Origin of the sequence: Paenibacillus sp. SZ31, from assembly GCF_012912005.1 — a bacterium.
Lineage (GTDB): Bacteria > Bacillota > Bacilli > Paenibacillales > Paenibacillaceae > Paenibacillus.
This window is the reverse complement of record NZ_JABBEA010000020.1, coordinates 1-57671: the sequence shown is the minus strand read 5'-3', so window position 1 is coordinate 57671 and position 57671 is coordinate 1. Positions and strand designations below refer to the sequence as shown.

Annotated in this window: 43 protein-coding genes and 1 pseudogene (1 of these 44 running past the window's edge); 37 read left to right on the top strand and 7 right to left on the bottom strand. The window is 45.4% G+C overall.

Features of this window, described 5'->3' with window-relative positions:
- From HF638_RS25745 to HF638_RS25735, 3 genes are all read right to left on the bottom strand, one after another.
- Window positions 1-725, bottom strand: partial view of a response regulator transcription factor gene (locus HF638_RS25745; protein WP_169482834.1) — the 5' end (the start) only. It extends 832 nt beyond the left edge of the window; only the first 725 of its 1557 coding nucleotides appear in the window; it begins with the start codon at window positions 723-725; its stop codon lies beyond the left edge, outside the window.
- Window positions 700-2517, bottom strand: coding sequence for a sensor histidine kinase (locus HF638_RS25740; protein WP_169482833.1), 1818 nt, complete (start codon window positions 2515-2517; stop codon window positions 700-702). Before HF638_RS25740 ends, HF638_RS25745 begins: the two co-directional genes overlap by 26 nt.
- Before the next feature lie 122 nt (window positions 2518-2639).
- Window positions 2640-3929 (bottom strand): Gfo/Idh/MocA family oxidoreductase, encoded by a 1290-nt coding sequence (locus HF638_RS25735; protein WP_169482832.1) that lies wholly within the window; start codon window positions 3927-3929, stop codon window positions 2640-2642.
- A gap of 127 nt (window positions 3930-4056) precedes the next feature.
- On the opposite strand from HF638_RS25735, the gene HF638_RS25730 reads away from it, so the two are divergent.
- From HF638_RS25730 to infC, 16 genes are all read left to right on the top strand, one after another.
- The gene (locus HF638_RS25730; protein ID WP_169482831.1) at window positions 4057-4959 is read left to right on the top strand and encodes an AraC family transcriptional regulator; all 903 of its coding nucleotides are present in this window, start codon (window positions 4057-4059) and stop codon (window positions 4957-4959) included.
- Complete coding sequence (locus HF638_RS25725) at window positions 4956-5402, top strand: RidA family protein (protein ID WP_047842646.1); 447 nt, start codon at window positions 4956-4958, stop codon at window positions 5400-5402. Before HF638_RS25730 ends, HF638_RS25725 begins: the two co-directional genes overlap by 4 nt.
- An 8-nt stretch (window positions 5403-5410) precedes the next feature.
- Window positions 5411-6001, top strand: coding sequence for a GNAT family N-acetyltransferase (locus tag HF638_RS25720; protein WP_169482830.1), 591 nt, complete (start codon window positions 5411-5413; stop codon window positions 5999-6001).
- A 13-nt stretch (window positions 6002-6014) separates the two neighbouring features.
- Entirely contained in the window at window positions 6015-6848 is an 834-nt protein-coding gene (locus HF638_RS25715) for a phosphotransferase family protein (RefSeq protein WP_169482829.1), read from the top strand.
- A gap of 30 nt (window positions 6849-6878) precedes the next feature.
- Complete coding sequence (locus HF638_RS25710) at window positions 6879-9101, top strand: class I SAM-dependent methyltransferase (RefSeq protein ID WP_169482828.1); 2223 nt, start codon at window positions 6879-6881, stop codon at window positions 9099-9101.
- Entirely contained in the window at window positions 9101-9676 is a 576-nt protein-coding gene (locus HF638_RS25705; RefSeq protein WP_169482827.1) for a histidine phosphatase family protein, read from the top strand. The genes HF638_RS25710 and HF638_RS25705 overlap by 1 nt, the downstream gene beginning before the upstream one ends.
- 61 nt (window positions 9677-9737) lie before the next feature.
- Complete coding sequence (locus HF638_RS25700; RefSeq protein ID WP_169482826.1) at window positions 9738-10400, top strand: 3'-5' exonuclease; 663 nt, start codon at window positions 9738-9740, stop codon at window positions 10398-10400.
- 22 nt (window positions 10401-10422) lie between these two features.
- Window positions 10423-10797 (top strand): hypothetical protein, encoded by a 375-nt coding sequence (locus HF638_RS25695; protein ID WP_169482825.1) that lies wholly within the window; start codon window positions 10423-10425, stop codon window positions 10795-10797.
- Window positions 10798-10975: 178 nt separating this feature from the next.
- On the top strand, window positions 10976-11974 hold the full coding sequence (locus HF638_RS25690) for an ABC transporter substrate-binding protein (RefSeq protein WP_169482824.1): 999 nt from the start codon (window positions 10976-10978) through the stop codon (window positions 11972-11974).
- Between the two features lie 344 nt (window positions 11975-12318).
- The gene (locus tag HF638_RS25685; protein WP_169482823.1) at window positions 12319-13797 is read left to right on the top strand and encodes an AraC family transcriptional regulator; all 1479 of its coding nucleotides are present in this window, start codon (window positions 12319-12321) and stop codon (window positions 13795-13797) included.
- Window positions 13798-14583: 786 nt separating this feature from the next.
- On the top strand, window positions 14584-16956 hold the full coding sequence (locus HF638_RS25680; RefSeq protein WP_169482822.1) for a putative PEP-binding protein: 2373 nt from the start codon (window positions 14584-14586) through the stop codon (window positions 16954-16956).
- A gap of 115 nt (window positions 16957-17071) precedes the next feature.
- The gene (locus HF638_RS25675) at window positions 17072-19009 is read left to right on the top strand and encodes an LTA synthase family protein (protein ID WP_169482821.1); all 1938 of its coding nucleotides are present in this window, start codon (window positions 17072-17074) and stop codon (window positions 19007-19009) included.
- A 233-nt stretch (window positions 19010-19242) separates the two neighbouring features.
- Window positions 19243-20250 carry an LLM class flavin-dependent oxidoreductase gene (locus HF638_RS25670; RefSeq protein ID WP_169482820.1) on the top strand — a complete coding sequence of 336 codons (1008 nt, stop codon included), beginning with the start codon at window positions 19243-19245 and terminating at the stop codon, window positions 20248-20250.
- Between the two features lie 99 nt (window positions 20251-20349).
- Window positions 20350-21099 (top strand): metallophosphoesterase family protein, encoded by a 750-nt coding sequence (locus HF638_RS25665; RefSeq protein WP_169482819.1) that lies wholly within the window; start codon window positions 20350-20352, stop codon window positions 21097-21099.
- A 256-nt stretch (window positions 21100-21355) separates the two neighbouring features.
- A complete protein-coding gene (locus HF638_RS25660; RefSeq protein WP_169482818.1) occupies window positions 21356-22288 on the top strand; it encodes a manganese-dependent inorganic pyrophosphatase in 933 nt (310 codons plus the stop codon).
- A gap of 119 nt (window positions 22289-22407) precedes the next feature.
- Entirely contained in the window at window positions 22408-22899 is a 492-nt protein-coding gene (infC, locus tag HF638_RS25655) for a translation initiation factor IF-3 (RefSeq protein WP_169482817.1), read from the top strand.
- Window positions 22900-23088: 189 nt separating this feature from the next.
- Here the strand turns inward: infC and HF638_RS25650 are convergent, their stop codons facing one another.
- Window positions 23089-23913, bottom strand: coding sequence for a protein-glutamine gamma-glutamyltransferase (locus HF638_RS25650; RefSeq protein ID WP_169482816.1), 825 nt, complete (start codon window positions 23911-23913; stop codon window positions 23089-23091).
- A 272-nt stretch (window positions 23914-24185) separates the two neighbouring features.
- Between HF638_RS25650 and HF638_RS25645 the strand changes: the two genes are divergently transcribed.
- On the top strand, window positions 24186-26933 hold the full coding sequence (locus HF638_RS25645) for a PAS domain S-box protein (protein WP_169482815.1): 2748 nt from the start codon (window positions 24186-24188) through the stop codon (window positions 26931-26933).
- A gap of 84 nt (window positions 26934-27017) precedes the next feature.
- On the opposite strand, the gene HF638_RS25640 is transcribed toward HF638_RS25645, so the two are convergent.
- Complete coding sequence (locus HF638_RS25640; RefSeq protein WP_062834023.1) at window positions 27018-27230, bottom strand: cation:proton antiporter regulatory subunit; 213 nt, start codon at window positions 27228-27230, stop codon at window positions 27018-27020.
- A 120-nt stretch (window positions 27231-27350) separates the two neighbouring features.
- Window positions 27351-28106 carry a hypothetical protein gene (locus HF638_RS25635; protein WP_169482814.1) on the bottom strand — a complete coding sequence of 252 codons (756 nt, stop codon included), beginning with the start codon at window positions 28104-28106 and terminating at the stop codon, window positions 27351-27353.
- A gap of 607 nt (window positions 28107-28713) precedes the next feature.
- Between HF638_RS25635 and HF638_RS25630 the strand changes: the two genes are divergently transcribed.
- The 11 genes from HF638_RS25630 to HF638_RS28945 all read left to right on the top strand — a co-directional run bounded on the left by HF638_RS25630 (window position 28714) and on the right by HF638_RS28945 (window position 41356).
- Window positions 28714-30408, top strand: a complete 1695-nt coding sequence (locus HF638_RS25630; RefSeq protein ID WP_169482813.1) for a M3 family oligoendopeptidase — start codon at window positions 28714-28716, stop codon at window positions 30406-30408.
- 244 nt (window positions 30409-30652) lie between these two features.
- The gene (locus HF638_RS25625) at window positions 30653-31804 is read left to right on the top strand and encodes an iron-containing alcohol dehydrogenase (RefSeq protein ID WP_169482812.1); all 1152 of its coding nucleotides are present in this window, start codon (window positions 30653-30655) and stop codon (window positions 31802-31804) included.
- A 210-nt stretch (window positions 31805-32014) separates the two neighbouring features.
- Complete coding sequence (locus tag HF638_RS25620) at window positions 32015-33631, top strand: ABC transporter substrate-binding protein (protein ID WP_169482811.1); 1617 nt, start codon at window positions 32015-32017, stop codon at window positions 33629-33631.
- Window positions 33628-34572: an ABC transporter permease gene (locus HF638_RS25615; RefSeq protein WP_248278273.1), complete on the top strand. Its 945-nt coding sequence runs from the start codon at window positions 33628-33630 to the stop codon at window positions 34570-34572. Before HF638_RS25620 ends, HF638_RS25615 begins: the two co-directional genes overlap by 4 nt.
- On the top strand, window positions 34569-35435 hold the full coding sequence (locus HF638_RS25610; protein WP_348982145.1) for an ABC transporter permease: 867 nt from the start codon (window positions 34569-34571) through the stop codon (window positions 35433-35435). The genes HF638_RS25615 and HF638_RS25610 overlap by 4 nt, the downstream gene beginning before the upstream one ends.
- The gene (locus HF638_RS25605) at window positions 35435-36187 is read left to right on the top strand and encodes an ABC transporter ATP-binding protein (RefSeq protein WP_169482808.1); all 753 of its coding nucleotides are present in this window, start codon (window positions 35435-35437) and stop codon (window positions 36185-36187) included. The genes HF638_RS25610 and HF638_RS25605 overlap by 1 nt, the downstream gene beginning before the upstream one ends.
- 2 nt (window positions 36188-36189) lie before the next feature.
- Entirely contained in the window at window positions 36190-36975 is a 786-nt protein-coding gene (locus HF638_RS25600) for an ABC transporter ATP-binding protein (protein ID WP_169482807.1), read from the top strand.
- On the top strand, window positions 36959-38017 hold the full coding sequence (locus HF638_RS25595) for a pyridoxal-phosphate-dependent aminotransferase family protein (protein ID WP_169482806.1): 1059 nt from the start codon (window positions 36959-36961) through the stop codon (window positions 38015-38017). The genes HF638_RS25600 and HF638_RS25595 overlap by 17 nt, the downstream gene beginning before the upstream one ends.
- A 2-nt stretch (window positions 38018-38019) precedes the next feature.
- Window positions 38020-39162, top strand: coding sequence for an amidohydrolase family protein (locus tag HF638_RS25590; RefSeq protein ID WP_169482805.1), 1143 nt, complete (start codon window positions 38020-38022; stop codon window positions 39160-39162).
- A 141-nt stretch (window positions 39163-39303) separates the two neighbouring features.
- Window positions 39304-40242, top strand: coding sequence for a tyrosine-type recombinase/integrase (locus HF638_RS25585; RefSeq protein WP_169482804.1), 939 nt, complete (start codon window positions 39304-39306; stop codon window positions 40240-40242).
- 43 nt (window positions 40243-40285) lie between these two features.
- Window positions 40286-41356, top strand: a complete 1071-nt coding sequence (locus HF638_RS28945; protein ID WP_169482803.1) for an ATP-grasp domain-containing protein — start codon at window positions 40286-40288, stop codon at window positions 41354-41356.
- Here HF638_RS28945 and HF638_RS25575 read toward each other — a convergent pair.
- Window positions 41324-43714 (bottom strand): hypothetical protein, encoded by a 2391-nt coding sequence (locus HF638_RS25575; RefSeq protein WP_169482802.1) that lies wholly within the window; start codon window positions 43712-43714, stop codon window positions 41324-41326. The genes HF638_RS28945 and HF638_RS25575 overlap by 33 nt on opposite strands.
- Before the next feature lie 628 nt (window positions 43715-44342).
- Here HF638_RS25575 and HF638_RS25570 point away from each other — a divergent pair.
- From HF638_RS25570 to treP, 9 genes and pseudogenes are all read left to right on the top strand, one after another.
- Complete coding sequence (locus tag HF638_RS25570) at window positions 44343-45512, top strand: glucose-1-phosphate adenylyltransferase (protein ID WP_169482872.1); 1170 nt, start codon at window positions 44343-44345, stop codon at window positions 45510-45512.
- Between the two features lie 26 nt (window positions 45513-45538).
- A complete protein-coding gene (glgD, locus tag HF638_RS25565) occupies window positions 45539-46642 on the top strand; it encodes a glucose-1-phosphate adenylyltransferase subunit GlgD (RefSeq protein WP_169482801.1) in 1104 nt (367 codons plus the stop codon).
- 563 nt (window positions 46643-47205) lie between these two features.
- On the top strand, window positions 47206-49638 hold the full coding sequence (locus tag HF638_RS25560; protein WP_169482800.1) for a glycogen/starch/alpha-glucan phosphorylase: 2433 nt from the start codon (window positions 47206-47208) through the stop codon (window positions 49636-49638).
- A gap of 122 nt (window positions 49639-49760) precedes the next feature.
- A pseudogene (locus tag HF638_RS28710) lies at window positions 49761-49853 on the top strand (AraC family transcriptional regulator); the annotation flags it as partial.
- A gap of 43 nt (window positions 49854-49896) precedes the next feature.
- A complete protein-coding gene (locus HF638_RS25555; protein ID WP_169482799.1) occupies window positions 49897-50334 on the top strand; it encodes a VanZ family protein in 438 nt (145 codons plus the stop codon).
- Window positions 50335-50474: 140 nt separating this feature from the next.
- Entirely contained in the window at window positions 50475-52187 is a 1713-nt protein-coding gene (locus HF638_RS25550; protein WP_211175790.1) for a glycoside hydrolase family 13 protein, read from the top strand.
- Between the two features lie 98 nt (window positions 52188-52285).
- Window positions 52286-52978 carry a metal-dependent hydrolase gene (locus HF638_RS25545; protein ID WP_169482798.1) on the top strand — a complete coding sequence of 231 codons (693 nt, stop codon included), beginning with the start codon at window positions 52286-52288 and terminating at the stop codon, window positions 52976-52978.
- Window positions 52979-53264: 286 nt separating this feature from the next.
- Window positions 53265-54986: an alpha,alpha-phosphotrehalase gene (treC, locus tag HF638_RS25540; RefSeq protein WP_169482797.1), complete on the top strand. Its 1722-nt coding sequence runs from the start codon at window positions 53265-53267 to the stop codon at window positions 54984-54986.
- A gap of 28 nt (window positions 54987-55014) precedes the next feature.
- The gene (treP, locus tag HF638_RS25535) at window positions 55015-57033 is read left to right on the top strand and encodes a PTS system trehalose-specific EIIBC component (protein ID WP_169482796.1); all 2019 of its coding nucleotides are present in this window, start codon (window positions 55015-55017) and stop codon (window positions 57031-57033) included.
- The last annotated feature ends 638 nt before the right edge of the window (window positions 57034-57671 follow it).

Here is a 57671-nt window from a genome sequence, read left to right as displayed (position 1 = left end):
ACCATGAAATGCATGATGCCTGCGTGTGCTGAATCATGAAAAACCTGGACATTGTCTGAATCAGACTGGGCGATTTCGTAACATACCAGCTCAAAAGGGAGATGCATCTGCTCGTGTGAGCGATCTTTTCGAATATTCTGCTTGTCTGATTGACTTATACTCGCGGTGATGAAACAGACCTTCTGATCCTGCCGTGATTCGAGATGGAACAATCGAAGTCGTTCTGGCAGTGAGGAAGGCGGAAGACGATTGCCTCTGACGAGATCAAGAAGGAAACGTTCTTTCATTTCCCGGTAATACTGAGATAGGCGCCATTGCAGCAATTCGGAATCACCTCGTACTTTACGTTGATCATCCAGATCCGCTTTGATTTTGCCTAATGTTGCTTTCAGTTCATCCCGGGTTACAGGCTTCAGTAAATAATCCATCACCTGGCTGCGGACCCCCGCTCTGGCATATTGAAAATCTTCATAACCCGTGATAATGACAATCTGGATAGAAGGATTATAACTGCGGCAGACATCCATTAATCGGACGCCATCCATGACCGGCATGTTCATATCGGTAATCAGCAGGTCGAAGTGTTCAGATTTCAAAAGTTCGTCAGCTTCAATCCCGTTAGATGCTTCCCCTGTTATAACAAAGCCCATGTCGTGCCAATCGACTTTCAATTTTAATCCTTCGCGAACTTCGATCTCGTCATCTGCGATTAATACGTTGTACATCATATTCCTCCTGTATGGGTAGAATCAGTTCAATACATGCGCCTCCGCTCTCATCGTTCTCTATATGAACCGTGAACAAGGCACCATAATGCAGGCGGCAACGAGCAATGACATTGCCCAGTCCAATATGCCAGCCTTCATTATGCAATATGGATTCCAATGAGGGGGGAGCTACGGGATGTTGCAACTTGTGGATGATTTCTGCTGGAATACCCGGTCCGTTGTCTGAAACGCTGATGTGCAGACGGTCATGCATCCGGTTGATCCGTATCTGGACCTGGGCTGTGGTCTGATGCTGGAAGCTGTATTTCACTGCATTTTCAATAAGCGGCTGAAGAATAAACTTGATGATGACCACGGAGTTCAGTGTGCCTTCCTTCGTTATCGAAATGTTGAGCTTATGACCAAAACGAGTCTGCAAAATGGAGATATAACGTTGTACATAATCTAGCTCTTCGGTTAGGCGAACACGGTCGTCATTAGTGTTTATGGAAAAGCGCATCATTTTACCCAAATCCTCAATGACCTGAACCGTATCATCCGTTCTACGCTGAATGGCAAGGCTGCTCACCAGCTCCAGGGTATTAAACATAAAATGTGGATTAATCTGTATGAGAAGTGCTTTATACTCTGCTTGCTGGCGGAGCAGCTTCAGCTCGAATTCATTCTGGATATGCTGTCGCAACTGACTGATCATATAACGGAAAGTGAAGATCACATAACTGATTTCGCTCTTTACATTTTTATCCGGAGGCAGTAGTGAATCCGCTTGGTCGAAAGCACCTCGTTGAACCTGTCTCATCGCCAGCACCAGTCTGGTCAATGGCTTGGTCACACCGTGAGATAGCCATGCAGCAGCCAAGAGGGAGACCAGTATCAGGGCAATCGTGACCACCACAATCGTGCTTTGGAGTTTATGGAGAGACAGGTACATTTCCTTTTCCGGTGCCAGACCCGCCAATATCCAGCCCGTACGTCCCAGTTCCTTGTATACAAGGATGTCTCGCTGTCCTTCCTGGTTTGTGAGATATGTGACTCCGGATTTGAGCGGGCTATTACGAATACGATCGATCTCTGCGGTAGCTACAGCACCCAACGTGTCTACCTGCTGTGAGAGAATAGGATTTCCTTGCTCGCCCAGCAGAAAAATAGTGCTACTCTCCGCAAGATGTATGCGACGGAGCGGCTCCAGAAAATAGGATTCACTGACATTCACCTTCATGACACTCTGCGCTGTAGCATGATGAAAGGTGCCAATGGGCATCAGCAGACTGACCACCGGATTGCCATGATCTCTCACACGTTCATGTTGGTCGGTGTGTGCAGGTAACCAGCGTTCCCCCAACGTGTAGAAATTCGTATACCAGGATTCTTGTTGAAAGGCAGGATCATACGCTACCTGATTCTCACTGCCAATTCGCAGTCCATTCCGTCGATAGATGGATACATCCGAGATACTGGTGTAACTGTTCGTTGCCTGGGTGAGAAAACGGCTCATCGCGAGGTTGGCCAGCATCTTTTCTCCTTCCGAAAGGTTCGGATCTCCGATCGCATTATCCCAGTTCTTGCCCATATCACTATTGAAAACAAGAGAGGCGACATCATAGATTTGCATCTGCACCATGTCTACGTATGAACCGTATTCCTCCATTTTCTCAAGAGCAGAGGATTCGATGTAAGAGCGGATGACCATGCGTGATTCCTTGAAGAGCAGGTAGGAGAGTGTGCCAAAAGCGAGGACAAACAGGACAACGATAAAGGCAATCAGGCGGTTTTTTAAAGAGAAGAACATGGATTTCCTCCTTCTACCGAGTCAACTTGCGTGCGCAGGTTAATTATAAAAATATAAAAAAAGACTGCGTAACATGCGCAGCCTTTAAATGAAATTAATAATGTAGTGAAGATCTGGGAGACTTAGAAACGAACCAGATTATTGACGTTGACAGGCAAGCCCGTGGAAATGGCGCGATTGGCCGCAATCCCAGTCAGAATGGATCTGGCACCGTCTACGTGGTTAGCAGCACGATGGAACGGATCTTCTACAGGCTCTCCGAACAGATCATTCAGCAGAACCGGGTCACCTCCGCCATGTCCACCTGCTTTCTCTTCCACTTCAACCTCATATGGCGCATCGAACATCGGGAGAACCCGCAACGTTTTACCGATCAAAGCACCTTCCTTGCTCTTGTCACCCAATGAATTGACATAGGATTGCTCCACAATGTTCATTTCAATCCGGCCTTTGGTGCCATTAATGGCAATGCGGTAACCTTCCCATGGCTGGTAGGCAACGAGGGAGTAGGTCAGAATCGCTTTGTTCCGATACTTCACAAGAACGCCCATCGTATCCTCAATGTTGATGCCATCCCCGAATACGCTCTGATCGCGCTGGTAACCATCTTCTGATTCAGCATCCAGATACATGGACTTCATATGAGCATCCGAATCCAAATGCAGTGCAAAAGGGTCATCCTTCGCGATCGGGTTGCCAGTTGCCCGGTTGTAGAACTGCGTTACACCGCGTTCTTCTGCGTTTTCTCTGCCGTAATACATCAGATCACCGAATGCGAACACGGTATCCGGCTGTGAGCCAATCCAGAAATTCACCAAGTCGAAGTGATGGGTGGATTTGTGAACGAGCAGTCCGCCGCTATTACGCTTGTCCCGATGCCAGCGGCGGAAGTAATCTGCCCCGTGGCGGGTATTCAGCAGCCATTCAAAGTGAACGGAAGTGACTTTCCCAATGGTATCATTCAAAATAAGTTCCCGAATTTTAGTGTGGTGCGGTGCATAACGGTAGTTAAAGGTGACTCTGACGTTCTGGCCAGTCCGCTTGACGGCATCCAGAATCTCCTGACATTTCTCCTCATCGATGGTCATCGGTTTTTCGGTAACAACGTCACAACCCAGTTCCATGGCACGAATGATGTACTTGTGATGGGTGCGGTCAACGCTCGTTACGATGACATAATCAGGTTTCTCGTTCTCAATCATCTGATCAAACTGATCTGCAGGATAAGTGGGTACCTCAGGATACTCGTACTTTTCCTTCAATAGTTGATTCGCGTAGTTCATACGGACTTGATTTATATCGCAAAAGCCGACAAGCTCGGATGTATCCCTGTAATCCCGGGTCAAAGCACCATAAAAAAATTCGGCGCGGCCGCCGGTTCCAACTAATACATAACGTTTCTTGTTACTCATGTCTATCGCCTCCTTGAATATAGCTCTAGACTATAACAAGGGAGTACTTCTTTCGCCGCATTTTATGCGTAACCGCTTTCAAATGCCGCATATTTTGCTATAATTTATGGAAAGGAGAGAGGGAGACATGACAGAACCTTTTCGTGCAGATTTTCATGATCCCACGGATTTGCTGCACATCGAATATGATCGTCGCATTGGGTATTTCTCGATGACGGATGACCACCTGCATGATCATTATGAGTTGTATTATCTGTTGTCTGGCGAGCGTATTTATTTCATCAAGGACCGGACTTATCGGGTCAAGGCTGGCGATCTGGTGTTTGTTGACCGCAATACGGTTCACAAGACATTGGAGAGCGGTATGCCCGACCATGAACGAATGGTGCTGTATTTGAAGCCTGAGCTTTTTGCAGCCATAGCTATTTCCGCGGAGTTAGTTGAAGGCTTGAAGGAACCCTTCTGTTGGGAGATTCCCATTGTAAGATTTCCTTCACAGGTCACGGAGGTTTTGGAGCGGATGGTTAGCGAGATGGTGGATGAAATGCTTCGTCCCCAACCCGGAAGCAACCTGTTGCTTCGTCACCGGGCTATTGAATTGTTGCTGCATGCCTATCGAAATCAGGATGTTGGCCGGTTATGCTCCGATGATCGTGAGCCGGTTCTTCATCCCAAGACACAGGCCGTCGTACGTTACCTGAATGAGAACTATCAGAAACCACTGACACTACCGGAGGTGGGGGGTATGTTTCGCATTAGTCCGCATTACCTGAGTCGATTGTTCAAACAAACGACGGGCTTTACCTTCAGTGATTATCTGAATCTGTTACGGGTGAAGGAAGCACAGCGTTTACTGCGAGAAAGTGAAGAATCCATTACAGACATCGCCTGGCTTGCGGGGTTCAGTAACTTCTCTCATTTTGGCAAGATGTTCAAACGTACCGTTCAGGTATCACCAAGAGTCTACCGACAGGAATACAAGGAATCGGGTTCTGTGAGGACCGTAAAAGAGGGAGAGAATATACGATGATTGAAGCAAGATTGAATGAACTGGGGATCATTTTACCACAGGCCAGTGCCCCCGCAGCAAAATATGCCAATGCCGTTATTGTCAATGGAATCATGTACGTATCCGGGAAAGGACCTGATACCTCTGAACGTGGCAAACTGGGATCAGACTTCACAACAGAGCAGGGATATGATTTTGCCCGAAATGCTGGACTGGAGGTGCTCGCTGTCGTTCGAGACGTGCTGGGTTCACTGGATCGGGTGAAGAGAGTGGTTAAAGTGCAGGGCTTCATTAATGCGTCTGCTTCGTATCAGGAGCATCATAAAGTGCTGAATGGATTCTCGGATCTGATGATGGAGGTATTTGGGGATCAGGGGGTACACGCCCGTTCGGTATTCGGTGCCGTATCTGTGAGGGATAATTTGCCGCTGATCATTGATTCTATTTTTCAAGTGGAGGAGTAGGTATAACGATGACAGAATCGTCTTCATTAAATCCGATCATGCTAACGATTCCCGAGAGCTTCTACACAGAACGTCTCATGATTCGTGCCCCGCAGTGGGGAGATGGCAAGGCTGTGAATGAAGCGGTCCGTGAAAGTGCGGAACAACTGCGGTTGTGGTTGCCTTTTGCCGAGAAGATCCCGTCATTGGAAGAGTCCGAAGTGACTGTTCGCAAAGCAAGACTGCAATATCTGGAGCGTACCGACATGATGTTACATTTGCGTGATAGACATACGGATGAATTCGTAGGCAGCAGCGGGCTACATCGCATTGACTGGAATGCACGCTGTTTTGAGATCGGTTACTGGATTCGAACATCGCGAGCTGGTGAGGGTTTGATGACGGAAGCGGTGAGAGGCATTGAGCAATTTGCCATTACGCATCTGGAGGCTAACCGGCTGGAGATCCGCTGTGATGCCAGGAATGTACGAAGTGCCAAAGTAGCCGAACGAGCGGGTTATACGCTGGAAGGAATACTGCGCAAGATGCGGCGGGACAGCACAGGTACGCTGGTCGATTGTATGGTTTTCTCCAAAGTCAGAGGCAGTGAGTTTAAGTAAATGGAGGGTAGGTATGGAGCGAATTGGTCAGGGAAGAACTGCGGAAATCTATGCGTATTCGAACGAGCACATTATGAAGTTATATCGAATGGATTTTCCAATCGAAGCCGTCCAGAATGAATTTAGAATAAGTGAGTTGGCATTCAAAAAAGGACTCCCCGTCCCACAGGCAGTATCCTTGATAGAACATACTACTTCGCGTGCTGGCATTGTTTTTGAGCGAATCCAGGGGATTACCCTGTTATCACTTATCATTCAGCAACCGGAGTTACTAGAGCAGCTCTCATCCAAAATGGCCGAGTGCCATTACAGACTTCATTGCAAGAGAGATGATGAAGCAACACTTCACTCTCAGAAACAGATTTTATCGGGAGCGATCCGCAATGTCCAATTATTGTCGGAGAATGATAAAGCACGAATACTTTCTTACTTAACAACACTGCCTGATCAACAGCAGATCTGTCATGGCGATTTTCACCCCGATAACGTGATGCTGAGTGAAGCTGGCGATCAATACTGGGTCATCGATTGGATGACTGGCATGTCGGGTGATCCTGCGGGTGATGTGGCTCGAAGTTGGGTAATATTAATGAGCGGCACTTTGCCGGAAGATACGGAGCCTGCGATACGAATGGGTTTTGAAATGGCTCGTGAATCACTGGTCGAATATTACATTAATCACTATATACATCTTTCCGGGATTTCCCGGGAAACGGTTGAATCCTGGATGCTGCCAGTTGCTGCAGCGCGTCTTGACGAGGATCTGCCTGCTCAAGAGGCGGAACAGCTGCTCAAGTTTGTTCAGGAAATACTTCGTCGGCTAGACGAATCTAACTATATTATATAAAAAGGGTAGAGAAAGAGAGGGGACGAATTCATGCTGCATTCATTAAAGGCCATACAATCATATAAGTCAGGTAACATGCCGGAAGCCCAGCAGCAATGGCTGCAACTGCTGGCAGCGGCGGAGAAGCCCCATATTAACCTCGAACGCATTCATTCCATTGCCGAACTTGAGGGTACGAATCCGGTGTTGGATTACACTGAGCATACACTGCACGTGCTGGAGAAACTTCAGGTTTCTTTTTGGGTGCGAGAAATTCTGGAGGACGTATTAATCTGGTCAGAGACGGCGAAGGCCGGATCACGGGAGCAGCGGCGAATATGGCAAAAGCAGGGCGTTAACCTGTTTGTGCACAATGTGGGGTCAGCCCAGTTATATGATCTATACGCAGGGGCAGACCAGCTGGATAACGAAATCGGTAAAAGCAAGGAGGCGAGTATAACTCAACTTGGTTCTACGAGTGCTGCTCTAAGTAAGAATGCAGATATAAGCGAGCATACTGCGCCGCCTTCACACACACCAAGGCATGAGATTATTCGTACGCTAATTGCTACGCATGGACTTATCGGCCAATACATACGCGGCGAGATTCCATTTGCCGAGAATGCGCCGCTTCACGCCTTGATCGTCAAAGGATGGCTAACTACAGATGAACTGCACACCATACTGATGGCATTAAATGAGTGCATTATTGCAGGTGTTGATCCAGCGCTATGGAATCAGGTTTGTGCTGAGGTACAGCGAATTGTAGGCTGGATTATCGCCGGACCGGATCATGAGGACTGGAGCGTGAAGGAACGGTTATCCCGTTTAAGAAGTTCATCCATACGGCAAGGAGAAGCTATGGACGAGGCTTATGCCAAACTTCAAACGGAAATGGATGTGGAACCAATTCTGGCTCCGCTGGCGCATCGTACTCTGTGGTACGTGGAGTCGGCCATGCAGGATTTTTCGTTGCAGGAGATGGTGAAAGTGTTCCTTCTGACGCTTCGCAGCGAAAGTATGAATCCAACATTTTTGGAGAGTCAATCCGATATAGTCCGCCATATTAGCTTCGAACCATTGATGAATACGATGTATTACGACTATAAAGGCGTCAAGAAGCTGAATATTTACAAGAAACGAATGATTGAAAAATATTTGGAACAGTATTCATGGGAACAGATTGCGTCAGGGGAGCAGATCGTTTATCCTCATCTAACCCATCGGATTGAACGTCATACGAATCTGCCGGATACATTATTCGTGACCTTTGAATTTTCCCCAGCGGCGGAGAAATTGATCGCTTTCTGTATTGAAGCGGAAAAGTCGCCGTTATATGAGAAGGCTGTGCTGCTTTTATTCGATCTGTTCGGGTTGCGCCGGGATGCCTATGATCGGTTCCATAACGAAGAGACGTATTTGTCCGATATGAACAGTTCCGGTGATTACAAAAAAGTGCTGCTGGACTATATCGTTGGTAAACGGGTACTGGATATTGGTCCAGGTGGAGGAATTCTGCTGGATCTGATTGAGCAGGAAAAACCGGAAGTGGAGCCAATCGGTATCGATATCTCAGCCAATGTCATTGAAGCGCTGGAGCGCAAAAAACAGCGCGAGGGACACAGATGGCAAGTCATGAAGGGCGATGCCCTGCAACTGGAGCAATATGTGCAGCCAGGCACCGTGGATACGGTTATTTTTTCATCCATTCTGCATGAATTATATTCATATATTGAACTTGATGGCCGAAAATTTAATTCCGACACAGTCGCGGCAGCGCTGAGAAGTTCATTCCGTGTGCTGTCACCTGGCGGAAGAATTCTGATTCGGGATGGCATCATGAGTGAACCGGAAGCACAGAAGCGCCGGATTCGTTTCCTGGAAGCTGATGGGATGCGCTGGCTGGAGCGGTATGCAGAAGATTTTCAGGGACGTGCAATTGAATATGAGCGGGTCTCAGACAACGAGGTTGTACTGCCGATTAACGATGCGATGGAATTTCTCTATACGTATACGTGGGGCGAAGAGGCATATGTACATGAGATTCAGGAACAGTTCGGTATATTTACGCCAACTGCCTATGAGAACTGTATTCGAGAAGCGCTAGGCGAACAAGCCGAGATTATCACCTTCGAACATTTTCTTCAGGAGGGGTACACAGAAGCACTCGGAGAACGAGTGATCTTCATGAACGAAGATGGCGAGCTTGCGCCTTTGCCAGACAGCACCTGCCTGATCGTCATTGAGAAGAAGAAAGGGTTGGCGGACGGATGATGAGCGAGTCCAGCACGGTATTGTATTTTGTTAGACATGCGGAGTCTCGATATGTTGAAGGACAGGAGCGCGAGCGTGGGCTGACAGAACAAGGTCATCAGGATGCGAGAACGGTTGCCAGTCTGCTCCATGGGGAGCAGATTCAACTTTTCTATTCCAGTCCATACAGACGGGCGGTGGATACGATTCAGATTCTGGCAGATCAGTCAGGTGGAATTGTGGTGACGGAGGAAGATCTGCGTGAACGCCAGTTATCGAGTTCGGATGTGAGGCATGATCATTTTCGTGAAGCCAAGCAGCGGTTGTACTGTGATCCTACGTATGCGTATCCTGGAGGAGAGTCTGGTGAACAGGCTCGCTTAAGAGCAGTAGCAGTGATCGAGAGAATTCTGGATAAACATACGGGTCAGAAGGTAGTCATCGGAACACATGGAGACGTGATGACGCTTATTTTTCAACACTATGACGCTTCGTACGGGTATGACTTCTGGGAGAGTACTTCAATGCCGGACATCTACAAGTTAGATTTTGACGGAACGCACAAGTTGGTTCAGGTCACTCGATTGTGGGAGTAACAGAACTGTATATGAGACAGGCATTAGCCAGGATGAGATTGGAGAGGAGTGAGTCGGACAGATGAAAATTACGCTGTTGCCTGATACATACTTTATTGAAAATCTAAGCGTATCTTCATTACAGGATAGAATGTACTGTATATTTGATCTCGAGGGTACGGGCATTAATCCTGTGGTGGAGAGTGTGACACAATTTGGTGCGATGCATTACCAAAGAGGACAACAATGTAATACAACATTTTCTTCACTTACACGCGCGAACAAACCTATACCAGAACCTGTGGCGAAATTAACAGGCATTTCGAATGAGGATATGTTGGAGGCTCCTTCGTTCGTAGAAGCATTTCAGACCTTTCTGGAGTTCATTGGGGATAACGTTCTTGTGACACAAGCCGGATATGAGTATGACCTGCCCATCTTGAAGCGGCATTGTGATGAATATGGTCTCCCGATGTTGACCAACCCGGTGTTGGATACAAAAGCGATGTTTACTTACATTCATCCTGAGATTAACGAGGTCGTTTCTACAGATTTTCTAATTCGGTATTATGATCTGAATACAGATGGAATTCACAGGCACAATGCTTTGGCAGATTGTGGTGTGATCGCTGGTATCTTTGAAAGTATCCTTAGCGAATATGAGGAACTTCAATTGGATCATTTTACAGCCGATCCTAATCGAATGATGAAGCGTTTTGTTATACCTGAGATGTATTTGACATGATGATGAACTGGAGGGGAGATCAATGAGCAAAACGGATGTGGAGAAGCTACTGTTGGATCTCAACGAGGGACGGATTCTGACCCAGCAGACATTCGAAGGATTGGATGTGGAAATTTACCTGGATGAAAGGGATGCCCCTGCATTTGCTGACGAGTGGATGAAATCCTTTGAACGATGGGTTCAAGCTTCCGCTGTGGCTGAAGAAGAGGTGCTGCGCGCAGGTAGGGAACAGGCGTTCAAACAGACCTTAGCTCTCACCGACGAACCTGAGTTAGCGGGGTATGTGAGTGATGATATGGGTTTAATTGGCGCTGCACTGTTACAGGATGTGATGCAAGATTCCTTTGTGAATCAGCTATTGGAGAGTTATCGTCAAGGTCGATTGCCCCTGCGATAAGCGGGGGAGGACGAACAGGGTTGTTTCCGTTTGTATAAAAAAATAGCATCAAATGTACATTGTGAGTCGGCTGAAGCATGAGGTACAATTCACCTAAGCAATAAATGAGAATGATAATCATTATATGTAAAACATTCTCATGGTTACATCAACAGATCACATAGGGGTGAAGGGTATCATGGTAGGTTTTATTAAAGGTTTCAAAGGGTGGGCGATTACATTACTGCTCATGGGTCTAGTTATTTCAGGATGTAGTACAAATACCGCAACGAATGCGGAACAGACTCCTGCAACTGAAAGTGCAGCTTCTGGAGAAAATACTACTGAAACCGAGACAGAGCCTGCTACACGGGTTGTACAGGATGAATTTGGAGATGTGACGATTCCGGTTCAACCACAGCGGATTGCTGGAATATATGTAGAAGATTATCTGAAGGCGCTCGATATTACACCTGTAGTGCAGTGGTATCATCCTTTGTGGGGTGTGCAGGAGTATTTAAAACTGGACGTTCCGCAATTTGATATAACAGGAAGTATTGAAGCTTTGTTGGAATATGATCCGGATCTCATTATTGTGGATGGTGTAGTGGATGCGGAGAAATATGAGATGTATTCCAAGGTAGCACCGACGTATCGTCTACCTGAAGGCATTCTGCAGGATTCCAATCAAGTCTTGACAGCCATTGCCGATGTTGTAGGTAAACCGGATAAGGGTGAAGAAGTTTCGAAGGCATTTGAGGCTAAAATTGCGGATGCCAAGTCGAAGTTGCAGGAAGCGGTCGGGGACGAGACTGTTGCGGTTGTCCGGTTGAATGTTAACGATAACACGCTGGCGTTGTTCGGCATCAAAAATCGCTACACCGGATTTATCTATTCAGAGTTAGGTCTGACACCTCATCCACTGGTAAGTAAAATGGAGGACTACCAGGAGATCCTGTCAGAAGAAGCAATTCCGCAGCTTGATGCGGATCACCTTATTATTTTCCCTTCCAATGGGGAATGGTCATCTCCAGAGAACAAGGAAGCCTTGAAGGTACTCGACAGCAAGTTGTGGCAATCGCTTCCGGCGGTTAAAAATAATCAGGTGTACATTATGGAAAGATCACATTGGCAATCAGGTGCGATTACAGCAAATTCCATGAAAATCGATGATCTCTTGGAAAAAATGACTCCATAAGTGAATCAATTTCATAAGACCTTAATCCATTTTTAGTGAGTCATGAAATTGATTCGAGCATGATCCCATAAGAAAGTTCTTCAGCCAGGGTTGAAGAGCTTTCTTTTTTCGTATACACTGTTTTAAATGATAACAATTCTCAGTTAAGGAAGATGAACATGTGCCCCACGATAATACAATGGATTCCCAAGCCCTGGCTATGCACGCTTCAACATATGGAATACGTAGATCACAACACATCACATATTGATAAACGTTTGCTATACAGAATATCGTCTTCCCACTCTCTATTCGTTGTAACGTCTGGGAAGGGTTCAATGCTTTGCTCAGATCGGGAAGTTCATTTGGAAAAAGGAATGATTATGTTTGTTCCCGCTGGAACATCCATTAAAATAGAAGGTTCTACTTGGACTGAAAATGAATTGCAATACTATAAGCTTGATTTGATGGTCGCTGAGTTGAAAGAAGAGTCTTCGAACGCTTTGTCTAGAAGAAACATGGAGGAGCAGCAGGAACCTCCCCAAAGTACAGATTCTCCGAGAATACTACCTCTTATGCAGCTGAATTACAGCCCGTGGAGTTCCTGTCTGGAATCCTTGGAACAAATACTGCGTCAACAGATCACTGGCGATTGGCTGGAGCAATGGGAGGTGCAGCTTCGTTTCCAGGAGTGGTTCCGTGCTTTGCTTAGCCAGAGTAATCCTGAAATCGAAGCACCAGATGAACGTGCACGTCTTCAAAGTTCAATTCGTTATATTGGCGACCACTATGATCAAATGATAACCGTGGATGAGCTCGCGGCAGATATTGGTCTTACTAGAGCCAGCTATACTCGGCAATTCAAAAAAATTACAGGCAAGCTTCCGCTTGATTATGTGAATACCGTTCGGTTGGAGCGCTCGAAACAACTATTGCAGCTGACGGATGATCGCATCCATGAAATTGCTCAGAATGTAGGATTCAGCAGCGAGTATTATTTTGGTCGCCGTTTCAAGCAATATGCGGGTATTTCACCTGGATTGTACCGCCGTCATCACCGTCAAGAGGTTCGTGTCTTTGCTCCGTATCTGGAAGACTTTGTGTTGGCTCTTGGCGTAAAACCCGTATTGCAATGTTCGCATCATTCCTGGGGCAGACAGCAATATTTGGAGTTGGATGATGTACCCGAATTTGATGTGAGCAAGCAGGATGCTCAGTTTAATCTGGGCAATGTACCTGACTTTATCATGCTGGACAAAGGATATGATCGATGGAATCTAGATCGCTTCGAGCAGGTAGCACCTACATTTTACGTGGATCATTTGGGAGAGGATTGGCGCTCCATTTTGAAATCCACAGCCGATGTGTTGGGGAAGGTGAGTCGGGTTCAGGATGTAATCGGTGCGTATGAAGACAAGGCAATGGAAGCCAAAGGAAGGTTAGCACGTTATATGCGTGGTCAGACGGTAGCTTTTTTACGTATATCTGCATCGGATATTACCCTCTATGGGGATCAGCAGGGCTACGTCGGGCCTGTAATTTATCAGGATCTTGGATTGACTCCTCACTCCCGTGTGCAGCGATGGACAAGACACGAGCGGAGGATTCTCATTGGATTGGAGCAGTTAAGTCAGCTTAATGCGGATCACTTGTTGATTACATTTGACACTGGAAATTCTGCTAAACCTGGAGATGAGCGCAAACTGCTCGAAAGGGATGAATGGAAACACCTGCCTGCGGTGAAGAGTGGTAATATGTATGAAGTGGATTTCATGTCGTGGATGAACTACGGTGTGATCTCGCATGGGAAGAAGATTGAGGATATTCTGCGGTTTATGGCTTGATAATGTATTATCTTAGAGATGTTTAGTTCAAGAGATCATAATCTTTTCAAATACTATCAAAATTTTGTGATGTAATTCGCGGGCACGCTAAGAATCTACGGGTACTGCCTTTTTGGTTAATCTATAATCTGTTTGATTAATAGACCAAATAAAGGGAATTTAATTAGGTTGTGGAATATACTACAAAAGATAGGATGCAACCTAAAGGAGAAGAGTAATGATCAAGGATAAAATTCCAATTTGGTTCTGGTGTACCTCGATAGTAGTTGCCATTATGCTGATAATCAACTTGTTTCAAGTAGATTCTCGTATTAGCATGCTTGCACTAGGCATTCTAAATATTGCTAATGCCATTCGGATGTGGAAGAAATATCGGAACTCAGCAATTATGTTTTTGGTAATAGGTGTTCTTGGTACAGTTTTATTTTTCAAATATCTATTTTAATAATCAGAAGCCTGACCGTCATTTATTTGGCGGTCTTTTTCGTCTCCAAAATTAAAACAATGGTGGAATCACATGAGCGACAAACTACAAAAATATCTTTGCGGCCTCGTGTGTTGAACGATCCTGATCACTACGACGATTGAGCCAATACAACTGCTCAAAAGGCTTGTTTCATCTGAATTTAGTGTAGCGTTTACAAAAAAACAGGATAACGAGCACAAAATGCGAAAGCGGATGTCCTTGACTGAAAGATTGCGACATACCATTAGAAGAAGGCTGATCTGTAACGCAGGGATTGAGGTCTTCAAGCATAGCCATAAATGGCGGATGGGAGAGCTGTAATGACAAAACGGGTAATTCTGTTGGAAGAAGGTACGGCAGAGATGAAAGGGCTAATGGGCAGTAAAGGGGCTGATCTTGCAGAACTTATCCTTGCAGGGTGGTCTGTCCCAGCCGGATTTGCGGTCACAACGGAATGCTGTCGCGAGTTCTGTACCCGTCTTGGACATCTTACCGGTGAAGGAGAGGAAGAGATTGTTAACGCTATCCGGCATCTGGAACAGCAAACCGGCAAGTTCTTCGGACATTCGGAGAATCCGCTACTACTCGCGGTACGCACGGACCAGGACCAGGATCGAACATCATCAGCTTCGACACAATCACTGCTCAATGTTGGTCTGAATGATGTTACTGTGGAAGGACTCGCACGTCAAACCGGTGATCGGTTGTATGCACTTCAATGTTATCTAGATTACTTAAAGGAATATGGACAGCTGGTATATGCAATTCCATCTGAATTTTTCACAGAAATATCGAGTCACGTCAAGGGTCAGGATGAAGCTGAACTTGAATTAACCATTACGGAATTAAAATATTTAATTGAAGCGAAGGGACGTAACCCTTTTCCTCAAGATGTTCAAATTCAATTCAAAGAAGCAATACGTGCGGTACATCATTCACAACGTATTAAAGCATCCAGATCTCAGGACGAGATCATGCGTAAACCATATTATATTTCTTCGGAGCAAAGCGCTCCTGTTCTTATACAGACGATGATGCATGGAACATGCGGAAACTTAAGCGGGACCGGAACAATATATACGCGCAATCTACTTACAGGAAAAAGGGGAGTCACTGGACAATACGTCCCAACCGGGAACGCCAGCCAAACAGATCACGGTCTGGAGCGTTTACGGAATGATGAACCTGAGCTGTACGCACGTTTGCTGGAGATAGGTAGCCAGTTGGAGACGCGTAAGGGCGAAGTGCAGGAAATCACCTTTTTGATCGAATCTGGCGTGTTGTATGTTGCGCAGACTCAGCCCGCCCGATTATCCTCAACAGCCACACTGAGGAGTAATGTGGATTTTGTCCATGAAGGACTCATCACCAAGGAGGATGCACTTCTTCGCATCCAACCTGCGCATATCACGGAAGTGCTGAAGCATTACACAGATTCTAGAAAAGAAGAGAGTATTGGAAATCTTCCCACACAGATCCAGCCAGTAACGAATGCAGAGTGTCCAGCATCTAAGAATAACTTAGGTTCGCCTTCATCATCAGACCTGCAACTACTGCTCGAATGGGCTGATGAAGTTAAAGAGTTGACGATACTTGCCAATGCTGATCGACCACAGGATGCCATGACAGCACGGAAATTGGGGGCTGAGGGAATAGGTCTGTGCAGGACGGAGAACATGCTGTTGTCACCTGCGCGGTTACCTTTTGTACAAAAAATGATCCTGGCAGACAGTGAATCTGAGCGCAGGCGGGGGTTGGAGCGTCTGTTACCGATGCAGCAGTCTGATTTTGAACAGATATTCGAAGCGATGGATGGATACCCGGTAACCATTCGATTACTCGACTTGCCGTTACATGAACTGCTACCGGATCAGGGAGTGTTGGAGAAACGGCGCGAGTGGTTACAAGCAGAGGAGCAGCAGGAATCAAAAGACCATCAGAATGAACTGGAGGAACTGGAGCGTGTAATTCGCAGAGTCAGTGAACTTCATGAAAGTAATCCGACACCGGGGCAACAGGCTTGTCGTCTGAGTACGGTGTTCCCGGAAATCGTTGATATGCAGCTGGAAGCAATATTCCGCGCAGCGGTGAAAGGCATCCGTCAAGGTTGGTGGGTACGTCCGGAGATTATGATTCCGCAGATTGGTCATGTGCATGAACTTCAGGAGATGAGAGATCTGGTAGATCATGTGGCTGACCAAGTGCTTGGTGAGGAGAAGCGGCATTGTCACTATAAAGTGGGGGCGATGATCGAAGCTCCGAGAGCGGCGCTGACGGCGACTCACATTGCTCGGCAGGCAGACTTTTTCTCGTTTGGCGCGGATGAGCTGACAGAGAAGACGTTTGGATATAGCCGCCAAGAAGCCGAGAAGCGATTCCTTCAACGTGATAAAGACTCTCGTAAGGTAACGAATAATCCATTCCATGTGCTGGACACGGAGGGCGTTGGACAACTGGTGGAGATGGCGGTTGTTCAGGGTCGGATTCGTAAACCTTATCTGAAGACAGGGATCTGTGGAGAAAATATTGTGGATCTGGAGTCCATTACGTTCTGCCACCGGATTGGGTTAGATTACGTAAGTTGTTTGCCTGAACAGATCCCTTATGCGCGAATTTCGGCTGCACAAGCAGCCATTAAGGGACAGAGAGAGGGTGCGATCAGACAGAATGCAGATATATCCACAATTGCGTAACAATCACCATGTCCTACACGGAACTTCCATGGAATAGCAACCAGAAAACTGTTATACTGAAATATGCGTTTTGTAAAATGAACGTAAAATTTCAGGGTAAGGGTTGAAAGCGACCATGTATAATTCCAAAAATGAACGAACTTCATCACGGACCTTATTTGCCGTGTTATTCATTCTGATGCTGCTGAAGTTATCACTGCTGCGGTATTTCTTTTTCCAGGGTCTGTCTGGCATCGGTCTGTTAACTGACGCATTAGGCGCACTAACCGTGGTATGCCTGCTGGATCTGATTGTGCCCAAAGGCTGGAAGCGAGCAGTATACGGAGGATTCAATATTCTGTTTTCTCTGGTCCTGTTCGCGGCTACGCTGTATAACGTTCATTTCAGTTCGGTACCCACCTATACCGCGCTTAGTGAGCTGGGGCAAGTTGCTCAAGTGCGAGGCAGTATCGGACCTCTGGTACGAACGGAGCACTTTCTGTTTTTTGCAGACATCGTACTGGCATTGCCACTATGGTTGATCATGCGCAGACGTTCCGGCGGAAGTAACCGCAACAGTTACCGCGATAGCGGTCTGACGTTCGGCAGAATTCGCAAACGTTACTGGGGCAAACTCGGCGTTGCGCTTACCGCTGCATTCTGCATCGTGCTGTCTGGCAGTTTTATTGTCAAAGGTGAAACGATTGATAACGAGTTGGTTCGAGCCGAGAATCTCGGTTTCCTGAACTATCAGGTATCGTCCGCCATTCTGACGAGCAAAGAGAATGAGGCCATTGCGAATGGCAACATTAACGAAACGATCGCCAAGATCAATGAGTTGGTTAGCAAGTATCCGTATCAGGATACACCAAGTGACGGCACAGCCGTGAAAGCCAAATATTTTGGTCAGGCCAAAGGCAGCAATCTGATTGTACTGCAACTGGAGTCCTTTCAGAATTTCCCGATTAATGCTTCATTGGACGGTCAAGAGTTAACGCCGGTACTGAATGAACTGGCCAAAGAAAGCTATTATTTCTCTCATTTTTTCCAACAGATCGGACAGGGAAACACATCAGACGCGGAGTTCATGTCGAACACATCTATCTATCCAACCGGAGTTGTTCCCATGTCAGCAGGGTATAGTGACCGTGAACTGCCGAGTCTTCCCAAGTTATTAGGAAAAGAGGGATATGAGTCCGAGACGTACCACGTCAATGACGTCACCTTTTGGAACCGGAACAAAATGTATCCGGCACTCGGATTCACTCGTTATTTCGACAAGCCCAGCTTCGAGAATGACAGATTCAATGACTTTGGACCATCGGATGAAGAGTTATATCGTGTAGGTGTGGAAAAAATGACTGCGCATCAGGCTGCGAATCAGCCGTTCTATGCTCAGTTCATTACGGCATCAAGCCACTCGCCGTTTACGGTTCCCGCTGATCGTGCACGAATTACGATTCCTGCGACCATCACGAACAAACTGCTTCACGATTATCTGCAAGCGATCAACTATACGGACTATGCCATCGGTCAACTCATTCATGAGTTGAAGGCGAATGGATTATGGGATAACACAACGCTAGTGCTTTACGGAGACCATTTCGGTCTGCCTGCTGACGAAGAGATTACACAGCAAATTCAGGCCAATCTGGGCGTTCCTTATGACGGCAAAGTAAGTCGTTTCAACATCCCGTTCATGATTCACACGCCGAAACAGACCAAGGGGCAATTGATCGAGCAGCCAGGCGGGCAGTTGGATATGTTGCCAACGATCATGAACCTGATGGGTGTTTCCCTTCAAGATGAGAAGTTCACTGCCTTAGGACATGATTTGCTCAACATGGACCACAATGCCTTCGGTATCCGGTATTACTTGCCAACGGGTTCATTTGTCAACAATGACATCATGTTTATTCCAGGTGCAGGCTTTGACGATGGAACAGCTTATTCACTCAAAACATATGAACCGGTAACGGATTTGGAACCGTATCGTTCCGATTATGAACATGTGCTCAGCCTGATGAAACTGTCTGACGAGTATGTGAAGTTGTTACCGAAACGTGCGCCATAAGTTATTATTTCTCCAATAGTAGTTAGTAAAAACGTCACCGGTCTAAAACTGGTGGCGTTTTTTGCATGTTTATTGCACAAGTGTGGTAATAAAGAGGATAACTAAAGTTTGAAACTGTAATAATTAATGTTACAATGGAACAAGCAAGAACGAAGTGAGCAAAAGCGCGTAATATTCGCAGAACTCATATTCACAGAACGCATGAACCTAACAGACGAGAGGATTGAATATATATGAAACTGAGTGTACTTGAACATGGACATATCAATGAAGGCAGAAGTGTACAGGATACGTTGCAGGAAACGGTGAAACTCGCGCAACATGCGGATCAATTAGGGTATTCCCGTTTCTGGATGTCGGAGCATCATGGTAGTGGGGCGCTATCTTTCTCTAGTCCTGAAGTTATGATTGCACATGTGGCTGCACATACGGATCGAATTCGGGTAGGTTCCGGCGGTGTCATGCTGCCTCATTATAGTGCTTACAAGGTTGCAGAGAATTTCCGTCTGCTGGAAGCTCTGCATCCGGGACGCATTGACCTTGGGATAGGCAGAGCACCGGGCGGCATGCCGATTGCCAGCAGAGCGCTCAACGAAGGCAAATCTTCGAATGTACATTTCTTCCCACAGCAGATTGCGGATCTGGGTGGATACTTCCACGAGCAATTGCCCGAGGATCATCGGTTCGCATCCCTTGTAGCTGGACCATCGGTTCCAACGGTTCCGGAAGTATGGTTGCTGGGTTCCAGCTCCGAAGGTGCGAGAATTGCTGCGGCGCAAGGGACATCGTATGCGTTTGCCCAATTCTTCGGAACACCAGGCGGCGAAGAAGCGATGAAGCATTACCGTAGACATTTCAAGCCGTCTATCCTGAATGATAAACCACATTCAATGATTGCTGTCTCGGCATTCTGTGCGGAGACAGAGGAAGAAGCCGCTGAACTTGCACGCAGCAATGAACTTTTCTTCCTGCGCCTTGGAAGAGGTCTTGAGCAAAGTTCATTCCCATCTCTGGAGACGGTGAACAACTATCCATTCACAGCGATGGAGATGGAACAGATCCGTCAACGTCGTTCTTTTTCCATCGTGGGTACACCGGATCAGGTGAGAGACAAAATTACCGCTATGGCTGAACGTCATGAAGCGGATGAAGTCATTATCGCGTCAGCGGTCCATTCGTTTGAAGCACGTCTGCGCTCATTCGGCTTGATTGCAGAAGCCTTTGGACTCAAGCAGGACTAATGGTGAGCAAGCGGGAATAACTACTCTGAATAGACTGGAATCTTGCGCTTGCAAGATTCCGGTTATACTCTTGCGTGATCAGGGAGAGGAGAGATTCACATGCGCAGATGTGTCATTAGTGATATTCATGGCTGTTACGATGAATTTAATGCACTGCTTAAGCTTGTAGATTATGATCGGCAGCAGGATGAATTGATTTTGCTCGGTGATTATGTGGATCGTGGTCCATACAGCAAGCAGGTCATTGAACAGATTATGCAGCTTCAGCAACAGCAACATATTATTGTGATCAAAGGCAATCACGATGCCATGATGGTCAAGGCATTGACTCATGATGTTGAGGAATATGACCAACACTGGATCCGTAATGGCGGGTTACAGACGATAGCAAGTTATCTGGATCTTACTTATGATGATGAGCAACAGATAGATTGGGAAGCTTATGCTGAAGCCAAAAAATGGATACGTACACACTATGAACACCATCTTCGTTTTCTGGAACAGCTTCCGCTGGTGTACGAGATTCCCGGTTATATTTTTGTACATGCCGGGATCAACCCGGATATTGAGGATTGGAGAAACCAGTCCGAGCGGGACTTTATTTGGATTCGTGAATCATTCTATTCCAGACCAACGACGATTAAAGAGACGGTTGTATTTGGACATACACCTGTGAAGCATTTGCATGATGAGACAGGCATCTGGTTTGACCCGAGCGGAGACAAAATTGGCATCGACGGTGGTTGTGCCTACGGAGCGCAATTGAACCTGTTGGAGATTAGCGAGGACGGCAGTCTACAGACTTTTTTTGTACAGCAAGGGCAGAGCCTGAGAGAGCCTGAGATTTAATATTTTCGTTGCTTATCAGGGTTTCGTATGCTAATTTATAGGGTTGTACGATGGAATAAATACGATACATATCATATTGACTTGAGGGGAATGAACCAAGTTTGGCTATTTTCCAAAATGACTTACCTGAGAATGATTTGCAATTAATTCGCTGTAAAGGGATTGGAATTAAGCCCTATTAGCGCTATAATCAGTAGGGTATGATTGAAATATGACATGTATTATTCTAAATCAGAATTGACGGAGGGCTATTAATATGGAAAAAGCGTTAATCTTCGGTCACAAAAATCCCGACACGGATACGATCTGTTCGGCAATCGCCTATGCGGATCTCAAAACAAAATTGGGTCAGGACGTTGAAGCTGTGCGTCTCGGCGAAGTCAATGGTGAAACCCAGTTCGCACTGGATCAATTCAAAATTGCAGCACCGCGTCTGATTAAAACAGCTGCAAATGAAGTAAACAAGGTTATTCTGGTTGACCACAACGAGCGTCAGCAAAGTGTAAGCGATATTGAAGAGGTGACTGTCGTTGAAGTTATCGACCATCACCGTATTGCTAACTTTGAGACAAGCGGACCTCTGTATTTCCGTGCAGAGCCTGTAGGTTGTACAGCAACCATTTTGAATAAAATGTACAAAGAAAATGGTATCGAAGTGAGTGCGCCGATTGCTGGTCTGATGCTGTCTGCCATTATCTCCGATTCCCTGTTGTTCAAATCCCCGACTTGCACTGAGCAGGACTTAGCCGCTGCACGTGAACTGGCTATTATTGCAGGTGTAGATGCAGACAGCTATGGTCTGGACATGCTTAAAGCCGGCGCGGATCTGAGCCAAAAAACGATTGCTGAACTGATTTCCCTGGATGCCAAAGAATTCGTGATGGGTCAATCCAAAGTGGAAATTGCACAGGTTAATGCCGTTGACGTGAATGATGTTCTCGTGAAGCAACCTGAGCTTGAAGCAGCTATTGAAGCGATCATTTCCAGTAAGGGTCTCGATCTGTTCGTATTTGTCGTAACAGACATTCTGAACAACGATTCCGTTGCCCTGGCATATGGTGCATCCACTAAAGCGGTGGAGAAAGCCTACAATGTGACGCTGTCTGATAGCAGAGCTATCTTGAAAGGCGTAGTATCACGCAAATCGCAAATTGTACCGGTTCTAACTGAAGCATTCAACACGCTGTAAATCGGACGGATTAGCGTATTCGTACGCTGATATGTATTGCAAATAGTAGCAACACCATCCTAGCCTGCTCTGATCCGTAAACGGTCAGGACAGGCTTTTGATGTGGAGGAGGAAGAATCATGATCAAAAATGAAAAAATTAAAGCAACCGAAGTGCAGCTTACCGGATTGAACGGTGAAGATCTGGGTGTGATGTCGACGCAGGAAGCTCTTCTACTTGCGAAGCAGCATAAAGTAGATCTGGTGTGTCTGTCCTTGATGACGAGTCCACCACCATGCAAGCTGATTGGCGCAGGAGCAGCCAAAGCGGAAGCGCAGCAGGCGAAGAAAAAAGCGAGTCAATCCCCCGATAAACGTAAAGTAAAGGAAATTCGATTAAACCTTGCGATGGAGGATCATGACCGGGATACGAAGCAGTCTCAGGCGGAGCGCATTCTGAAGAAGGGTGATTCGGTAAGACTCGTCATTCAGGTGCATGGAGCCAAAGAAGGGGCTGCAGGCAAGGAGTGGGCAGAGCAACTGAGCAAATCGCTGGCTGAATTCGGTAGCAAAACGACGGGTGTCCAGGTAAGTGGTAAACAAGTTGTTGTGCAACTTGACCCGAATGCGTAAAATGCTAGAAGCGCTCATCGATGTAGCACAAAGGTAAGACAATGCTGATACAGTAATGATCATTTGAATGTGAGGAAAGCCCAATGAGGTGGCAGGGTAACTGCTGCTCCATTGGGCTTTTTTCGTTGTCATCCAGCTTGAGATATCATGCGTGCAATTCAATGTGCAAGCCGTTTCCGTTCCGTTAGTTCAGCTTCGTAAATAACGACTGCCCCCAAGGCGTACGTACAACTGTCCGGGTAATACAGGCGTAGAGCCAGCGGCCATATTATTCTGGCTGTTTTTGGCGAATCGGGATAAATAAAAGAAGTCCGGATAGATCACCATATCCATTAAGTAGGCGGAGACCCGGCTACCTAGAAAGCGGAACTGATTCAGAGTGCGTATAATATCTTCGCCGCGTGCAATGCCAATGCCATGTCCATAATACCAGTTCTCCCGCAGCATTATCGTATTCTCTCCCTGCCACTCGGGGGTTTCGGGAGAGACATCCGGATTTTTAAAATACAACACATCTCCCGGAAGGGCGGTTTCACTACCGTTTTTTTCCGTCAATCGCAAGTCACTGTCATAATGCCAGTCAAATAGTAACAGATTTCGAAACAGCGAATTAAAGGCATCTTCGCGAATGCTTCCCAGCACGCCACCATACAGCACAATGACGGTGGCTGTTGCACATTCAAAGGCGTATAAGTGTCCATTCCTCCAGATATCCCGGATGCCCTCAGCGGGGGTCACATTCGATTTGAGCTCGAATCCACCCTCAGCATTACGATTCCAGTAGGCAGGATTACATCTGGATTTTTCAAAGGATGCAAAACTCACCCCGCTTCGATCAAGTCCTTCAGCAGCATCCACAAGAGAGCCCCTCAAGTCCCATTCAAATCGAAGATGATCCATGGATTGGTACACATACCTCGTTGGACGATTCTGGAGTTGCTGTAACCAATACCATTCAAAATCAGACCATTCCGCTCGGTTCAGTTCGACCGGTTGATTGGCAACAATGATCATGTTCCATAACCTCCGTTCCTGTTCGAATATTCAACATTGTATAATTGGGAAAGCACGGGTATTGTGTAGTATATGACGTGATGAGTTCGAATTGGTATGTACACAATGAAAGTCGTCAGTATCCAAGATTAAAAATGTCGATTCATGTGGGGATTTTGCCTAACCTCGTTTATAAATCATGGCATTTGGGGTAGTACTCTATAGATGAAGTTATGTTCAGGTCGATCTGTTCATACGGAATACATTCAGATTCTCATAAAGGAGGACATGTGGTGTCTAAATCCATTACAGAGAGCCGGTCTCTGTTCGAACAATTGTACACGCACGCACCCATAGGCATTGCTGTCGCTTCACATGTGAATGGACGTTGGTTGCAGCTTAATCCGGCATTTTGCGAGATGCTCGCATACAGTGAAGATGAACTAATCGATACGTCGGTCATACATATGATCTATGAAGAAGATCTGAACATGGAGGAATTCCGCAGCAAATTCTGGGAAATGACCCATGAAACACGCCCAATGTATGAGACGGAGTTCCGTCTGAAACGAAAAGACGGTTCGTTATTATGGGCAACCATTAGAGCTTGCATTGTGAGGGATGAAACGAATGGTGAGCCATTGTATCTGTTGGTACAGGCTGCTGACATTACGAAACAAAAGGATGCAGAGGAACGCCTCATTGTGCAGCGTAAGCAACTGGAAGAGAGCAGTCGCATTTCACGTCTGCTGGCAGAATCTTCGCTTGACCTGATTGCCATACATCAAGCCGATCCTGATCGTACATTCAAGTATGTATCGGATGCATGCAAAAGCATGTTGGGCTATGAACCGGAAGAAGTAATAGGTAAGCCGGGAGTATTCGTTATCTATCCCGAGGATATCCCTTTGGTTGAAGCCTACGTGGAGGAGCAGAAGCGGGGTTTGGCTCCGAAACGAATTAGTTACCGACTGCAGCATAAGGATGGATCTACGGTATGGGCAGACACCATTACTCATTATGTATATAACGATTCAGGTACACTGATGGAGATGGTCGCGGTAACTCGTGATATCTCAGCCAGTCAGCAACAACAATTAAGTCTGCAGGAGTACAGATCGTTATTTGACTGTAACCCGCTGGGAGTCGCTTCTCTAGATCTGGAAGGCAATCTGTTGAAGGCCAACGTGGGTCAGGAACAATTGACAGGACACACCAAGGAGGAGCTGCTCAGTCGACCTTTTGATCATCTCGTTGATCCTGGGGATCTGGAGAAGACTCGTCATCATTTTGAAGAGACGGTGAAAGGCACTGCACAGAGCTACGAGATAGGTCTGATTCACAAGGATGGGCAACGAATTGAGACGAGTGTGATTAATGTTCCCATTTTACTTGAGGACAAAGTCGTTGGAATCTACGGGATCACCAGTGACATTACTGAGTCCAAACGTTACGTGGAAGAAATCGAGAACCTGAGTTATGAACGGGCACTGATTCTGAATGGCTTGTCTGAGGGTGTGATTGGACTGGATCTGGAAGGCAATCTGAACTTTGCCAATCCGGCCGCCGCGGAGATCATGAATTTCTGTCCAAGTGAAATGAATGGTAGACCGCTCGAACAGATTATGATCCAAATGCAGAGCGAAGGCATCCCTTATGCATCCAAGGATACACCGATTCTGCAGGCTGTACGTGAGGGACGAAGTCTGCCGCGTACCGAATCCGTATTTTGGAGACCGGATGGGTCCAGTTTCCTGGCTGAGTTTCAATTGAAGCCGATTATGGATCAGGGGAGAACCCGTGGAGCCGTTTTGGTTTTCCGTGATATGACATCGGTGAAGGACATCATACGTGCCAAGGAAGCAGCAGAACATGCAGACCGTGCGAAGTCCGAGTTTCTCGCTATCATGAGTCATGAGCTTCGTACGCCATTGAACGGCATTATGGGCATGGCTCATCTGTTGATGGAAACCGAGCTGGAGGAGGAACAGAAAGGCTTTGCGGAAATCATCATTGACAGTGGTGAATCTCTTTTGTACATTTTGAATGAAATTCTGGATTTCAGCAAAATCGAGGCAGGCAAAATGGATCTGGAGCGCGCACCTGTAGATATTAAGGCGATGCTGAGTGGTGTGATCGAACTGTTTGCACTGAAAGCCTCTGAGAAAAATATTGAACTCTACTATGAAATGTCGGATCAGATTCCTGAACGTGTTCGAGGGGATGAGACGCGGATCCGGCAGGTGTTGATTAATCTGGTGGGTAATGCCGTTAAATTCACAGAGCAGGGCCGCATTACGGTGAAGGTAGGCGTTGATTTCTCAGAGGAACATGGTCAGGATCACCTGATGTTGATCTTTAAGGTCCAAGATACAGGGATCGGTATTCCAATGGAGAAGCAGCACCAACTGTTCCAATCCTTCTCACAGCTTGATCCGGCCATCAATCGCAAGTTTGGCGGGACAGGTCTGGGACTTGCGATTAGCAAGAAACTGGTGGAGTTAATGGGTGGAGCGATTGGCGTACTGAGTGAGATTGGTGAGGGAGCAGAATTTCAGTTCACCCTGGTGCTTGAACGATGGCGCGATGAAAGTAGTGACTCGATCGAAGTCGCCGGGAATGATGAACTGCCATTGGATCGAGCAAGTCTTGCGCATGACATCAAAATTTTGATTGCCGAGGATCAGGCGGTCAATAGTCATCTGCTGGAGGAAATGCTGCGTAAATTCGGCGGGGTATGTGATATTGTTGAAAATGGTGCGCAGGCCGTTGAGTTATTGAATAATGTACAATATGATCTGGTGTTTATGGATATTCAAATGCCGATTATGGATGGCATTGAAGCAACCTGCAAAATCAGGCAGACCCATCCGGAGATCCCGGTCATCGCAGCGATTACAGCCTTTGCAGGCGCCAGTGACCGTGAGGAGTGTCTGAAATGCGGAATGCAGGACTTTATCAGCAAACCGTTCCATTCTACAGAGATTAGCCGTGTACTGAATACATGGGTCCCATACATCCGCTCTCAAAGAGTAGAGTAACAGGAAAAATAACCTGTGCCTTGAAAATCAAGGTGCAGGTTATTCTGTCATTCAGTCCTATTAATAGGCTCCTGATAACAAGGATCAGGACCATCCTCCGATTAACCCGGAGAGGGTTACGCATTCGTCATCTTCCAATTCTGCAATCAGAGTGAGTTCTTCGTTGTCTTGTGGATCAACGGAGAATAATTCACGGCGTCCGTCTTCGTGTACAATAATGACTAACTGATTGCCGCCCTTTGTATCAAACTGGTACTTAACTCCGATACCAGGTAGTGGGCATTCCCGGATATTCATGAAACCTGTCACCTCTTTAGCTTTTGCTTAATTAACAATCTAACCGTTCACACAGTACGGATGTATTCTACTATCCATAACACCGTTTGGCAAGTCACAAATAAAATTATTGTGATGCAATTAACGTTTACCGCGATGTGATCTTGCACTTTGACGCTGTCTGGCCCGTCTGCGGCGAACGAAAATCCAGATGAGCAGTGCAATGATTAACAATAAGCCAAGGACTGCCACAATGATGATATTCCGGATATTGGGAACCTGTACAGTCAGATCTAGCTTATTCATCTGGAGTGGTGAAACGTGCCAAATGAGCGTTTTTCCACCATCCTCCACCTGGTCCGCGTTGGAATCGGCTGCCTTGATGGGCAAAGACAACTTGAAGTCAAAGTTAACATCTTTTAACAAGAGGTTCTTCAGAAAGCTAGGCACCTTGTTAATCTGATTTTTGATCTCACCATCCGGCATGGACTCCATGAGATCGGCTTCTGCTGTGATATGCATTTTGGAAGTGAAGAAGCCCGGCGTAGTGGATTGTTCAACCTGGATGCCTTGGGGTAACTTAGACGTATCAAAGCTGGTCGTATTGTTTTTTTCATAATGGGTTGTCGCGGTGAGTTGCTTCTGATCTCCCTGTTCCGAAACCTCTGCCTGGAAGTTATTTCGATTCAGTGCATCTGCGATCAGAGGCATGAGATTGTCTTGTCCGATCTTTCCAAGTGCAGAGTTGGTTACATTGAGATTGAGATCCAGATCCGTTGATCCATCCATATTCACCGTTAGATGCGCTTCTCCATCCGCACAGGCGGATAAAATAGATAACATAAGGACTAGTAGAGCAGTAAGCATTAGCTGACGTAAAGGGATGCGAGTCGACATGTCTTTCAACCTTTCTGCGTAAATATCCAAATTCCAATTCATAGAAGTATAGTATACACCGTAAGCATGGCGGATGAAACTTTGAACCGTGCAGCGAGATAAGCATGATACAATGAGAATGGGGACATAATTGATTTATTAAAATTAAAGATTTCGTATTTTTGTCAATGTTCGGTCAATTCAAACGGGGCTTCACCGTGTACACTAGTAGTAGTGTGATGAATATACGGAAGCAGGGAGGTTACATTCATGACATATATCATTATTATGGCTGTTATTATGGTCGTGGGCATGGTCGGAATGGGCTGGTTCTATCAGATTATGGATAAAGACCAAAGCTAGTATTCATTAATTGTGGAAATGAAGAGACAAGCCTATAAGCTGGCTTCGCTAATGCGAGGCGGGCTTATTTGTGTGGAAAAACATCTTGAAGTGCATGACCTTACATTGGCACGTAATATATATAACCAGTCGTGTTGCACAATTTGACCGGTGGACAAATATTTTTCGTAAAGATGGGATTTTTTAGCTGCTCTTTTGTATAATAGGGGATAGTTTAACTCGGGATATTCCCGAAATTCTGCCAAACAGGAAAGGGTGTACATAAATGAAATTTGGTGAGTATACGTATACACGTCCCGATCTGGAACACATCAAGACATCTTTCCGTGAGCTGCTAAGCGGTTTCAAAGCTGCGGCAACGGTTGAAGAACAAAGCGGATTCATGGATCAGATTAACGCGCTGCGCAGTGATTTTGAAACGCAAGCCCAATTGGTCTACATCCGTCATTCCATTGATACGAATGATGAGTTTTACAAGGCGGAGAACGAATTTCTGGATGAGAACGCACCAATTGTGCAGGAATACATTACGGATTTTTACCGCGCACTGGTTAACTCCAAATTCCGCAATGAGTTGGAACAAAAATGGGGTTCACAGCTGTTCCAACTGGCAGATCTTTCATTGAAAACATTCAGCCCGGAAATTATTGAAGAACTCCAGAAGGAGAATAAACTTTCCACAGAATACAATCAATTGATCGCTTCGGCCAAAATTCCGTTTGAGGGTGAAGAGCGCACATTGCCACAGCTTCATCCATTTGAACTGTCCACGGATCGCTCCATGCGTGAGCGTGCTTCGGAAGCCAGATATACGTTCATGGCTGAACATGAAGCTGAATTCGATCGTATTTACGACGAACTGGTTAAAGTACGTACACAGATCGCGAAGAAACTGGGATATCCAAGCTATGTGGAACTCGGCTATGATCGCATGAACCGTACGGATTACAATGCTGAGATGGTAGCCAACTTCCGTGCACAAGTTCGCGATTATATCGTGCCTGTAGCGACCAAACTCAGAGAGCGTCAGCGTAATCGGATTGATGTGGAGACGTTGTATTTTTATGATCAGGGCTTCAGCTTCAAGACGGGTAACCCGACTCCGAAGGGTGACGCGGACTGGATTATCGATAATGGTAAAAAAATGTACGCTGAATTATCACCAGAGACGGATGCATTTTTCCAGATGATGACCGAAAACGAGCTTATGGATCTGGTAAGCAAAAAAGGTAAACAGGGCGGCGGATATTGTACGTTCCTGAACGATTACAAAGTGCCGTTTATCTTCTCCAATTTCAACGGTACCTCCGGTGATATTGATGTATTGACACATGAAGCAGGTCATGCTTTCCAGGTGTATGAAAGCCGTGATTTTGCAGTGCCTGAATACAACTGGCCGACATATGAATCGGCTGAGATTCATTCCATGAGTATGGAGTTCTTCACATGGCCGTGGATGCAGTTGTTCTTCAAGGAAGATACGGACAAGTACAAGTTTGATCACCTGTCTTCCGGTCTGTTGTTCATTCCGTATGGTGTAGCTGTGGATGAATTCCAGCATTTTGTGTATGCGAACCCGGATGCAACTCCAACGGAGCGTAAGCAGGCATGGCGCAACATTGAGAAGACCTATCTGCCACACATCAATTACAAAGATAATGAGTATCTGGAGCAGGGTGGTTTCTGGCATAAACAGGGTCACATTTTCTCATCGCCATTCTATTACATTGACTACACGTTGGCACAAATCTGTGCATTCCAGTTCTGGAAACGCAGCAATGAGGACATGAAGTCCGCATGGGCCGACTATCTGACATTGTGCAAAGCGGGGGGAAGCCTATCCTTCACTGGATTGGTTGAACTGGCTGGATTGAACTCTCCATTTGAGGATGGTTGTGTATCCTCCGTAATTGGGGATATTGAGGCATGGCTTGACGGCGTGAACGATAAGGCGCTGTAAGCCTTTGTACGTATGCTTTTAGTGAAAGCATCTTCCATTATAGAATAAGTAGTGGGGGAGCTTTGAAATGGATAAGAAAGACGGCTTGGAGACCTGCGGGTGTCTAAGTCGTCTTTTTCATTATGGATTAATTCAACCTCAGTGTAACATTTATCGGACTCATTGTGATTTATTTCACTATATCTGAAAACGGATTCAGTTACAATGTAGATAGTAAATCAGGGGTTACAGGAGGCTGGTTCAAATGGCAACACATGCATATTATGTTCCGCCCGTGAACTTGATGGGTAGAGGATGTTTACAGGAAGCAGGCCAGATGATTGAACAGATGGGTATACGCAAAGCGCTGGTTGTAAGTGATCGTCAATTAATTACTTCAGGCGTTGCTGAACAGGTACTGTCTATATTAAGAAAATCAGGGTTAGACTATTTCGTATATGATGAGGTTCAGCCTAATCCAACATGTCAGAATGTACATGACGGACTTCGAGTATTCCAGGATCATGGCTGTGACGCCATTATATCGATAGGCGGAGGTTCACTGCAGGATGCTGCCAAAGGCATTGGCATTGTAGCTACCAACGGTGGCCATATCCGTGAATATGAAGGATTGCATCAATCGAAACATAAGTCCGTGCCACTTGTGGCTTTTAACACAACGGCTGGCACATCGAGCGAGGTGACAATTAACTACGTGATTACAGATGAGGAACGTAAAGTGAAGATGGTGATGGTAGACCGCAACAGTCTGGTCTCCCTGTCGGTTAATGATCCGGAGCTGATGCTCAGCAAACCTGCAAGTCTCACAGCGGCCACAGGAATGGATGCGTTGACCCATGCCGTAGAAGCGATGGTTACGCCGGGTGGATTTACAGTGACAAGTGCGACAGCTGCAGCAGCTGTTGAACTGATCTTCGAATATTTGCCAAGAGCTGTGAGAGACGGCAGTGATCTGGAAGCGCGGGAACATATGACGTACGCGTGTTTCCTGGGTGGAATCGCTTTTAATAATGCGGGCCTTGGTTATGTGCATGCGATGGCGCATCAACTGGGTGGCGTATATGATCTGCCGCATGGTGTATGTAACGCAATGTTACTGCCCTATGTAGAGGAGCTGAATGCCAAGCATGTACCGGGCAAATTCCGTCATATTGCTAAGGCAATCGGTATGGATGTGAAGGGTAGAAGTGATGAGGAGTGTTCAGATTACGTCATTGAGGCCATACGTCAGCTGTCGAAGGAAGTAGGTATCCCTGAGAAACTGTCTGAACTGGGTGTAAAAGATCCCGATGTGGAACTGCTTGCCGATAACGCGATGAAAGATGCCTGTGCACCAGGCAACCCCTATCAACCGTCCAAGGATGAAGTGATGGAGCTGTTCCGCAAAATTATATAGATTTGAGCACAAAGAGAGCCAGAGTATATTCTGGCTTTTTTAGTATTGTGTGAACTTCTGAGTCGGTTGAATACGGAACCATTTCCTGTAATGGATATATTAGTTTTAATCCTGCTGTAAGCAATATTTTTTGTTTGACAGAGGGATTTCTTTGATCCATAATCAATCCATACTAATCAGATATGAATTATTGGAAGGGGATATTCAGACATGTCACAGTTTAAATTATCAGCCAGAAAGTCATTATGGGTAGGAGCTTTAGCGGTCCTATTATTAGTGATCGTTAGCGGATGCTCCGGGTCCAAGAATGATCCCGCTCCCAATACAGCAGCTCAGCCAGGTTCTAGTCAAGGTACGGATGATAAATCAACAGACGAGACTGCGGCAGGAGGCACCTTTGTCTACGGCAGGCCAGCTTCTGTAACCTCGTTTGATTTGCATAATCAAATCACGTCGAACAATGCTTTTGCGATTGATAAAGTATTTGAATCTTTAGTTGCTTTTGACAGCAAGGGAGAAATTGTGGATTGGCTTGCCAAGTCGCATAACATCAGTGATGACGGCTTGACGTATACGTTTGTGTTGCGTGATGGATTGAAATTCTCTAACGGCAGTGATGTTACTGCTGAAGATGCTGTATTCTCTCTTGAGCGGCATTTGAAGGTTGGCGGCCCGCTGGCTATATCCGCCAAAGTGGATACGGTTAAAGCAACGGATAGCCTGACGCTGGTTATTACGCTTAAAGAGCCGTATACACCGTTTATCTCCGAATTGTCCAACTTCTCGAATGGGATTATCCCGAACAATTTTGGTGGAGTTACGGAGGAAGAATTTTTCAAGAAACCGGTAGGTACGGGACCGTTCGTGGTTGAGCAGTGGGACCCGGCAGGTGATGTAACCTTTACTAAGAACACTCATTATTGGCAAGAAGGAAAACCTTCAGTGGATAAACTGGTGTACAAGCTGATTGAAGACGATAGTCAAGCCATCAACCAGCTGAAGGCAGGAGAAGTAAACGCGATTGAATCGTTGGCCCTGCAAAATGCCGATGAAATAAAGAATGGTGCAGATACAACCGTGGTAACGAACGGCAGTTGGGTGACAGAGCAAGTATTCTTCAATACGCTGGACAAGCATTTTTCCGATGTGCATGTTCGTCGTGCCCTGGCTCTGGCACTTGATCGTGACGGTCTGACTAAGGCGCTTACCTTCGGGTATGCACAGACCGCTAATTCATTGTTGCCTACGACGATTCCATATAATGCGAATGACACAATTAAGGCGCTGAACTTTGATGTAACTGCGGCGAAGGCAGAACTGGCAAAATCGGCTTTCCCGGATGGATTCACTACAAAATTGCTTGTAGCCTCAGGCAACAGCACTAGAGCGCAAGAAGCGCAAATCATTCAGGCAGCGGGAAAACAAATCGGCATCAACATCGAGATTGAATCGATTGAGCTGGCAACCTTCCGTGAACGATTCTTTGCTTATGATTTTGCAGTAATGCTGAATAGTGGACAGGCGGATTCTCCTGAAGCAAACTCCATTATTGCTTTCCAGACCGATCCTGACGGATTCAGTAAATCGTACTGGACACATTACACCAATGATGAAGTAACCAAGCTTCTGTATCAAGGTCAAAAAACGGCAGACGGCGATGGTCGTGCGGAAATCTACTCCAAGCTGCTTCAGACGCTTGCCGATGAAGTGCCATATCTCCCGCTTTATTATCCCGACATTCTGATCGGCGCTCGTTCTTCCGTAGATGGACTCGTGGTGTTGCCTAACGGCAGCGTACGGTTCGAAGACGTTCATATTCAGAAATGAAGAAGTTCTGGTTGTTCAGCGTTGTAGGAAGAGCATTGGTTGTAATCTTTTGCGTGATAACAGCAGTCTTTTTTCTCATCCGTATGGTACCAGGAGATCCCGCTAAAATGATTCTGGGGGAATATAGCACGCCAGAGGCGCTTGAGAGCATGCATCATGCTCTCGGGCTGGATCTTCCGGTGGGAGAACAGTACGTTCGGTTTGTCCAAACGCTGTTCACGCAGGGAGATACCGGCAACTCAATTATCAATGGAACCTCTACCCGAGAGTTGATTGCTGACCGGGCGCCCATCACGTTGTTGCTCATCGGCATGGCTTGTGCTTTGGCCATTGTAATTGCCCTTGTACTCGCCACGTTGGCAGCTACGCATAAGGATAAACTGCTGGATCATGTCATACGTATTTTTCCTACCGTAACGCTAGGTATGCCAATCTTCTGGGTTGGCATCCTTTTGATTCTGCTGCTGAGTGTGCGTCTTCATTGGTTTCCCGTTGGTGGAGTCGGCGAAGGGTGGTGGGGCACCTTGTACAGCTTGACGCTTCCTGCCATTACCGTAGCTTTGTCACAGATTCCGACATTGGTTCGATCATTGAGAGCCCAGATGCTTGAAGTACTGGAATCTGATTTTGTAATTACTTTGAAGGCGGCGAGATTGCCAAGTCGGGTTATTTTGTTCAAACATGTCCTGCGTAATGCGGCTCTACCAACGCTGATTCTTCTTGGTGTTAATATTTCTTATCTGATTGGTGGGACCTTGGTCGTTGAACAAGTATTTGGCATTAAGGGAATCGGCAGTTTGCTGTTTAGTTCTATTTCTAAACGGGATTTCCCGGTCATTCAAGGCATAGCCCTTTACTGTGCTGTATCTGTGGTGATTATTAGTCTCCTGATAGAGATTCTTACCAGGTGGCTTGATCCCAGAACGAAAGGAAACCCATGAAAATGATAGGAACAGAATCTCGATTATATGAAGAGCACTTGAACCCGACCCTTATGAACCGTATCTTAAAAATCCCTTCCCTGCTTGTGGGAGGTGTTATGTTTGCTGTGCTGATTATCTTGGCTGTGAGCATTCCGTTTATTAGTCCGTATGACCCTTCTGAGCAAAATTTGAGTGCCTTTTTGCAGCCGCCGTCTGCCGAACATTGGCTGGGTACAGACCAACTGGGGCGTGATTTGTTTACCAGACTGATCTATGCTGCGCGAACCGACCTGAGTATTATGGTGTTGGCGGAAATTGTACCTTTTTGCATGGGGATATTTCTGGGGATGCTTGCAGGGTATTACGGAAAATGGGTAGATAAAATTATATCGTTGATCACGGACACATTTATTGCGTTCCCTTTTTATCTAATCGTCATTATCGTGGCGTTTGCCAGCGGAGCAGGCGAGCGGGGAATTTATATTACGTTTATGCTCGTTGGCTGGATCGTATTTGCCCGTGTAGTCAGAGGCTTAAGTGCATCTTATCGTAAACAGGAATGGGTGGCTTCCGCACAGACGTTGGGACTACCGGGAATACGAATTATCCTTCGTCATCTCCTGCCTAACGTACTGCCCCAGGCAGTTGTTGTGCTAATGACGGATATGGTCGGCCTGCTCGTGGCAATTGTTACGCTCGGTTATCTGGGCATTGGCATCGCACCGCCTACCCCAGACTGGGGCACAATGATCTCGGATGGTCAATCCTTTATCACGACAGCTTGGTGGCTTTCGGCAGTTCCGGGATTCGCAGTGGTATACACTGGAATTGCTTTGTCCCTTGTGGGTGATGGGTTGGCCGATCTATGGAGGAAAAAATAATGTCCACAAGTCCGATTTTGGAAGTCGAGGCATTGTCACTGTCGACCAAGTCGAATCAAAAATTAGTTCAAGATGTGCATTTCTCGCTCGGCAGAGGGGAGAGTCTAGGATTAGTAGGTGAATCCGGTTCCGGAAAATCACTTACATTGCGTTCCATTCTGGGACTCCTGCCAAGTGGAGTGGAGCAGACTGGAGGCAGCATTCGGAGTGACGTGAGCAGCGCAATGGTGTTTCAAGACCCGAGAGGTGCGCTCGATCCGCTCTGTACCGTTGTTAAACAACTGGCCGAAGTTGTCTATTACAGGCAAAAGTTAAGCAGGAAGGCTTCAAGGATAGCCGCACTGGAGTTGCTTGAACTGTTGGGTCTTCCCGACTCGCTGAAGCGTGAGGACCGATACCCTAGCCAGCTGTCAGGTGGGCAGTGCCAGCGTGTAGTTATTGCACTGGCTTTGGCCTGCAAGCCAGGTATTCTGCTCTGTGATGAGCCAACAACAGCGCTGGACGTTACGGTGCAGCAGCAAATTATAGAGACGATCACCCGATTGCAGCGTGAACTGGGCTTCGCCATGGTATATGTAACACATAATCTTGCCATTGCAGCGACCCTGTGCTCGAAGCTGTGTGTGATGAAACAGGGGCGAATTGTGGAGCATGGAGATTCACTTGCCATTTTGCAAAATCCACAAAATGCGTACACACAGATGCTGATTAACTCGGTGCTTCCTTTGCCGGAGCTTGAGGGGAGCAAATAACGATGGAAACAGCTTTGCAAATACAAAATGTATCGGTTCGTTATGGTGAATTTACTGCACTGGACCACATTGAATTGAATCTCCAGCATCATACGACACTTGGTCTTGTCGGTGAGTCTGGTTCGGGGAAATCTACTCTTGCGAGGGTTATTGCCGGCTTGATCACGCCCGATGAGGGGCAAATTCTGCTGGGAGATCAAACTTTGAAAAAGAAGAGAAGTCGTGAGCAATATAAAAAGATACAGATGATCTTCCAAAATCCGGATGCCTCGCTGAATCCCAAGCATTCCATCCGGCAGATTCTTGCTGAAGCGCTGTTGTTTCATCGGATTGTGGACCGTTCACAGGTGGAGAAAAGATCGAGAGAGCTCCTGGCCCGTGTTCAGTTAGAGAGTAAAGCACTGGACAAGTATCCCCACGAATTCTCCGGCGGACAACGCCAACGGATTGCGATCGCACGAGCAATAAGCGTGGAGCCGAGCCTGCTGATTGCGGATGAACCGACGAGTGCACTGGATGTCTCTGTGCAGCTGAGTGTGCTTGAACTGTTCAATTCGCTAAAGCGTGAGCTTAATCTTACATTGTTGTTCATCTCTCACGATCTGGGAGTCATCCATGCTATTAGTGATACGGTAGCAGTTATGAGGCAGGGTCAGCTTGTGGAGATCAGTCCCAAGGAGCAATTCTTCACTCGTCCTGAAACGGCATATAGTCGAGAGTTGCTGTCCGCCGTTCCAAAAATGCCAAAATCAATTTCATCTGGAGGTTTATATGAGCCAACCTTATAAAGGATTTGTACCGCTTACGCGGAGTGAATACGAGACACTTACGCAGTTGCTCTCCAGGCTCTTGTCTACGGAGCATGCCCCGGTGATCATCCCTGGAGAGGCGATCTTGGGCATAGAGGCCGTGGCAGCCGGAATATCCGCGCCGGGTCGTACCATTGTCAATGTCGTGACAGGGCCATACGGCAGTTTATTTGGTCAATGGCTTGAACGCGGTGGGGCCACGGTTATTGAAGTCAAAGTCCCTTTTGATGAAGTTGTACCTGCGGAGCAGGTTGCTGCCGCGATTGAACGATATAAACCGTCCGCGTTATCCTTTGTTCAAGCTGAGGTGGTTACAGGTGGATCCAATCCAGCGGAGGAAATCATAAAGATTGCCCGTGCCCACAAACTGATTACGGTGAGCGACTCCGTCTCGGCAGTTGGGGGAGAGGCTCTACCTGTTGATGAATGGGGCGTGGATTTTGTAGCTATCGGTGCCCAAAAAGCTCTCGCTGGTCCGAATGGTATCAGCGCTGTAAGCATTTCGCCGCGCGGATGGAAATTTCTTGAGTCCAATGCGTATGCGCCGCGTAACTCCATTCTATCTTTGCTCGATCTGAAGCCATCTGGGAAGGGGGCTATACCGGTACGTGTTCCTCCCAATATTCCCACGCTGGAAGCCAGAGCGCTAATCTCGGCATTGACAGCGATCGAGTCAGAAGGCTTGGAGCAGGTGATCAAGCGTCATGAACGGGCTGCTGCATCAGCCATTGCCGGTATTCAGGCTTTAGGTCTAGAACCTTGGCAAAAAGATAGCAAAACGTATTCCACACTGACTACGACGGTTCGAATTTCTGGGGAAGAGAAGTTGCATATCGATCACCCGATCGGCATTGTTGCTCCGGGGGACGGAGAACTTTTGGGTCAACTGCTGCGAATTAATCATTTTGGGGCCAATGCATCTTTGTCGGGCGTGGAGGAAGCTGTTGCGACTATTGCGGCATTATTGAATCAGGACCATGAGCAGGCAGTCCAGGCTGTTCGCCTCGTTTGGGGGAAATGAATATGACTCAGGTAAAATCGGAAGATCAAAACTTTAAACATATTTTCATAGCAGGTATTGATGGCAAACACTTCGATATCTCGATTCAGAATGGCCGGTTTACATCAGTTGTAGAATCCGTGTCACCGTATGATGATCAGGTTCGTCCAGATGCTGATTTGTGGATTAGTCCGGGCATAATTGATCTGCATACACATCTGGCATGGACAGACTTCGACCACTCGGATCAATTGAAGCGTGACAAGCAAGAGATTGAAGTCATGCAGGCGCAAGCTTTTGCAGCTACGCTTAGGACTGGCGTAACCACAGCTCGTGATGCAGGTGGATTGTTGCCAAGTACGGCTCAGCATCTTGCTGAACATTATGGACATCCTCTGAAGGTTGAAACCAGCAGTGATATGTTGGGTGCGGCAGATGCGCGTGGTGTGAGGCATCTGGAACAACGGTTGAACGAAATATTTGATACAGGCGCAGGCTGGGTTAAAATTATGGCAACAGGTGGACTTGGAGCGCCTACCGAACAAGTACTTGATCCCGTGTTTTCGGAGGAAGAGTTTGCATTTCTCGTTCGCCATGCACATGCTCATCATAAAAAGGTGCTTGTTCATACTTGGGGAGGCGTGACGATCGACTGGTCGATCCAGGCAGGGGTGGAATCAGTGGAACATGGGATGTTCTTAACCGAGGATCAGGCCGGCAGACTTGCCGAGTCCCGAACCGCCTTTGTGCCGACCACATCGATCTATAGGATTGCCGCAGATCCAAAAGGTGTACTGGCGCTGCCTGCTGTCATTAGTGATCGTGCCGCGCGTGCTGCTGAAGCTCATTCCACAGCCATCGGATATGCCAAAAGAGCAGGGGTTCGTTTCGGGTTCGGTACCGATTATGCGACACCTGCGCTCCATGGCTACAACCTGCAGGAGCTGGACACGCTGATAGACTACGGCTTGACCCGGACAGAAGCCTGGCAGTCTGCGACGACTCACGCTGCCGAGATTCTGGGTCGTGACGACGAATTGGGGCAGGTTGCAGAAGGTTATCTTGCGGACGCCATCATTTTCAATGCCGATCCATATCAAACGAAAAATGCAGATCAGCTGCGGGAGAGTATTGTTTCCGTCATTATCGGAGCGCAGAAACCATAAATTTGGTTTCTGCGTTTTTTCTTTCTAAGAAAATCAGTATTGGCCAGTCTATAGCACTTTGGACATCTTCACAAATAAGCTGGCATGCGCAATAATGTAGGTCGAGCGATGCGACATATCATATATACATCAGGAGGCACTATGAAACTCGGCAATCATGATTTAAATACATATATCAAGCAATATGAAATCTATTTAAGCGTAGAACGGAATTTATCCGACAAATCAATAAAAGCCTATCGATCTGACCTCAACCGACTGGTAGAATGGCTCAATGACAATCATTTACATGATGTGAACAGAGATAATTTAAGAAAATACCTGGAACAATTAACAAGTAAACACACATTGAAAGACTCAACGATCAAAAGAAAATATATATGCTTTAAAGCATTTTTTAATTATTTGGTGCAAGAAGGGGACATTGCCGAATCGCCTATTTCTGGTTTTGGAAGAAACTTTAAAACAGCAAGACGTATTCCGAAGACTCTCTCAGTGACCGAGGTTGAAAGGTTGTTAAACGCACCACAAGAACATATGAAACAATTACGTACGATCTTTAGAAAACGGATCAACCAGCGCAATGATGCTATTATCGAGTTGCTTTACGTAATCGGCATTCGTATCGGAGAATTAGTGAATATTGATATGGAGCACATTGATCTCGAAGAAAAGACAGTGTTGATCTTTGGGAAAGGCCGTAAAGAGCGCTTATTGTATATTTCGAGCAACGAGGTAATCCTTAAGATTAAAACTTGGCTGCATGCTCGCGAGCATTTCGACTCCAAGTCTAATGCGCTGTTTCTCAACAAATATGGCGATAGACTTTCGATTTATTCCATTGAAGATATTTACTCTAAATACAGGGACTTGTCTAAGGTTAGCAAAAAATCAACACCACACTATCTAAGGCACAGCTTTGCTACACATCTTCTGAACAATGGGGCAGATTTGCGCTCAGTGCAGGAGATTCTTGGGCATACGAACGTTAGTACAACCCAAATTTATACAGAGGTGTCAGTTGAGCGGAAGAAGGATGTGCTGTCGAGGTTCAATCCAAGAAATAACTTAAAAGTGTAGAGTAAAACCTCCAAATAACTATAAATTATTTGGAGGTTTTGTAGTGGAAGAAGTTAAGAATTTGATTAAATTTTATAACGATATGGATAATATGAAAAAATATCCTGATATCATGTGTGTTGTATTCGTTTTTAACAGCATAGATACTTATCAAAATGATGCACATAAATCTGAGTGTATCACTAGTTATGAGCAATCGGAGATCGTCAATGCCTTTCGTTCTGTGTTGGATTATGTAATTTCATTCAACAGTGAAGAAAAATTTATTGCAGATATTCATAATCTCAAACAAAGGTTCAAGTATGTATTAGTGTATTCAATGGCCCAGAATACTAATGGTATAGGAAGAAGATGCCTTGTTCCATTAATTTGTGAGCATTATGAAGTTTACAATATTGGAGCAGATTTTTATTCTTCTGTGTTGGGTGGTAATAAATCGCTTATGTATGAAAAGATTGAAAATCAACTCGGAGTGTATTTTCCGCTTACATATATTTTCAGAAATGAAGAGGATTTTTGCAATATTCAGGATTTTTATCAAAATAAGAAGGATTTTTTACTGAAACCTAATTCAGAGTCAGCTAGCATTGGGGTTGTTAAAATTGATGTACAAGAAACCACATACAAGGAAGCAATTGAACTAATACATTCTCATTATGAGATGTATGGGACATTGTTAATTCAACAATACATTGAGGGCAAGGAGGTAGAAGTCCCTGTTATTCATCATAATAATGCATATTTGGCTCCAGAAGTTGTAGAAATCGTTTTTCTAAATAATGAAAAATATCTTGATTATCAAACGATTGCAAATGAAAATTATGATTTTGATATTCACAAGGGACCTCATGCCGAGCTTATTGCATCAGTTGCGTGTCGATGTGCAGAAATACTAGGCTTCTCAGCTATAAGTCGAATTGATTTTAGAGTGACTGAAAAAGATATTTATATTATTGATATCACACCAAACCCGACAATTTCTTCTAAAAGTTCGGCTCATCTTTTGTTTCAACATGTTTTTAATGGAGATGAAGAAGCTGCATATAGAATGCTTGTTTTTGAAGCAATTAAGAAACATCGATTACTCGAACCACCGCTCTATGCCTCCAAATAATATTAATTTCTTATAGTGTGTGTAAGTTTTTTCAGGATACTTTGAATTCAATTCGTTATATAACAGCTCTACCATTTCGCTAAATTGCAGGTCCTGTACAAGTAATATTCTCATAGCAGAAAATTTATTATTAAAAAATTTAAAATACGGCTTTAATAATTTCGGGAATTTTCTCTGCCAGTCACTTTTATAAAACGAATCAAATAACTTTAAGTTTCTTTCTTTAAAATATAAATAAAGGATATTATGAAAAGCGTAGAAACTATGATAATGATCGGGGTCATTCACTATAGAGTCTAAAGATTGCAACGCAGTTTCTCGCTGTATATCAAGTTGTGCAGCTGCCATGTTGTTTTTAATTATTGTTGCATCACTTGAATCCTTACTATCTATTTGATTTAATAGATTTTCAAATTTTTTCATAGCCTTTTTATGCGTTATCTTACCTGATAAGATTTGAGCAATAGTATAATTGTTATGATAAGAAAGATACGTATCTTTATTTATGATGTTTAAGTCGAAGGAACTTTTTTCGCTTAGCACCTTATTTGCGTTTTTGTAATATCCCAAGTAAATCAGGGAGAAGCTGTAATTGATCTTGGCAAGTTCATATTCATAAGGATAGTTTTTGGATTCCCAGTAAGCTTTCTCTGTTAACTTGATTCCTTTCTCAGTATCTTCGATATAGATTGTGTTCCCTACTCGCAAAAATTTGAGATAATTGGAGTCCTTATGACTGCTATTTTGTTTAAAAGTTCTTAGTAAATGTTCTATTTGATTCTGCGAATTTCGTATGGCTTTGCCTCTCAATAGGGAAGGAGGGTCATCAAAGGATGCTGCTAAAAGTATTTGATTGATGTAGAACTCATTCTGCCAGTAAAGAACACTATTACAATTTTCATCATTCAACTTTTGAAGTTCTAAAGATATTTCAGAATATAGCTTATAAAGATTATTTAGAATTTTTTCATTTTCAAATAAGTAGCTTGCTAAAACGGAGTAGCAACAAAGTTTGGCAAGAGTACTTAAATTACTTTCTTTTGTTTCGTAAAAAAGTCCGGTTATTTCTGGATCAAGATCTGTTGAGTCTTGAAATTTATTAGTTCTCACAAGTTCCATTTTGTTGACATAATATTCACCAATATTATTCTTTAACATCACAGAAACTATTTGATTGAGTTGTGTCTCCATCCCTTCTTTCTTGGAAAAATAATATGCAACAATGTAAGCAGAAGTAACATCATCTTTATTTCTGCTGAATTGTTGTTGCAGCTCTGCTAAATAAAAATATTCGTGAGGATAAAGTTTGTTTAAATAAGCATAAATCCTTTCAATTACAGGGCTCTGGAGCGTGTTTTTTGCTTCATTATGAAAATAGTTTCGTATAGCAACTTCCAAAAAACTATACTTATTTTCTTCAGTTTTCCCAATAAGTTTTGCACTCATGGCGGGTGCAATAAATTCAAGCATGGAAGGATCTATACCATCTTCTATATCAAATTTTGTGAATTGAATCATAAAAAGACTACACTGATACAAAAAGAGATCCAATTGTTTTCTGTAATCGGGGTTGTCACTCGATGTAGATAGTGTTTCATCTATTATTTTTTTGATAATTTTTTCTACGTTTTCGAGCTCAATTTGATTCGATTGAATAATAATTTCTCTGTACTCTTGAAAGAAGTCTATTCCTAATGATTTTGTGAGACTAACAACATGTTCTCCATAATTTGTGTTTTTCTGAAATACAGATTGTAAATCAACTTCAGTTATATCAAAATGTCTAGAAGTAATATTCGAAAAATTTGATTCATTTGATTTTAAATCAATAAATTGAATCACGACAATCGTATCGTTTATTTTTTTGGACTGTACATAGCTAACAATTAATTTTAGAAGTGATTGTTCCTGCCTTGTTAGAGCCAAATAATCTTCAACTACAATGATCCTTTTCGTTTTTTTATATTTCTTGTAAGATTTTTTTCGGGGTTTTAGATAGTTAATTACCGGATTAAACTCTTTTTCCCAGTTAACTGCTATTTCCGGTGTAACTCCGGTAATCTCTTTTAAATCTAGAGCGAGTGGAGAGACACCACCATTTACAAGAGAAAATGTCGATTGGAATATTTTCAAAAAATCAAGTTTAATACCTCCTGAAATTTTCAGCTTGGCAGTAGCAGGAATCATACCTAACATCTCTTTGAACTCAATTTGATTATAGCCATCCAGTTGACTCGAATAACTTGCTTTGATATCAAAACGACTGTTCGTAATGATACCTATAATGTTGCTCGTTCTATTGCTGGATAGTGCTTCAGTTACAAAACTCTTAATTTCTTTTTGAACTGGTAACTCCACTGGTCTATTCAACCTCCAAATAATTTATAGTTATTAGTATGTAACTCTTCGATAGATTGCTCAATGCAATTCTAAGTGCTACTTTTATACCATATCTATCATTCGACACATTTCTATGTATTCCTCTAAAAATTTACAATAATTATTATAATTCCTGATACTAAAGCCCTTTTTATACAACTTTGTAGGTATATAGATCCGCGAACCACACATTTTTACCATGAATTTTCCAAAAGGAGTTTCATTCCTTTTTATCGAATACAATATAAATAGCAGCGACACGAGAAAGGGTGATTTGAACCTAAACTTGATGTCGATGTTTTCCAGTAAGATTCCCCAGTCCGTTTCGTGTTTAATGTTAAATAGGAGTAGTCTATTACATTGTCCACGAGCTACACCTTAAGCTCTACATCTAACATTCACCTCAGTAAGTCAGTCAAGGCAATTCTACACCGCATTATCTCTATTTCAGGCTTCACAATCCAAGAAGTTCAATTGCAAGTTGATTCATCCGGCTACACATCTGTACAGCAAGCTCCTAATCAAGACAACAGTGTCCACACAACAGAATATCGATTATGGGCTCTGAAATGAATCAGAACGAATGCACGTGGAGGAGGCTGTAATGATGGCGAAAAAAGAAGTTGTAGCGATGCTACTTGCCGGAGGGCAAGGGAAGAGGTTAAAAGGATTAACGAAATCACTGGCGAAGCCAGCTGTATATTTTGGAGGAACATACCGAATCATTGATTTTCCACTGAGTAACTGCTCCAATTCGGGTATTGATACGGTTGGCGTGTTGACCCAGTATGAACCACTCGTCCTGCATTCTTACATAGGCATTGGCAGTGACTGGGATCTGGACCGTAAAAACGGCGGGGTATACGTACTCCCACCTCATGAACGTGAAGACGGTAGCAACTGGTACCGGGGGACAGCGGATGCGATTTTCCGCAACCTAAATTTTATTGAACAATTCGATCCTGAGCATGTGCTCATTCTGTCAGGGGATCATATCTATAAAATGGATTATGAAAAGATGCTCCAGTATCACAAAGAAAAAGATGCGGACTGCACCATATCGGTTATTGATGTCTCATTGGAAGAAGCCAGCCGTTTCGGGGTGCTGAACACCAACGATGACTATAGCATCTATGAATTTGAAGAAAAACCTCCTGAACCCAAGAGCACACTCGCTTCCATGGGTATCTATCTCTTCAAGTGGGATGTACTGAAACGTTTCCTGATCCAGGATGAACAACAGGCATCCACCTCCTATGATTTTGGTAAAGATATCATTCCTTTGTTGCTTGAAAATGAAAAATCCTTATATGCGTATCCGTTCGAAGGTTACTGGAAAGACGTAGGTACCATTCGCAGTCTATGGGAATCCAATATGGACCTGTTGGACGAAGACACACCGTTTAATCTGAATGATCCGGACTGGCGTATCTTTACACGTAATCCAAATCAACCTGCACAATACATCTCCCCATCGGCCAAGGTGCGGAATTGCATTATTAGTGAAGGCAGTGTCGTACACGGTGAGGTCAATCATTCCGTTCTATTCTATGGAATTGAAGTTGGGGAGAACAGCGCCGTTATCGATTCGGTCATCATGCCAAGGGTGAAAATCGGGCAAAATGTGCGCATTTACCGAGCGATTATCTCAGAAGGATTGGTTATTCCGGATGGAACACAGATTTCGCCTGCACCGGGAGATGAGAGTGATATATTGCTCGTGGATCAGGAAGAACTGGAACGTCAGCTTCGCCAAGGAATAACCAGCAAGGCCTAATTGAAGCCAAAAGGACGGTGCATGCGATGAAACCATTGATCGGAGTTATTAACCTTGACCATGAACTTGAGGAATTGAAGGAATTGACGTACTTTCGCTGCGGAGCCGCGGTGCCTTATGCCGGGCGTTACCGTCTGATCGATTTTGTTCTATCGAATATGATGAATGCAGGTATTGAGAGTATAGGGGTATTTGTACGGCGAAAATATCGTTCGCTGATGGACCATCTCGGTGACGGCAAGCCGTGGGATCTGGATCGCAAGCATGGAGGTATGTTTATTTTGCCACCGGACTGGAACGATCCAACAGATACGTCACAGGGGGACTTGCAGCATTTCCATAACAATTTGGACTTTTTCCACAGAGGTGCAGGGCAATATGTTGTGCATGCGGGCAGTCGCCATGTGACCAAAGCAGACCTTCAGGATGTCTATAGGTATCACATTAGCAAAGGAGCGGACGTTACACTGGTTTGCAAAAAAGTGGATCAGCTGCTGCCTGAGCATGATGCCTGTGTCAAAGTTGACCATGACGGGGACGGCAACGTGGTGGACATTCACCAAAGCGCTAACCACCCGAATATATATACAGAAATTTTCATCATGGAAAAGGAATTGTTCCTGCGCCAGGTGCAACGCTGCATCGATCATGGCGAGAGCCATTTCTTCCGGGATGTCATTCAAAAAAATCCCGATGGATTGAATATCGCTGCGTATGCATATGATGGCTATCACGCAGTTATCAATTCGATCGACAGTTATTATCGCAACAGTATGGATCTGTTGAATACAGGGCAATATGAACAACTGTTCAAGGAAGATCCCGTTCAGACCAAAATTAAATATGAAGCCCCTGCCAAATACCTGGATACTGCTGATGTTAAACATTCACTCCTTGCCAATGGCTGCATCGTTGGTGGCGAGGTGGAAGACAGCATTCTGTTCCGTGGTGTACAGGTGGCCAAGGGTGCCAAAATTAAAGGTTCCATCATCATGCAGAAATGCTACATTGGTGAAGGAACGGTCCTTGAGAACGTCATTCTGGATAAAGACGTGAAACTGACCGGAGGACAGACGCTGATCGGCGACCCGTCAAATCCATACATTTTAGCGAAAAGCACTATTATCTAATACCCACACGTAACCGATATCTTCTATAAATATATATAAAATAAAAATCCTGTAGGACGGATTTAAGGTTCATACACTTTCGACGCATGAGTTGAAATTTCGAAAGTTCTCACCAACATGCAAACGTAGTGAAGGGAACGAAATCGATTCTGAAGAAGCGTAGCGTTCGCCTAAAAGCTTTCTGCAAGAAAGCTACTCCGAAAGCATATGCTGTCTTTAAATTTTAACTTGTATTATATAAATTCAACTTAAACACTTACACAAAACGGAGAGGACAGAAATGACCTGAAGAAGCGCAGCGCTCGCCTTTATCCCCGGATTTTCCCTTTTTAAAAAGGAATCAAAAAATCTGGGGATAACAGCGATCGGAAGGTTATTCTGTCATCGAAGTGTCCAGTGTAAATATTCTTTAGTTCAATTTATATAGGTTAATCAAGAAAATTTGGAGACAACAGGGATCATAAGAACCATTCGTAACCGTAACGGCCACTTTGCACAATGTTGAGCAACTGAGTGTATGTACCGCCACCGTCCTGCAGGATTTCCCCGGGAGGAACCTACTTTTGTTTGACAACAAGGAAACGTTCAAGAGTATCTTTACACGGAATCTGGTCAGCAAATTGGGCAAACCGATTGAAGAAGCAACACAGGAAGACGTGTACCACGTACTGGGAAGCATGATTCGTGAATATGCAGGCCAGGATTGGGCAGCGTCGAATCAGGGGTTTAAGCAGCGCCAGGATAAACAGGTCTATTACTTCTCGCTGGAATTCCTGATTGGACGTCTGCTCGGCAACAATCTGTTGAATGTGAATGAATTGGAATTGGTGCGCGACAGTCTGGCTGAGCTGGGCTTCTCCTTGGAAGAGGTGGAAGAGCAGGAGGCGGATGCAGGACTCGGTAACGGAGGTCTCGGACGACTCGCTGCCTGTTTCCTAGATTCACTTGCATCACTTGGGTATGCAGGACATGGCTGCGGCATTCGGTATAAATACGGATTGTTTGAGCAAAAAATCATCAATGGCAATCAGGTCGAATTACCTGACAATTGGCTGGATAAAGGCAACGAATGGGAAGTCCGTCGTCCAGACAAAAAGGTGGAAGTACAGTTTTGGGGCCGGGTAGAAGCTCACGAACAGGATGGAGAATATCAGTTTGTTACAAAAGATGCCGAATCGGTTGTCGCCATTCCCTATGACGTGCCTGTCATCGGTTATGGCCAAACCCATGTGAACACATTGCGTCTATGGAGTGCTGAGCCGAAGCGCGAGACTTCACTCGATACCCCTTCGAATTACTACGGCTATCTGGATTATAGCCGTTCGGTAGAATCGATCTCGGAATTCTTGTATCCGGATGATTCACAGTATGAAGGAAAGCTGTTGCGATTGAAGCAGCAATACTTCATGTGTTCGGCAGGTGTGCAAAGTGCCTTGCGTACGTTCAACAAGCTGGAGCTACCGTATGATCGTTTGCCGGATAAAGTGGCTTTCCACATCAACGACACGCATCCAACCTTGGTTATTCCAGAACTGATGCGCATCCTGATGGATGTGAAGGGTTATGGCTGGGATGAAGCATGGGATATCACGACTAGAACCGTATCGTATACCAATCATACGACGCTGAGCGAAGCGCTTGAGAAATGGCCTGTATCCATGATCAGCAAGCTGCTGCCACGCATCTATATGATCATTGAAGAGATCAACAAACGCTTCTGTGGCATGCTGCTGGACCGGTATCCGGGAGATCAGGATCGCATAGGGCACTTGGCGATCGTTGCGAACGATCAGGTGCGGATGGCGCATCTGGCGATTGTAGGCAGTCATAGCGTGAATGGTGTCGCTGCATTGCATACCGAGATTTTGAAAGAACGTGAGATGGCTCCGTTCTATGCACTGTATCCAGAACGTTTCAATAACAAAACGAATGGCATTACCCATCGCCGCTGGCTGATGCATGCCAATCCGAAACTGTCGGATCTCATCACGGATACAATTGGTAACGAATGGATAACAGAGCCGGGCAAGCTGGACCAGCTGGCAGGCTTTGCGGATAATACATCATTCCAAGAGCAGTTCCGTTCGATTAAGCGGGATAACAAGGAACGACTTGCTGCGTATATTCTGAATCATACTGGAACGACAGTGAATCCGGATTCCATTTTTGATGTGCAGGTGAAGAGGCTGCATGGGTACAAACGGCAACTGTTGAACATTCTGCATGTGATGCATCTGTATAATCGGCTTAAACATGATGCTTCGTTTGATATGGTGCCACGTACTTTCATCTTTGGAGCTAAGGCAGCACCGAGTTATTATTTTGCCAAGAAAATCATCAAGCTGATCAATACGGTATCTGACACGGTGAATCGGGATGCAGCGGTGAATGACCGCTTGAAGGTATTTTTCCTCGAAAACTATTCCGTTTCTCTTGCAGAGAAGATTATTCCGGCCGCGGATGTTAGTGAACAGATCTCAACCGCAGGCAAGGAAGCTTCGGGTACGGGCAACATGAAGTTTATGATGAACGGCGCCTTAACGATTGGCACGATGGATGGAGCCAATGTGGAGATGGCAGAGCAGGTCGGAGAAGAAAATATGTTCATCTATGGTCTGCGTGCGGACGAAGTGCTTGAGTATTATCGTTCTGGCAGCTATCGTCCGAATGAGATTGTGCAGCACGATGATCGGATTCGCGAGGTCGTGGAGCAATTGGTGCATCCAGGTGCATTCTGTTATCGAGATGGGGAGTTCTGGGACATCTATGACTCGTTGCTGGCTCATGGTGACGAATACTTTGTATTGCGTGATTTTGCTGCTTATGCAGACGCACATGCTGCCATTGACCAGGCGTATCGGGATGTTCCAGGCTGGACTCGGAAAGCGATATTAAACACGGCGCATTCCGGCATATTCTCCAGCGATCGTACCATAAGTGAGTACGCGACAGATATCTGGGGTATTCATCCCGTGTCCGAGAACTGGAAAGGTTAAGAACAGATTGTTAGGCTAACAAGTCCCCTTGTTCACAAGAGACATCTCTGCTGGTAAATCAACCAGAGTAGAGAGAGCATCTCCTTGTAGAACAAGGGGATTTTGGCATACAGTGAATTAATGAACGGAGGGAAGGACCAGACTTTGAAGTGACGGATGTCTGGAAATCGACCCCTGAACAACTGGACATGAAGATATATATCCCGTTAAAATAGACCTTACTGCTTCGCGGAAATCAAGGTCGGAGGCATAAAATAAATGAGCGAAAAGTCGTGGCTCCACTCCAAGTGGATACTGACCATTGTTGCTTGCATGGCAGTTCTTTACCTACTGATTATGGGCATTTTACTGTTTGTCAGTGGACGAACACCTGGCATGTATTATCAATATAATCTGGTACCCTTCGAGACGATTCGGCCGCTTCTCTTGGAGAGGGAGAGGTACAATACAGATACCTGGGTCAAAAACCTGTTTGGCAATATCGTATTGTTCATTCCGTTGGGAATCTGGATTCCATGGTTGTTTCGGAGGTGTCGTTCGTTCCTGACCTTTACATCGACAGTTGTCCTGCTTCTGCTAGGTGTTGAAGTCACACAATTGATCACGCGTGTTGGTTCGTTCGATGTGGATGACATTATTCTGAACACGATTGGTGCCTGGATAGGTTACGCTGCATTTAAGTTGTTTTTATGTTAACAAAGAAGGACTCGGAATTGAGCCGCAGATCGCGGTCCATGACCGGGTCTTTTTGCATAAGATACCTTTCAAATGTTTACAAGGGAATCTTTTCGGATAAAACATATTAACGGCTTAATATAGTGAACAGAGATTATATATTGGACAAAGATGAGAGCGAGGTGGGCGATATCGTTTGGTGGAAAGAGAGTGTGGTATACCAGATTTACCCGAGCAGCTTCAAGGATTCGGACGGGGATGGATATGGCGATTTGCAGGGAATCTATGAGAAACTCGATTATTTGGAGAATTTGGGCGTAGATGTGATCTGGCTCTGTCCCATCTACGATTCACCAGGACATGATAACGGATATGATATCCGGGATTACTACGCCATTTTACGCAAATACGGCACGATGGAGGATTTTGATCGGTTACTTGCAGAGGCACACAAGCGTGGGCTCAAGATCATGATGGATCTGGTGTTGAATCATACGTCGGATGAACATGCATGGTTTGCTGAATCGCGTTCATCAAAGATGAATCCAAAGCGGGATTATTATATTTGGCGTTCAGGCAAAAATGGTCAGGTGCCGAATAATTGGGAGTCCTATTTTGGCGGCTCAGTATGGAAGCATGATCCCGAGACGAATGAATATTATTTGCATCTGTATTCGGAACAGCAACCGGATCTCAACTGGAACAATACACAGATGGCAGAAGAAATGTATGAGATGGTGCATTGGTGGCTGGAAAAAGGGGTCGACGGATTTCGTTTCGATGCAGTAGCGCATATCGCCAAGGCAGAGGGGCTGCCTAGTGCCCACAATCCAGATAATCTGCCGGTAGTTCCAGCATATCAGCTCTTTTCTAACCTGGAACAGGTACACTCCATCCTGAAGAAACTGAATAACATGATCCTGAAACCTTATGGACCCATGACGGTTGGCGAGACTTCTGGACTTGGGCCTGAACAAGCGCTGGCTTATGTGGGAACGGATCGTGACGAGCTTAATATGGTATTCCAGTTTGAGCATATGTTCATCGATGCCAAATCCTCCGGAATTGGTAAGTGGAATTATAAGGAATGGAAACTGACCGAACTCAAAGAAATCATGAGTCGGTGGCAAACGGTTTTACATGGCAGAGGCTGGAACGCCAATTACATGGGCAACCATGATCAGCCGCGTCCGGTTTCACGTTTTGGAGATGACGGTAAATATCGGGTGCGTTCTGCTCAGATGCTGGCGACATGGATGCTTACACTCGAAGGAACGCCCTACATCTATCAAGGGGAAGAGATTGGCATGACCAATGTTGCTTTCCCCGATATTGAGCAATACCGGGACATCGAGACGAAAAATTATTACAATCATTACATTGGTCAAGGTAAATCGAAGCATGAAGTCATGCAGGCGATCTGGCTGAAGAGTCGCGATAATGCCCGGACGCCAATGCAATGGGATGATACGGAACACGCAGGGTTTACCCAAGGTCAGCCGTGGATTCAGGTGAATGATAATTATTCTGAGATTAACGTAGCCGATGCCGAAAGTGATCCGCAATCCATTTTGCATTATTACCGTAAACTAATTGCCCTTCGCAAACAACATAAAGTGCTTATCTATGGCGCGTATGAACTGCTGCTGCCGGATGATCCGGATATCTATGCCTATACACGAACGCTGGATGATGAGCAGATGCTGATCATTCTGAATTTCCGTGGGCATGAGCCTGAGATGCACTGGCCAGAAGGCTGGAATTCCGAGCATGCCAAGCTGATCATCAGCAATGTAAGCAGACGTTATTCTACCGATGAAGGTGCGATTCAGCTTCAGCCGTATGAAGCAAGGGTGTATCGTAAGCAGCGATAACACGGAGGCTAGCGTAATTTTGCGTTGGTGAAGAGCTATGATTTATAATAAATAGTGGTTTTCAAAATAATCAAAACATATGTCGGGAGGAATCCAAGTTGTTGAATATTACGTTCCACGGTCACTCAAGTGTACAGCTGGGCACAGAAGAAAAGTCTCTGATCATTGATCCCTTCCTGCGTGGCAACGAGCTTGCCGTCACGAAGCCTGAAGATATTAAGACCGATGTTGTGTTGCTGACACATGCACATATGGATCACATCCTCGATGCTGAGCCTATTGCCAAAGCGAATAACGCCAAAGTTGTGGCTATTGTGGAATTGGCTACATATATGTCTTGGAAAGGTCTGGATACACTCGGCATGAACATGGGCGGAACGGTAGATCTTGATTTTGCTCAAGCCAAAATGATTCAGGCGTTCCATACTTCCGGGATTGTGCTCGAAGAAGAACAACGGATCATGTATGCAGGTTTGCCTGCTGGATATATCATTAATATTGGTGGCAAAACCATTTTGCATGCCGGAGATACAAGTCTCTTCGGGGATATGAAAATGATTGGTGATCGCCATGATATCGATGTAGCGTTCTTGCCGATTGGTGGACATTTCACCATGGGACCTGAGGATGCGCTGCAAGCGGCCGAATGGTTTAATGCCAAACTGACCATTCCGGTTCATTATGATACATTCCCGGTAATTCGTCAGGATGCGGAACACTTCGTGCAGCAGCTGGCTGCAAAAGGTTTGGAAGGCCGTGTGCTGGCCCCAGGGGAATCCATTAGCTTGTAACTGTTACAACAACCAAGTTCAACCAAAAGAAACCGTCTGTTACCCACGCCAATCGTGGGAAGAACAGACGGTTTCTTGTTTTATCAATACAGATATCAGGGAGTTTACGAACGCAGGTTCCAAAATAAATGTTACAGAGGAAAGATTTATGGGGAATGTGTAGAAGAGACGAAGAATATACATATTATAGTTTCAACTTGTATATACATGTTTACTTATGTAATATAGATATGAAGTTAGCCGAGAACATTACATGAGAGCATTACAATTTATTGGAGGCGTTAACATGAGTTCTAATAACACAACTCCGTCATCTTGGTGGAAGACATCAACGGTATATCAGGTATATCCGAAGAGCTTTAATGATACAACCGGATCGGGTACGGGAGATATTCGTGGTTTAACTGAGAAGCTTGATTATTTGCAGCATCTGGGTATCGATATTGTGTGGTTGCAGCCGGTATATGTATCCCCGCAGCATGATAATGGGTATGACGTAGCGGACTATTATCGGATTAATCCGGATTATGGGACGATGGAGGATTTTGACGAACTGCTGAAAGGTCTGAAGGCTCGTGACATGAAACTTATGATTGATATCGTGGTGAATCACTCCTCGACAGATCATGAGTGGTTCCAGCAATCCCGTTCATCCAAGGATAATCCGTATCGGGATTATTATATTTGGAAAGATCCTGCTCCGGACGGCGGTGTGCCTAACAACTGGCAATCCAAGTTCGGTGGACCCGCATGGCAGTATGATGAACAGACGAGACAATATTTCCTGACTTTATTTGATAAAACGCAGGCAGATCTGAATTGGGAGAATGAAGAAGTACGCAAAGCTGTACGGGATATGATCAAGTTCTGGGCCGAAAAAGGTGTGGATGGTTTCCGTATGGACGTGATTAACCTGATCTCCAAAGACCAGCGGTTCCCTAATGATGATGGCAGCGTGTCACCAGGTGATGGGCGTAAATATTACACGGATGGACCGCGTGTTCATGAGTATATCACCGAGATGTACGATGAAGTATTCGGGCCTCACAACATGGTGACGGTAGGCGAAATGTCCTCGACAACACTGGAACACTGCATCCAATATTCGAACCCGGCTTCCCGGGAGTTTTCAATGACGTTCAACTTCCACCACCTGAAAGTGGATTATCCGAATGGTCAGAAATGGGAACTGATGCCGTATGATTTCGAAGCGATGAAGCAGCTCTTTAGTGAGTGGCAGACAGGCATGCAAGCCGGTGGAGGCTGGAACGCGCTGTTCCTTAATAACCATGATCAGCCCCGGGCGCTGTCCCGATTCGCCGATGATGGTGACTATCGCGCGGAGAGTGCCAAGATGCTTGCAACGACCATTCATGGCATGCAAGGTACGCCTTATGTCTACCAGGGTGAAGAGATCGGAATGCCGAATCCGGTCTGGAATGACGTCAGCGAGTTCCGCGATATCGAATCGACGAACATGTACCGTTTGCTTCAGGAAGAACGAGGCAAATCCGCTGAAGAAGCTTTCAACATTGTAAAAGAGCGTTCCCGGGACAACTCCCGAACACCGATGCAGTGGAATGGAAGTAAGAACGCCGGATTTACTACCGGAACACCTTGGCTGAAGGTAGATGAAAGGTATCCGTCCATTCACGTGGAACAGCAGCTGGCTGACCCGGCTTCAATCTACTACCACTACCGCAAATTGATTGCCCTGCGTAAACAGGTTAACGTGCTGACCGACGGTCTGTATGAACGCCTGGACGATGCACATCCAGATGTGTTTGCTTACGCAAGAACCAATGGAAGTGAAACCCTGATTGTTGTATCGAACTTCAGTAAACGAGACGTCACGTTCTCGCTTCCGGAAGCGGTCTGGAATGATCATATTGCAGGCAAATCCGCTGAATTACTCATTGGGAATACAGAGGCAGCACCTGTACTGACACAGGAAATCTCCCTCAGTCCGTATGCATCCTATATGTGGCTTGTGCCACAACAGGACTAATCACATTTTATAAATAGGAAGTGACACTATGGCAATCGATAAAAAACAGGTTGAGGAGATCGTCCGGGCAGTTGGCGGCAAAGAGAATATTGAAGCTGCTACGCACTGTGTTACACGACTCCGGTTTGCCTTGTACGATGAGAGTAAAGTGGATACCGAAAGTCTGGATCAGAATGATCTGGTCAAGGGACAGTTCTCTTCCCAAGGACAATTCCAGGTCGTTATCGGGCCTGGTCTGGTGGATAAGGTCTATGATGAGATGATTCAGATCACCGGGGGAGATCGTTCTTCCAAGGATGATGTGAAGGCCGTTGCTGGTAAAAAGCAAAATCCAATCCAGCGAGCGATTAAAACACTCTCGGATATTTTCATTCCGATCTTGCCTGCAATCATTACGGCAGGTCTTTTGCTCGGGATTAACAATATTCTTACAGGTCCAGGTATTTTCTTTGATGGAAAATCACTGGTGGATGTCTATCCAGCCTGGAAGGATCTTGCGTCCATTATTAATACGATCGCGAGTACAGCCTTTACGTTCCTGCCGGCTCTGATTGGTTGGGCAGCTGTAAAAAGGTTCGGCGGCAGTCCGCTGCTCGGGATAGTGCTTGGTCTCATTCTGGTACATCCCGATCTGCTGAGTGCATATGGTTATGCTGATGCCGTGAATAATGGCACGGTGCCAACATGGAATCTGTTCGGTTGGGAGATTGAGAAGATCGGTTATCAAGGGCAGGTTCTGCCGGTACTGGTATCGGCCTATCTGCTTGCTAAGATGGAGATTTTCCTGAATAAAAGGGTCCATGATTCGATTAAACTGCTGGTCGTTGCACCAGTCACGTTGCTGATTACCGGATTCCTGGCATTTACGATCATTGGACCAGTTACATTCGCCATTGCGAATGCGATCACATCCGGCTTGATCTATGTATACGATTCCTACGCGGCGCTGGGTGGTCTGATCTACGGTGGTCTGTACGCTTTGCTGGTTATTACCGGTATGCATCATACGTTCCTCGCGGTAGATGTTCAGCTCATTGGTAGTCAGGGAGGTACGTTCCTGTGGCCGATGCTGGCATTGTCCAATATCGCACAGGGTTCTGCGGCACTTGCGATGATGCTTGTCCTGCGTGAAAAGAAAATGAGAGGACTTGCGGCAACGTCTTCGGTGTCGGCCTTCCTGGGGGTAACCGAGCCGGCGATCTTCGGAGTGAATATCCGTTACCGTTATCCATTTATCTTCGGTATGATCGGTTCCGCGATTGGTGGTGTGCTGCTGACGATGAATAATGTTCAGGCAACCTCCATCGGTGTAGGTGGCGTACCTGGATTCCTGTCGATTTTCCCTAACAAGTGGGGCGTCTTCTTCATCGGCATGGCGATTGTCCTGGTTGTACCGTTTGTACTGACCGTTATTTTTGGCAGAGCCAAAATGAGAAAAGAAGATCGTAATGAAAGCAATGAAAACGTTCCTGAGCCTAAAGCAGTTACATCACAGTCTGCTTCGGGCGTTACCTCTTCGACTGCAAATTCAGATCCGAACCAGCGCACTCGTAGTGCGGCTCAAGTCGGGGATGAAGCCGTGAATACACTGGAAATCATGGCGCCATTAACAGGCCAGGCCGTTTCACTGGAGCAAGTGCCTGATCCGGCTTTTGCCGAGAAACAAATGGGTGAGGGTGTAGCGATTGAGCCTTCCGGCAACGTGGTAGTTGCCCCGTTTGATGCTCAGGTAGCTCATGTAATCAAAAGTAAACATGCGGTGATTCTGGAACACGCGAGTGGTTTACAGGTACTGATCCATGTCGGGATTAATACGGTATCCCTCAAGGGTGAAGGTTTCAATATGCATGTCGAAGCTGGCGAGCATGTCAAAGCTGGGCAAAAGCTGTTGGAATTCGATCGTAAGGTGATTGAAGATGCGGGATACCCGCTGATTACACCGATTATCATTCCAGATGGTCAGGATATGGTTGAACGGGTGGAGGTCACGACAGGTGATGTTACATCTAATCAAAATGGTGTGCTGAAGGTTCATCTGAAAGGTTAATTGAATACAACAACAAGAAGGGGCTGCGTGATGTGCAGCTCCTTTTTTGTTATTGTGCCCAGAGGCACGCATTATCTAGTTGGTGAAAGTTCAATCAAAGGAGGGGCAAAGCTATCTTTGTAGGCAGGACGCTTGTACATAGAGAGATCTGCGTGTAAAAGCGCATCGACAAGAGTGTCGGTCAGAGACCGGGTGAGCAGCAACCGAGGCCGCAATAAGTTTTTTTGTTTAAAATGCGAATTTTTGTGCTATTAATGAGAAAAAAACTGCAAATAGATAGGGAGAAAGAGATGCTTGTTTGTGTTACTACCTAATAAATATATTTGAGATAGCAAGTTGAAAATCACCAATTCTCATATGAAATTTATGTAAATCATTTAATATGTACTTATATATTAAATGATTTACATATCACAATTAAAACTATATAGAACAATATTTATATATTTATAGAGCACTAATGGATTATTTTCGACAAAATAAGACAAAAAAATACAAAATAAGCCTATTTATTATTTGAGATGAATAAACGATAATGATAAAGCTAATTAGCAACTATTATATATGACGAATTGTAATATGAAGTGCGACACCTACTGGAAATAAATAAAAAATGGCCCATGGCCGGATTCGTGTAG

Bases quoted from the DNA above. Each gene is read 5' to 3' on its own strand.
- infC (WP_169482817.1), top strand. From the start codon at position 22,408: ATGATCAAAAATGAAAAAATTAAAGCAACCGAAGTGCAGCTTACCGGA.
- treP (WP_169482796.1), top strand. From the start codon at position 55,015: ATGGCAATCGATAAAAAACAGGTTGAGGAGATCGTCCGGGCAGTTGGC.
- HF638_RS25680 (WP_169482822.1), top strand. From the start codon at position 14,584: ATGACAAAACGGGTAATTCTGTTGGAAGAAGGTACGGCAGAGATGAAA.
- HF638_RS25725 (WP_047842646.1), top strand. From the start codon at position 4,956: ATGATTGAAGCAAGATTGAATGAACTGGGGATCATTTTACCACAGGCC.
- HF638_RS25600 (WP_169482807.1), top strand. From the start codon at position 36,190: ATGGAAACAGCTTTGCAAATACAAAATGTATCGGTTCGTTATGGTGAA.
- HF638_RS25730 (WP_169482831.1), top strand. From the start codon at position 4,057: ATGACAGAACCTTTTCGTGCAGATTTTCATGATCCCACGGATTTGCTG.
- HF638_RS25700 (WP_169482826.1), top strand. From the start codon at position 9,738: ATGAAAATTACGCTGTTGCCTGATACATACTTTATTGAAAATCTAAGC.
- HF638_RS25640 (WP_062834023.1), bottom strand. From the start codon at position 27,230: ATGAATATCCGGGAATGCCCACTACCTGGTATCGGAGTTAAGTACCAG.
- HF638_RS25670 (WP_169482820.1), top strand. From the start codon at position 19,243: ATGAAACTGAGTGTACTTGAACATGGACATATCAATGAAGGCAGAAGT.
- HF638_RS25585 (WP_169482804.1), top strand. From the start codon at position 39,304: ATGAAACTCGGCAATCATGATTTAAATACATATATCAAGCAATATGAA.
- HF638_RS25635 (WP_169482814.1), bottom strand. From the start codon at position 28,106: ATGTCGACTCGCATCCCTTTACGTCAGCTAATGCTTACTGCTCTACTA.
- HF638_RS25665 (WP_169482819.1), top strand. From the start codon at position 20,350: ATGCGCAGATGTGTCATTAGTGATATTCATGGCTGTTACGATGAATTT.
- treC (WP_169482797.1), top strand. From the start codon at position 53,265: ATGAGTTCTAATAACACAACTCCGTCATCTTGGTGGAAGACATCAACG.
- HF638_RS25735 (WP_169482832.1), bottom strand. From the start codon at position 3,929: ATGAGTAACAAGAAACGTTATGTATTAGTTGGAACCGGCGGCCGCGCC.
- HF638_RS25610 (WP_348982145.1), top strand. From the start codon at position 34,569: ATGAAAATGATAGGAACAGAATCTCGATTATATGAAGAGCACTTGAAC.
- HF638_RS25615 (WP_248278273.1), top strand. From the start codon at position 33,628: ATGAAGAAGTTCTGGTTGTTCAGCGTTGTAGGAAGAGCATTGGTTGTA.
- HF638_RS25660 (WP_169482818.1), top strand. From the start codon at position 21,356: ATGGAAAAAGCGTTAATCTTCGGTCACAAAAATCCCGACACGGATACG.
- HF638_RS25695 (WP_169482825.1), top strand. From the start codon at position 10,423: ATGAGCAAAACGGATGTGGAGAAGCTACTGTTGGATCTCAACGAGGGA.
- HF638_RS25675 (WP_169482821.1), top strand. From the start codon at position 17,072: ATGTATAATTCCAAAAATGAACGAACTTCATCACGGACCTTATTTGCC.
- glgD (WP_169482801.1), top strand. From the start codon at position 45,539: ATGAAACCATTGATCGGAGTTATTAACCTTGACCATGAACTTGAGGAA.
- HF638_RS25555 (WP_169482799.1), top strand. From the start codon at position 49,897: ATGAGCGAAAAGTCGTGGCTCCACTCCAAGTGGATACTGACCATTGTT.
- HF638_RS25605 (WP_169482808.1), top strand. From the start codon at position 35,435: ATGTCCACAAGTCCGATTTTGGAAGTCGAGGCATTGTCACTGTCGACC.
- HF638_RS25570 (WP_169482872.1), top strand. From the start codon at position 44,343: ATGGCGAAAAAAGAAGTTGTAGCGATGCTACTTGCCGGAGGGCAAGGG.
- HF638_RS25715 (WP_169482829.1), top strand. From the start codon at position 6,015: ATGGAGCGAATTGGTCAGGGAAGAACTGCGGAAATCTATGCGTATTCG.
- HF638_RS25590 (WP_169482805.1), top strand. From the start codon at position 38,020: ATGACTCAGGTAAAATCGGAAGATCAAAACTTTAAACATATTTTCATA.
- HF638_RS25690 (WP_169482824.1), top strand. From the start codon at position 10,976: ATGGTAGGTTTTATTAAAGGTTTCAAAGGGTGGGCGATTACATTACTG.
- HF638_RS25630 (WP_169482813.1), top strand. From the start codon at position 28,714: ATGAAATTTGGTGAGTATACGTATACACGTCCCGATCTGGAACACATC.
- HF638_RS25625 (WP_169482812.1), top strand. From the start codon at position 30,653: ATGGCAACACATGCATATTATGTTCCGCCCGTGAACTTGATGGGTAGA.
- HF638_RS25740 (WP_169482833.1), bottom strand. From the start codon at position 2,517: ATGTTCTTCTCTTTAAAAAACCGCCTGATTGCCTTTATCGTTGTCCTG.
- HF638_RS25650 (WP_169482816.1), bottom strand. From the start codon at position 23,913: ATGATCATTGTTGCCAATCAACCGGTCGAACTGAACCGAGCGGAATGG.
- HF638_RS25595 (WP_169482806.1), top strand. From the start codon at position 36,959: ATGAGCCAACCTTATAAAGGATTTGTACCGCTTACGCGGAGTGAATAC.
- HF638_RS25620 (WP_169482811.1), top strand. From the start codon at position 32,015: ATGTCACAGTTTAAATTATCAGCCAGAAAGTCATTATGGGTAGGAGCT.
- HF638_RS25710 (WP_169482828.1), top strand. From the start codon at position 6,879: ATGCTGCATTCATTAAAGGCCATACAATCATATAAGTCAGGTAACATG.
- HF638_RS25705 (WP_169482827.1), top strand. From the start codon at position 9,101: ATGAGCGAGTCCAGCACGGTATTGTATTTTGTTAGACATGCGGAGTCT.
- HF638_RS25720 (WP_169482830.1), top strand. From the start codon at position 5,411: ATGACAGAATCGTCTTCATTAAATCCGATCATGCTAACGATTCCCGAG.